This is a genomic window from Taklimakanibacter albus, from assembly GCF_016595235.1.
GTDB lineage: Bacteria > Pseudomonadota > Alphaproteobacteria > Rhizobiales > Aestuariivirgaceae > Taklimakanibacter > Taklimakanibacter albus.
The window spans coordinates 2,213,464-2,269,852 of sequence record NZ_JAENHL010000008.1 but is presented as its reverse complement, the minus strand read 5'-3'; the positions used below and the strand labels follow the sequence as shown (position 1 = coordinate 2,269,852).

53 protein-coding genes (2 of these 53 running past the window's edge) are annotated in these 56,389 nt (G+C 63.4%); 18 read left to right on the top strand and 35 right to left on the bottom strand.

What is annotated here, in order from left to right:
- Nucleotides 1-224 carry the final stretch of a cupin domain-containing protein gene (locus JHL16_RS33795; protein ID WP_200189258.1) on the top strand. The gene continues 730 nt to the left of window position 1, outside the view, so the window shows 224 of its 954 coding nt (coding positions 731-954); its start codon lies beyond the left edge, outside the window; the stop codon is at nucleotides 222-224.
- 160 nt (nucleotides 225-384) lie between these two features.
- Here the strand turns inward: JHL16_RS33795 and JHL16_RS33790 are convergent, their stop codons facing one another.
- The 4 genes from JHL16_RS33790 to JHL16_RS33775 all read right to left on the bottom strand — a co-directional run bounded on the left by JHL16_RS33790 (nucleotide 385) and on the right by JHL16_RS33775 (nucleotide 4,719).
- Nucleotides 385-1,278 carry a carbohydrate ABC transporter permease gene (locus tag JHL16_RS33790; RefSeq protein ID WP_200189256.1) on the bottom strand — a complete coding sequence of 298 codons (894 nt, stop codon included), beginning with the start codon at nucleotides 1,276-1,278 and terminating at the stop codon, nucleotides 385-387.
- Nucleotides 1,278-2,222 carry a carbohydrate ABC transporter permease gene (locus JHL16_RS33785; RefSeq protein ID WP_200189254.1) on the bottom strand — a complete coding sequence of 315 codons (945 nt, stop codon included), beginning with the start codon at nucleotides 2,220-2,222 and terminating at the stop codon, nucleotides 1,278-1,280. The genes JHL16_RS33790 and JHL16_RS33785 overlap by 1 nt, the downstream gene beginning before the upstream one ends.
- 88 nt (nucleotides 2,223-2,310) lie before the next feature.
- On the bottom strand, nucleotides 2,311-3,621 hold the full coding sequence (locus tag JHL16_RS33780; protein WP_200189252.1) for an ABC transporter substrate-binding protein: 1,311 nt from the start codon (nucleotides 3,619-3,621) through the stop codon (nucleotides 2,311-2,313).
- Between the two features lie 30 nt (nucleotides 3,622-3,651).
- Nucleotides 3,652-4,719, bottom strand: a complete 1,068-nt coding sequence (locus JHL16_RS33775; RefSeq protein ID WP_200189251.1) for an ABC transporter ATP-binding protein — start codon at nucleotides 4,717-4,719, stop codon at nucleotides 3,652-3,654.
- Between the two features lie 282 nt (nucleotides 4,720-5,001).
- On the opposite strand from JHL16_RS33775, the gene araD1 reads away from it, so the two are divergent.
- The gene (araD1, locus tag JHL16_RS33770) at nucleotides 5,002-5,994 is read left to right on the top strand and encodes an AraD1 family protein (protein WP_200189249.1); all 993 of its coding nucleotides are present in this window, start codon (nucleotides 5,002-5,004) and stop codon (nucleotides 5,992-5,994) included.
- Between the two features lie 124 nt (nucleotides 5,995-6,118).
- On the opposite strand, the gene JHL16_RS33765 is transcribed toward araD1, so the two are convergent.
- The 6 genes from JHL16_RS33765 to JHL16_RS33740 form a co-directional block, all read right to left on the bottom strand.
- On the bottom strand, nucleotides 6,119-7,444 hold the full coding sequence (locus JHL16_RS33765; RefSeq protein ID WP_200189247.1) for an NAD(P)/FAD-dependent oxidoreductase: 1,326 nt from the start codon (nucleotides 7,442-7,444) through the stop codon (nucleotides 6,119-6,121).
- Between the two features lie 2 nt (nucleotides 7,445-7,446).
- Nucleotides 7,447-8,613, bottom strand: a complete 1,167-nt coding sequence (locus JHL16_RS33760; RefSeq protein ID WP_200189246.1) for a M24 family metallopeptidase — start codon at nucleotides 8,611-8,613, stop codon at nucleotides 7,447-7,449.
- A 19-nt stretch (nucleotides 8,614-8,632) separates the two neighbouring features.
- Nucleotides 8,633-9,442, bottom strand: coding sequence for an ABC transporter permease (locus JHL16_RS33755; protein WP_348647318.1), 810 nt, complete (start codon nucleotides 9,440-9,442; stop codon nucleotides 8,633-8,635).
- An 8-nt stretch (nucleotides 9,443-9,450) separates the two neighbouring features.
- The gene (locus JHL16_RS33750) at nucleotides 9,451-10,323 is read right to left on the bottom strand and encodes an ABC transporter permease (RefSeq protein WP_200189244.1); all 873 of its coding nucleotides are present in this window, start codon (nucleotides 10,321-10,323) and stop codon (nucleotides 9,451-9,453) included.
- The gene (locus JHL16_RS33745; protein WP_200189242.1) at nucleotides 10,323-11,417 is read right to left on the bottom strand and encodes an ABC transporter ATP-binding protein; all 1,095 of its coding nucleotides are present in this window, start codon (nucleotides 11,415-11,417) and stop codon (nucleotides 10,323-10,325) included. Before JHL16_RS33745 ends, JHL16_RS33750 begins: the two co-directional genes overlap by 1 nt.
- A gap of 61 nt (nucleotides 11,418-11,478) precedes the next feature.
- The gene (locus JHL16_RS33740; RefSeq protein ID WP_200189240.1) at nucleotides 11,479-12,537 is read right to left on the bottom strand and encodes an ABC transporter substrate-binding protein; all 1,059 of its coding nucleotides are present in this window, start codon (nucleotides 12,535-12,537) and stop codon (nucleotides 11,479-11,481) included.
- Between the two features lie 214 nt (nucleotides 12,538-12,751).
- On the opposite strand from JHL16_RS33740, the gene ehuR reads away from it, so the two are divergent.
- The gene (gene ehuR, locus JHL16_RS33735; RefSeq protein ID WP_200189238.1) at nucleotides 12,752-14,140 is read left to right on the top strand and encodes a MocR-like ectoine utilization transcription factor EhuR; all 1,389 of its coding nucleotides are present in this window, start codon (nucleotides 12,752-12,754) and stop codon (nucleotides 14,138-14,140) included.
- A gap of 87 nt (nucleotides 14,141-14,227) precedes the next feature.
- Here the strand turns inward: ehuR and JHL16_RS33730 are convergent, their stop codons facing one another.
- Nucleotides 14,228-15,082, bottom strand: coding sequence for a LysR family transcriptional regulator (locus JHL16_RS33730; RefSeq protein WP_200189236.1), 855 nt, complete (start codon nucleotides 15,080-15,082; stop codon nucleotides 14,228-14,230).
- A 104-nt stretch (nucleotides 15,083-15,186) separates the two neighbouring features.
- On the opposite strand from JHL16_RS33730, the gene JHL16_RS33725 reads away from it, so the two are divergent.
- The 4 genes from JHL16_RS33725 to JHL16_RS33710 are packed head-to-tail and all read left to right on the top strand — an operon-like array spanning nucleotide 15,187 to nucleotide 17,767.
- Nucleotides 15,187-15,705, top strand: coding sequence for a flavin reductase family protein (locus tag JHL16_RS33725; protein WP_200189234.1), 519 nt, complete (start codon nucleotides 15,187-15,189; stop codon nucleotides 15,703-15,705).
- A 16-nt stretch (nucleotides 15,706-15,721) separates the two neighbouring features.
- Nucleotides 15,722-16,762, top strand: a complete 1,041-nt coding sequence (locus JHL16_RS33720; RefSeq protein ID WP_200189232.1) for an LLM class flavin-dependent oxidoreductase — start codon at nucleotides 15,722-15,724, stop codon at nucleotides 16,760-16,762.
- 9 nt (nucleotides 16,763-16,771) lie between these two features.
- Nucleotides 16,772-16,972 carry a 4-oxalocrotonate tautomerase gene (locus tag JHL16_RS33715; protein ID WP_200189230.1) on the top strand — a complete coding sequence of 67 codons (201 nt, stop codon included), beginning with the start codon at nucleotides 16,772-16,774 and terminating at the stop codon, nucleotides 16,970-16,972.
- A gap of 12 nt (nucleotides 16,973-16,984) precedes the next feature.
- Entirely contained in the window at nucleotides 16,985-17,767 is a 783-nt protein-coding gene (locus JHL16_RS33710) for an alpha/beta fold hydrolase (protein WP_200189228.1), read from the top strand.
- On the opposite strand, the gene JHL16_RS33705 is transcribed toward JHL16_RS33710, so the two are convergent.
- Complete coding sequence (locus tag JHL16_RS33705) at nucleotides 17,759-18,430, bottom strand: adenylate/guanylate cyclase domain-containing protein (RefSeq protein ID WP_200189227.1); 672 nt, start codon at nucleotides 18,428-18,430, stop codon at nucleotides 17,759-17,761. The two genes, JHL16_RS33710 and JHL16_RS33705, sit on opposite strands and share 9 nt — an antisense overlap.
- 178 nt (nucleotides 18,431-18,608) lie before the next feature.
- Here JHL16_RS33705 and JHL16_RS33700 point away from each other — a divergent pair, with 178 nt between their 5' ends.
- The 4 genes from JHL16_RS33700 to JHL16_RS33685 all read left to right on the top strand — a co-directional run bounded on the left by JHL16_RS33700 (nucleotide 18,609) and on the right by JHL16_RS33685 (nucleotide 25,272).
- Nucleotides 18,609-19,328: a response regulator gene (locus tag JHL16_RS33700; protein ID WP_200189225.1), complete on the top strand. Its 720-nt coding sequence runs from the start codon at nucleotides 18,609-18,611 to the stop codon at nucleotides 19,326-19,328.
- On the top strand, nucleotides 19,325-20,785 hold the full coding sequence (locus JHL16_RS33695; RefSeq protein WP_200189223.1) for an ATP-binding protein: 1,461 nt from the start codon (nucleotides 19,325-19,327) through the stop codon (nucleotides 20,783-20,785). The genes JHL16_RS33700 and JHL16_RS33695 overlap by 4 nt, the downstream gene beginning before the upstream one ends.
- Before the next feature lie 194 nt (nucleotides 20,786-20,979).
- Nucleotides 20,980-22,143, top strand: a complete 1,164-nt coding sequence (locus JHL16_RS33690; protein WP_200189221.1) for an efflux RND transporter periplasmic adaptor subunit — start codon at nucleotides 20,980-20,982, stop codon at nucleotides 22,141-22,143.
- Nucleotides 22,144-22,146: 3 nt separating this feature from the next.
- Nucleotides 22,147-25,272 carry an efflux RND transporter permease subunit gene (locus JHL16_RS33685; RefSeq protein WP_200189220.1) on the top strand — a complete coding sequence of 1,042 codons (3,126 nt, stop codon included), beginning with the start codon at nucleotides 22,147-22,149 and terminating at the stop codon, nucleotides 25,270-25,272.
- Here the strand turns inward: JHL16_RS33685 and JHL16_RS33680 are convergent.
- A complete protein-coding gene (locus tag JHL16_RS33680; RefSeq protein ID WP_200189218.1) occupies nucleotides 25,267-26,745 on the bottom strand; it encodes a pyridoxal phosphate-dependent decarboxylase family protein in 1,479 nt (492 codons plus the stop codon). The two genes, JHL16_RS33685 and JHL16_RS33680, sit on opposite strands and share 6 nt — an antisense overlap.
- Before the next feature lie 35 nt (nucleotides 26,746-26,780).
- Nucleotides 26,781-27,542 carry a methanethiol S-methyltransferase gene (gene mddA / locus JHL16_RS33675; protein ID WP_200189217.1) on the bottom strand — a complete coding sequence of 254 codons (762 nt, stop codon included), beginning with the start codon at nucleotides 27,540-27,542 and terminating at the stop codon, nucleotides 26,781-26,783.
- A 90-nt stretch (nucleotides 27,543-27,632) separates the two neighbouring features.
- Between mddA and JHL16_RS33670 the strand changes: the two genes are divergently transcribed.
- Entirely contained in the window at nucleotides 27,633-29,591 is a 1,959-nt protein-coding gene (locus tag JHL16_RS33670; protein WP_200189210.1) for a BTAD domain-containing putative transcriptional regulator, read from the top strand.
- A 73-nt stretch (nucleotides 29,592-29,664) separates the two neighbouring features.
- Here the strand turns inward: JHL16_RS33670 and JHL16_RS33665 are convergent, their stop codons facing one another.
- The 8 genes from JHL16_RS33665 to JHL16_RS33630 all read right to left on the bottom strand — a co-directional run bounded on the left by JHL16_RS33665 (nucleotide 29,665) and on the right by JHL16_RS33630 (nucleotide 37,910).
- Nucleotides 29,665-30,183, bottom strand: a complete 519-nt coding sequence (locus tag JHL16_RS33665; RefSeq protein ID WP_348647317.1) for an OmpA family protein — start codon at nucleotides 30,181-30,183, stop codon at nucleotides 29,665-29,667.
- 11 nt (nucleotides 30,184-30,194) lie between these two features.
- Complete coding sequence (locus JHL16_RS33660) at nucleotides 30,195-30,884, bottom strand: L,D-transpeptidase (RefSeq protein WP_200189207.1); 690 nt, start codon at nucleotides 30,882-30,884, stop codon at nucleotides 30,195-30,197.
- Nucleotides 30,885-31,060: 176 nt separating this feature from the next.
- Nucleotides 31,061-31,579, bottom strand: coding sequence for an OmpA family protein (locus JHL16_RS33655; RefSeq protein ID WP_200189205.1), 519 nt, complete (start codon nucleotides 31,577-31,579; stop codon nucleotides 31,061-31,063).
- A gap of 3 nt (nucleotides 31,580-31,582) precedes the next feature.
- Nucleotides 31,583-32,275, bottom strand: coding sequence for a L,D-transpeptidase (locus tag JHL16_RS33650; RefSeq protein WP_200189203.1), 693 nt, complete (start codon nucleotides 32,273-32,275; stop codon nucleotides 31,583-31,585).
- A 97-nt stretch (nucleotides 32,276-32,372) separates the two neighbouring features.
- Nucleotides 32,373-33,614 carry an aminotransferase class III-fold pyridoxal phosphate-dependent enzyme gene (locus JHL16_RS33645; protein ID WP_200189201.1) on the bottom strand — a complete coding sequence of 414 codons (1,242 nt, stop codon included), beginning with the start codon at nucleotides 33,612-33,614 and terminating at the stop codon, nucleotides 32,373-32,375.
- Entirely contained in the window at nucleotides 33,611-35,734 is a 2,124-nt protein-coding gene (locus tag JHL16_RS33640; protein WP_200189199.1) for an ABC transporter permease, read from the bottom strand. The genes JHL16_RS33645 and JHL16_RS33640 overlap by 4 nt, the downstream gene beginning before the upstream one ends.
- Nucleotides 35,734-36,873 (bottom strand): ABC transporter ATP-binding protein, encoded by a 1,140-nt coding sequence (locus JHL16_RS33635; RefSeq protein ID WP_348647316.1) that lies wholly within the window; start codon nucleotides 36,871-36,873, stop codon nucleotides 35,734-35,736. The genes JHL16_RS33640 and JHL16_RS33635 overlap by 1 nt, the downstream gene beginning before the upstream one ends.
- 74 nt (nucleotides 36,874-36,947) lie before the next feature.
- Nucleotides 36,948-37,910, bottom strand: coding sequence for an extracellular solute-binding protein (locus JHL16_RS33630; RefSeq protein ID WP_200189195.1), 963 nt, complete (start codon nucleotides 37,908-37,910; stop codon nucleotides 36,948-36,950).
- Nucleotides 37,911-38,008: 98 nt separating this feature from the next.
- Between JHL16_RS33630 and JHL16_RS33625 the strand changes: the two genes are divergently transcribed.
- Nucleotides 38,009-38,887 carry a LysR substrate-binding domain-containing protein gene (locus tag JHL16_RS33625; RefSeq protein ID WP_200189193.1) on the top strand — a complete coding sequence of 293 codons (879 nt, stop codon included), beginning with the start codon at nucleotides 38,009-38,011 and terminating at the stop codon, nucleotides 38,885-38,887.
- 9 nt (nucleotides 38,888-38,896) lie between these two features.
- Here JHL16_RS33625 and JHL16_RS33620 read toward each other — a convergent pair whose 3' ends face one another.
- The 10 genes from JHL16_RS33620 to JHL16_RS33575 form a co-directional block, all read right to left on the bottom strand.
- Nucleotides 38,897-39,916: an Ldh family oxidoreductase gene (locus tag JHL16_RS33620; protein WP_200189192.1), complete on the bottom strand. Its 1,020-nt coding sequence runs from the start codon at nucleotides 39,914-39,916 to the stop codon at nucleotides 38,897-38,899.
- An 8-nt stretch (nucleotides 39,917-39,924) separates the two neighbouring features.
- Nucleotides 39,925-41,658 (bottom strand): L-arabinonate dehydratase, encoded by a 1,734-nt coding sequence (araD, locus tag JHL16_RS33615; RefSeq protein ID WP_200189191.1) that lies wholly within the window; start codon nucleotides 41,656-41,658, stop codon nucleotides 39,925-39,927.
- 117 nt (nucleotides 41,659-41,775) lie between these two features.
- Complete coding sequence (locus JHL16_RS33610; protein ID WP_200189190.1) at nucleotides 41,776-42,501, bottom strand: ribonuclease activity regulator RraA; 726 nt, start codon at nucleotides 42,499-42,501, stop codon at nucleotides 41,776-41,778.
- An 11-nt stretch (nucleotides 42,502-42,512) separates the two neighbouring features.
- Nucleotides 42,513-43,361 (bottom strand): ABC transporter permease, encoded by an 849-nt coding sequence (locus JHL16_RS33605; RefSeq protein WP_200189189.1) that lies wholly within the window; start codon nucleotides 43,359-43,361, stop codon nucleotides 42,513-42,515.
- Entirely contained in the window at nucleotides 43,361-44,278 is a 918-nt protein-coding gene (locus JHL16_RS33600; RefSeq protein ID WP_200189188.1) for an ABC transporter permease, read from the bottom strand. The genes JHL16_RS33605 and JHL16_RS33600 overlap by 1 nt, the downstream gene beginning before the upstream one ends.
- Nucleotides 44,279-44,287: 9 nt before the next feature.
- Nucleotides 44,288-44,614 carry a hypothetical protein gene (locus JHL16_RS33595; RefSeq protein ID WP_200189187.1) on the bottom strand — a complete coding sequence of 109 codons (327 nt, stop codon included), beginning with the start codon at nucleotides 44,612-44,614 and terminating at the stop codon, nucleotides 44,288-44,290.
- 4 nt (nucleotides 44,615-44,618) lie between these two features.
- Complete coding sequence (locus JHL16_RS33590) at nucleotides 44,619-45,458, bottom strand: DUF6772 family protein (protein ID WP_200189186.1); 840 nt, start codon at nucleotides 45,456-45,458, stop codon at nucleotides 44,619-44,621.
- Nucleotides 45,455-46,303, bottom strand: a complete 849-nt coding sequence (locus tag JHL16_RS33585; protein ID WP_200189185.1) for an ABC transporter ATP-binding protein — start codon at nucleotides 46,301-46,303, stop codon at nucleotides 45,455-45,457. The genes JHL16_RS33590 and JHL16_RS33585 overlap by 4 nt, the downstream gene beginning before the upstream one ends.
- The gene (locus tag JHL16_RS33580) at nucleotides 46,296-47,126 is read right to left on the bottom strand and encodes an ABC transporter ATP-binding protein (RefSeq protein WP_200189184.1); all 831 of its coding nucleotides are present in this window, start codon (nucleotides 47,124-47,126) and stop codon (nucleotides 46,296-46,298) included. Before JHL16_RS33580 ends, JHL16_RS33585 begins: the two co-directional genes overlap by 8 nt.
- Nucleotides 47,127-47,168: 42 nt before the next feature.
- The gene (locus JHL16_RS33575) at nucleotides 47,169-48,656 is read right to left on the bottom strand and encodes an ABC transporter substrate-binding protein (protein WP_200189183.1); all 1,488 of its coding nucleotides are present in this window, start codon (nucleotides 48,654-48,656) and stop codon (nucleotides 47,169-47,171) included.
- A gap of 140 nt (nucleotides 48,657-48,796) precedes the next feature.
- Between JHL16_RS33575 and JHL16_RS33570 the strand changes: the two genes are divergently transcribed.
- Entirely contained in the window at nucleotides 48,797-49,540 is a 744-nt protein-coding gene (locus tag JHL16_RS33570) for a FadR/GntR family transcriptional regulator (RefSeq protein WP_200189182.1), read from the top strand.
- Nucleotides 49,541-49,546: 6 nt separating this feature from the next.
- Here JHL16_RS33570 and JHL16_RS33565 read toward each other — a convergent pair whose 3' ends face one another.
- Nucleotides 49,547-49,867: a DUF4387 domain-containing protein gene (locus tag JHL16_RS33565; protein WP_200189181.1), complete on the bottom strand. Its 321-nt coding sequence runs from the start codon at nucleotides 49,865-49,867 to the stop codon at nucleotides 49,547-49,549.
- Between the two features lie 14 nt (nucleotides 49,868-49,881).
- Entirely contained in the window at nucleotides 49,882-51,255 is a 1,374-nt protein-coding gene (locus tag JHL16_RS33560) for an acyclic terpene utilization AtuA family protein (protein WP_246771248.1), read from the bottom strand.
- Between the two features lie 119 nt (nucleotides 51,256-51,374).
- On the opposite strand from JHL16_RS33560, the gene JHL16_RS33555 reads away from it, so the two are divergent.
- From JHL16_RS33555 to JHL16_RS33540, 4 genes are read left to right on the top strand one after another with little or no spacing between them, the layout of a single operon-like run.
- Entirely contained in the window at nucleotides 51,375-52,100 is a 726-nt protein-coding gene (locus JHL16_RS33555) for a GntR family transcriptional regulator (protein ID WP_200189179.1), read from the top strand.
- A gap of 13 nt (nucleotides 52,101-52,113) precedes the next feature.
- Nucleotides 52,114-53,181 carry an ABC transporter substrate-binding protein gene (locus JHL16_RS33550; RefSeq protein WP_200189178.1) on the top strand — a complete coding sequence of 356 codons (1,068 nt, stop codon included), beginning with the start codon at nucleotides 52,114-52,116 and terminating at the stop codon, nucleotides 53,179-53,181.
- Nucleotides 53,178-54,932 (top strand): ABC transporter permease, encoded by a 1,755-nt coding sequence (locus tag JHL16_RS33545; protein WP_200189177.1) that lies wholly within the window; start codon nucleotides 53,178-53,180, stop codon nucleotides 54,930-54,932. The genes JHL16_RS33550 and JHL16_RS33545 overlap by 4 nt, the downstream gene beginning before the upstream one ends.
- A complete protein-coding gene (locus JHL16_RS33540) occupies nucleotides 54,925-56,010 on the top strand; it encodes an ABC transporter ATP-binding protein (protein WP_200189176.1) in 1,086 nt (361 codons plus the stop codon). Before JHL16_RS33545 ends, JHL16_RS33540 begins: the two co-directional genes overlap by 8 nt.
- Here JHL16_RS33540 and JHL16_RS33535 read toward each other — a convergent pair.
- Nucleotides 55,989-56,389, bottom strand: the final stretch of a protein-coding gene (locus tag JHL16_RS33535; RefSeq protein ID WP_200189175.1) for a dipeptidase. The gene runs 595 nt beyond the window's last position; only the last 401 of its 996 coding nucleotides appear in the window; its start codon lies off the right edge, out of view; it ends in the stop codon at nucleotides 55,989-55,991. The genes JHL16_RS33540 and JHL16_RS33535 overlap by 22 nt on opposite strands.

Below are 56,389 nucleotides of genomic sequence, written 5' to 3'. Positions count from 1 at the left end.
CGCGTTCGGCGTTCGTCGAGCGTTTCTCCAACTGTGTCGGCCTGCCGCCGATGAAATATCTCACCCAGTCGCGCCTGCAGCTCGCCAAGCAATTGCTGCGCGACGGCCGCCAGGGCGTGGCGCAAGTAGCGGCAAGCGTCGGCTACGAAGCGGAAGAGGCCTTCAACCGTGCCTTCAAGCGCGAGTTCGGATTGCCGCCGGCGAAGTGGCGCGATCTGCAGTGATTTCTCCCTCCCCCTTGCGGGGAGGGTACGCCCGAAGGGCGGGGGTGGGGGTCGGGCGGTATTTCAGGATTTCGCTTCGATCACCTGACAGACCACCCGACCCCCATCCGGCTCGCTGGCGCTCGCCACCTTCCCCGCAAGGGGGAGGGAAAGGTTGCGTTCACTCCTTCACCGCGCCGGTCATCGACGAGACATAATGCTCGACGAAGAAGGAATAGAGAATGACGACCGGCAGGGAGCCTAGCAACGCGCCGGCCATCAGCGCGCCCCATTCATAGACGTCGCTGCGCACCAGCTCGGTGAGCACGCCGACCGGCACCGTCTTGTTCTCCGATGACTGGATGAAGGTGAGCGCATAGATGAATTCGTTCCACGACAGCGTGAAGGCGAAGATGCCGGCCGAGATCAGTCCTGGCACGGCGAGCGGCAGGACGATGCGGGTCAGGATCTGCCAGCGTGTGGCGCCGTCGATCAGCGCGCATTCCTCGAGCTCATACGGGATGGAGCGGAAATAGCCCATCAGCAGCCAGGTGCAGAAGGGAATGAGGAAAGTCGGATAGGTGAGGATGAGGGCGAAACGCGTATCATAGAGGCCGAGCTTGAACACCATCACCGCGAGCGGGATGAACAGGATCGACGGCGGCACCAGATAAGCGAGGAAAATGGCGAGCCCGACGCCGCGCGATCCCTTGAAGCGCAGGCGCTCGATCGCATAGGCCGCGAAGACGGAAGCCAGGAGCGACAGGAAGGTCGCCGCCACCGAGATGATCACCGTGTTGAGGAGCCAGCCCGGATAGGATGTCTCGAACAGCAGATAGCGGATATGGGCGAGTGTCGGATTGACCACCCAGAATGGGCTGTAGTTCTTGTAGTCGGTCAGCTCCTCATTCGGTTTGAAGGTGGTGATCGCCATCCAATAGAAGGGGAACAGCAGCACGAAGACGAAGATCGCCAGTGGCAGATAGACAGTGACGACACGGCGCGGCAGGCGCTCCAGGTAGTTCATGCCGCCTTCATCGCCGGCGCGTGCGGTCGTGGTGGTGACGTCGGCCATCAGTCGCGCCCGCCTTGTTGCCAGCGTCGCCGCTGCAATCCGAAATAGCTGAACAGGATGGCGGCGAGCAGAAATGGGATCATGGCGACGGCGATCGCCGCGCCCTCGCCGAGATTGCCGCCCGATATGCCGCGCTGGAAGCTCAATGTGGCCATCAGATGGGTGGCGTTCACCGGGCCGCCGCGCGTCAGCACATAAATGAGCTGGAAGTCGGTGAAGGTGAACAAGACCGAGAATGTCATCACGATGGCGATGATGGGCGTGAGCAGCGGAAAGGTCACATAGCGGAAGCGTTGCCAGGAGGTGGCGCCGTCGAGCGTCGCCGCTTCATAGAGCGACGGCGAGATGGTCTGCAGGCCGGCCAAAAGCGTGATGGCGACGAAGGGAATGCCACGCCAGACATTGGCGGCGATCACCGACGCGCGGGCGTTGGTCGGGTCGCCCAGGAAATTGATGGGCCCGGTGATGAGGCCGATCTTCTGAAGCACGTAGGAGAGGATCGAGAACTGCGCGTCATAGATCCACCAGAAGGCGATCGCCGACAGGACCGTCGGAACCACCCAGGGCAACAGCACGATGGCGCGAAAGAAGGCCTTGAAGGGCAGGCGTTCATTGAGCAGCAAGGCAAGCCACAGCCCGAGGCCGAATTTCAGCACCGAGGCGACGGTCGTGTAGAGCACTGTGTTGAAGACCGACAGCCAGAATACGCTGTCATGCCAGAGGAAGCCGTAATTTTCGAGGCCGACATAGATGCCGGGCCGGCCGATCTTTTCGTCGGTGAAGCCGAGCCAGACGCCGAGGCCCAGAGGATAGGTGAGGAAGACGAGGAGAAGAGCCGCCGCCGGCAGCAGGAACAGCAGCCCGAGCCCGAGCCGGCTGTTCTCCAGCCGCTCGAGCAGGGACACGGCGCGCCGTGTTGTTCCTATGGTTGTTGCCTGGGTCATTGCATTTCCAAATTTCCGTCATCCCGGCGAAAGCCGGGATCCCGGGATGACGGACTTTGGAGCCGGCGGTTGCCCGCCGGCCCTTCGATCACACCCGGTAATACCGGTTGGCGCGTTTCTCGGCGCGTTCCATCGCGGCCTGCGGCGTCTGCTGGCCGGTGACGGCTTCGGCGAACATGTCGACCAGCACATAATCCGCCATCACTGCCGCGGATGCATAGCCGAGCGGCCCGGCATAACCGTTGGGCCTGAGTGTTTCCGACGCCTTGGCATAGGGCGCATTCGCGGGATCCGCCGTCCACACCGGATTGCTGGCGAAGGCTTTCAGCGTCTGGCAGCAATAGCCGCTCGATTTGGTGATCCATTCGCTCATCTGCGCTTCCTCGAACATGAATTGCAGATAGGCTTTCGCTGCGTTGGGATATTTGGTGTATTTGAAGATGACGGCGCTGGTCACCTGGTACAGTTCGACGGGCTTGCCCACCGGCCCCACCGGAAGATTGGTGGTGCGGATGTCCTTGGCGATCTCGGCGAGCTTCGGATCGTTCTTGGCCGAATAATAGGCCGAGATGCCGTTGGCGATGACCGACAATTCACCGGCGAGGAACGCGCGGTTGTTATTGACGTCGAGCCAGCCTTCGGTGCCGGGAATGAAGGTCTTGTAGAGCTCCATCGCATATTCGATGGCCTTCTGCGTCTCCGGGCTGTTGATCGTCACCGTGCCCTTCTCGTCGACCATCTTGCCGCCATGGCTCCATAACAACCAATGCGCGTAGTTGTTGCCGTCGCCGACGCCATGGCCGTGGGTGAAGCCGACCGGATGGCCGGACTTCTGCAGCGCCTGGCACAGTTCGAGGAATTTGTCGGTGGTCTTGGGGAACTCGCTGAAGCCCGCTTCCTTCACCCAGCTGTCGCGATAGACGATGGCATTGCCGATGGTGGCGAGCGGCAGGCCGACGAACTGGCCGTCGCGCGTCGCGTAGCTCTTCGGCCCATCATACCAGCCGCCATATTTTCCGCCGAGATAATTGGCGAGATCGCTGACCTCGAGCAGCTTGTCGGGATATTGATGCGGATCGTCGAACCACACGAACATCAGGTCGGGGCCCGATCCGACATTGGCGGCGACCGCCGCCTTGGGCCTGATGTCTTCCCAGCTCTCCTTGTCGACGCGTACCTCGACGCCGGTTGCTTCGGTGAATTTCTTGGTATTGGCGAGCCACTGTTCCTCGTCGCCCTTGACGAAGGGCGACCAGCGCAGAAGCCTGAGGCTGGCACCCTCCTCGGGCTTGAAAGAGAGGTCCTGGGCGCGGGCCCTCAGGGTTAACAGGGAAGGCACCATCAGGCTGGCGGAGGCGCCGGCGGTGGTCTTGAGCAAATCGCGTCGCGTGAAACCCATTTTCTCCTCCTGTTGGATTGTATTTGCTTATTAAATACGCTGCCCGCTTTCCCCATCGAAGAGATGGATGGTGCCGGGCTGCGGGGTGAGCGTGATCGTGTCGCCGGGCGTGAAACTGTGTCTTTCGCGGAAGACCGCGACGATTTCCTCGCCATTGGCGGCGCGGGCATTGACCTGGACTTCGGAGCCGGTCGGCTCGACGACGACCACTTGGACGGCGAGGCCGTGCGGTCCCAGCATCAGATGCTCGGGCCTGACGCCGAGCACAAGCGGATGGCCCGGTGCAAGACCAGTTGGCGCCGTTACGGCGATCCTGACGCCGCCTTCCGCTTCGAAGTTCGCTTGCGCATCGGTGCCGGCGAACCGGCCGGATATGAAATTCATCGCCGGCGAGCCGATGAATCCGGCGACGAAACGATTCTGTGGCCTGTCGTAGAGATCGAGCGGCGCCCCGATCTGCTCGATCCGCCCATCATTCATCACGACGATCTTGTCGGCCATGGTCATCGCCTCGATCTGGTCATGGGTGACATAGACCGTCGTCGTCTTGAGGCGCTGATGCAGCTGCTTCACTTCCGCCCGCATGGCGACGCGCAATTTGGCGTCGAGATTGGAGAGCGGCTCGTCGAAGAGGAACACTTTGGGATTACGCACGATGGCGCGCCCCATGGCGACGCGCTGGCGCTGGCCACCCGACAGCTGGCGCGGATAACGTTCGAGATAGGGAACAAGCCCCAATATGTCGGCAGCCTGGCGAACCTTCTGCACCGTCTCGGCCTTCGGCGCATTCTTGAGCTTGAGCGAGAAGCCCATATTCTCTGCGACCGTCATATGCGGATAGAGCGCGTAGTTCTGGAACACCATCGCGATATCGCGCTCTTTCGGCGCCACGTCATTGACGACGCGCTTATCGATGGCGATCTCGCCGCCGGTGATGCTTTCAAGGCCGGCGATCATGCGCAGCAAGGTCGACTTGCCGCAGCCTGAGGGGCCGACAAGAACGACGAATTCGCCATCCGCGATATCGACGCTCACTCCGTGGAGAACTTGCGCCGTGCCATAGGCCTTCCGCGCATCACGAATCTCGACCTCGGCCATTTCTTCCGCGATCCTCCCATCCCGCACCTCGCATCTTGTTCTGTGCTTTATGTGCGAAACAGGGACGATACGAATGCGACAGGGCCCGTGCAAGCCAAGACGGATGCATTCGACGAAAGACTAATGCCGTTACGCGATGCGAAGATGGTCAAATTTTAGGCAAAGGCGGTGGTCGGAAGCTTTGTGTCCGCCCAGGCCTCGCTGCGACCGGCCGGCCGCCGCTTGCCAATCTATCTATTTGTATGACAATAATCCGGAAGATACAGAGTGAGGATCTGCGCAATGCTGCTGTCACAGATGAAGCATGAAGGTGGGGTCGCGGTGGTCTGCCGCGAGCCAGGGGCGGCCGGGCGGATCGTCAGGAATGCCGGCGGTGTCTATGAGCTGGCGCTGGAGGCGGCCGACAAAGGCCGGCGGCTTGCCGACGTGATAACCGATCACGGCCTCGGCGATACTGTCGATCTCGCCCGCGTCTACGAGTCGGGCGATCTCCTGGCGCCGATCATTCACCTTCATCCGGCCAATCTGCATCTGACCGGCACCGGCCTCACCCATCTGGGCTCGGCGGCGACGCGCGATGCCATGCACAAGACCCTCGCCGAGAAGGACAAGGAGACGCTCACCGACTCGATGAAGATGTTCCGCATGGGGCTCGAGGGCGGCAAGCCGGCGCCGGGTAAGATCGGCGTGCAGCCGGAATGGTTCTACAAGGGCAATGGCGCCACCGCCGCCGGTCCCGGCCAGCCGCTCGTCTCGCCGGGCTTCGCGCTCGATGGCGGCGAGGAGCCGGAAGTCGCCGGCATCTATGTCGTCTCCAGCACGGGCGCGCCTTTCCGTGTCGGCTTCGCGTTATCGAACGAATTTTCCGACCATGTGACCGAGCGCATCAACTATCTCTTTCTCGCCCATTCGAAGCTGCGCCCGGCGAGCTTCGGTCCGGAAATCCGTTTGGGTCCGCCGCCTGCCGATATCCGGGGCATGTCGCGCATCAAACGCGAGGGCAAGGTGATCTGGGAGAAGCCGTTCCTCTCCGGCGAAGCGAACATGTCGCACAGCTTCGCCAATCTCGAGCACCATCATTTCAAATACGGCCTGTTCCGCCAGCCGGGCGATGTGCATGTGCATATGTTCGGCACCGCGACGCTCTCCTTTGCTGACGGGATCAAGCCGGAAGCGGGCGATGTCTTCGAGATCGACTGTCCGGATTTCGGCCTGCCGCTGCGCAATCCGCTGAGCATCGCGAAGGAAGAAGCGGTGACGATCGGGGTGTTGTGATCTTACCCTCCCCCTTGCGGGGAGGGTTGACGCGAAGCGTCGGGGTGGGGGTCTGGCAGTCTATCCTGACAGACTGCCGGACCCCCACCCCTGACCCCTCCCCACAAGGGGGAGGGGATATGGCTCACAAACCCGCCCGTGGCCTCACATCGCTGCCGTCGCCGAAACGCGAAAAGCGGAAAGGCTCAGGATCCACCACCGGTTTCTCGTTCGTGACGATCTGCGCGGTGAGCAGACCCGCCCCCGGACCGATGCCGAAGCCGTGGCCGGAATAACCGGTCGAGATGTAAAAGCCGGGCAGACCCGTGACGCCGGAGATCACCGGCAGGATATCGGGTGTCGCATCGATCATGCCACCCCAGGTGGCTTGCGTCGGCACGGTCTTGAAGGCCGGGAAATTGGCCTCGAGATTCTGCCGCGCGCGTTTGAGATCATGCGCCGAAGGTCGCGGATCGAGCATGCGATGGCGCTCGAAAGGCGAAGGAGCGTCCTTCGTCCAATACCGCGCATAGTTCGCTTCCTCGAAGAAGCTTTTTCCCCCGCGCAATGCGATGCCGCTCCATTCCATTTTGAGCAGCGGCAGGAAATCGCGGAAATAGCGGAAGCTGTCGGGCACGATATCGGCGATCACGCTGCCATGCGACACCGTATAGCCGCCATCGAGCCTTCTGCGCAGCGACAGGCCCGGCCCCCAGGCGGCAGGGCCCGGTCCCTTGTCGGTGGCGGCGGTGCGCAGCACCGAGGCCAGCACCTTCAGCTGCGGCAGGCGCAGATTGAGACTCTTGCAGAAGAGCGATGACCATACACCGCCGGCCAGCACGACGGTCGAGCAGGCGACCCGGCCGTTCTCGGTGACGATACCGGAGATGCGCCCGGCGCTCACATCGATGGAGCGCACCGCGCAATGGGTCACGATCGAGGCGCCACGCCGGCGTGCCGCATGCGCCAAAGCCGGCGCCGCCATATGAGGTTCGGCCACGCCGTCATCCGGGGTGAAGAGAGCGCCCGCCCATTGCCCGGCGGCGCCCGCGAGTGTTTCGTTGACTCGGGCTCCTCGCAAAATGCGCGACGACACATTGTAAGCTTGCGCCTCAGCGAGCCACGCTTCGCGTTTCGCCAGCGTCTTCGCATCGGGACATAAATAAAGAGTGCCGGTCTCTTTGAACCCGGTCTCCGCCCCGATACGCGCCGACAGCCCGCGCCACAGGCGCAAGCTCTCCTGGGCCAGCGGCATCTCGCGCAGATCCCGCCCCATGGTGCGGCACCAGCCCCAATTGCGGCTCGATTGCTCACCGCCGATCTCGCCCTTCTCGCAGAGCAGCACCGACACGCCCTTTTCGGCGAGGAAATAAGCGGTGGCGACACCGATGATGCCGCCGCCGATGATCGCCACATCGGCGCGTTTCGGCAGGTCTGAGTCGGAAGCGACGGGATCGAGCAGGACGGGCATGGTCAGACGCGGATAAGATCGATGTCGCCGGCGCCCGCCAGCATTTCGAGCCCATCTTCCTTCAGAAGATAAGTGCCGCCCTGCACCACACCCAGCTCCTCATCGGGAAGCTCCAGGCAGGAATGCAGGACGAAGACCATGCCGGGTTCGAGCACCCGGTCGAAGCCGCGACTGATCTGCAAGGTCTCGAGCCAGATCGGCGGATAGGCGATGCCGAGCCCATAACCGAAACGCATCATCGCGGCGTGTTCGAGGCCTTCCTTGCGCAAGGGTTCGAGCGAGGCTTCCTCGATCGCATCGACACGCGCCCCGACCTTGGTCGCGGCGAGGCCGGCCTTGAGCGACAGAAGCGCCACGTCATAGAGGTCTGTCGCGCGTTTCGACGGCGTGCCGACACCCAGCGTCTGCAGGGCAGTGGCGTGATAGCGGTTACTGACGCCGGCGAATTCGACATGGACGAGATCGCCCGGCTCGATCGCCTTGGGCCGCGGCGCCGCATGGCCGCCGGCCGAGCGCCAGCCGCTGGCAAGCTCGGTCGGGATCGCCCAATAGTCGCTCCCCGCCCGGCGCATGGCGCCTTCGATCTCGGCAGCAAGCTCGATCTCGCTGATGCCGGCCTTGAGGGTGCGTTTAGCCGCCGTGAGGCCGATCTGCGCGAATTTGCCGGCGGCGCGCAGCATGTCGATCTCGGCCGCCGATTTGACCAGGCGCAGATCGCCGAAAAGGTCGGTTGCATCGGCGAAATCGAAACCGGGCAGCGCCTCTTTCAGCGTGAGCGCCATGCCATGCGGCAGCGCATAGGACTGGAATTCGATGCCGAGCCGGCCGCGGATGAGGCCTTTCTCCTTCAGTACCTTCGTCACGAGGTCGGGCACGCTGTCGGTATGGAGATGATAGGTGCGGATATCGCCAACCCAGGTCGTCTCGCGCGCCAGCGCCAGGTCGACATTGCGCAGGATCAGCGTCGGGGCGTCTTCCTTGGCGGTGAAGATCAGGAATTGCGGGCTGTTGACGCCGACCCAGGTCTCATAGCCGCCGACATAATAGACATTCTCCGGTGCCACCATCAGGCAGGCATCGAGCTTGGCAGCTTTAAGCGCCGCGCGTGCCCGGGCGAAGCGGTCTTTATGTTCGTCGATGGAGAAGACGGCGGATTTGGCGTGCATCATGGCCCCTATGGATGAAGAATCAGGATTTCTGCGCCTTGTCGCCGCGCGCCGAAGCCAGCGCTGCGAGAGCGAGAAGGAAGGTGATGAGGATGAGAATGGTGGAAATGGCGGCGATCGCCGGGCTCACCTGATCGCGCAGCGAGGTGAACATCTTGCGGGTCAGCGTCGAAGAAGGGCCGCGTGACACGAACAGCGCCACCACCACTTCATCGAAGGAGGTGATGAAGGCGAAGAGGGCGGCCGACATCACCGAGGGGCGGATCTGCGGCAAGGTCACCGTCCTGAAGGCCTTGAGCCGCGACGCGCCGAGCGAGCGCGCCACCAGCTCCTGATTGATGTCGAAACGTTGCAGCCCCGCGCTTACCACCACGATGACGAAGGGCAGCGCCAGCACGCTATGCGCCAGCACCAGGCCCGTGAGTGTATTGACGAGATTGAGCCTGGCGAAGAGATAGAACACGCCGATGGCGACGATGATCACCGGCACGATAAGCGGGATGATGAGAAGCGAGCGCACCAGCTTGGCGATGCCCATCTCTGAATATTGCAGGCCGTAAGCCGCGGCGATCCCGAGCGGTGTCGCGACCAGCACGGTCAGCACCGCCGCTTTGAGCGAGATGATCGCCGCCCCCGTCCATTCGGCGCTGTTGAAGAGGCTCTGATACCAGCGCAGCGACAAGGAGCTCGGCGGGAATTCGAGAAACTCCGACGGCGAGAACGACATCGGAATGACGACGAGGATCGGCGCCAGGAGGAAGATCGCCACCGCCAGGCAATAGAGATAGAGCCACAGGCGGCGCAGATGGCTGACGGTCGGATCGGAATCCATGTCCATCATCACGACCTGCCCATCAGCCGGTCGACCGGCACGATCATCTGGATCGCCTTGAAGAGGAGGAGCGTCACGACGAGCAGCACGACGCCCAGCGCGGAAGCGGCGCCCCAGTCGGAATAGATGGTGGCGTTTTCCAGGATCTTCATCGAGACGAGATTGATGCGCCCGCCGCCCAGCACTTGCGGCGTGATGTAGAAGCCGAGGCAATAGATGAAGACGAGCAGGCTGCCGGCGATGACGCCGGGCAGCGACAAAGGCGCGAAGATGGTGAAAAAGGCCTTGCGACGCGGCGCGCCGAGGCTGATCGCGGCGCGCATCAGCCCTGGGTCGATCGAGCGCATGGTGGCATAGAGCGGCAGCACCATGAAGGGCAGCATGATATGCACCATGCCGATCACCACGCCCGACATGTTGTAGACGAGGTTCAACGGCTCATCGATGAGGCCGAGCGACATCAGCGTCGAATTGACGAGGCCCTTGCGCTGCAGCAGGACCAGCCAGGCATAGGTGCGCACCAGAAGCGAGGTCCAGAAGGGCAGCAGCACTACGGTGAGCCCGATGATCGCCGCCCGGCGCGGCAATTGCGACAGGAGATAAGCGAGCGGATAACCCAGCACCACGGTCAGCACGGTGACCAGGAAGCTCGACAGGAAGGTGACGCGGAAGATCTCGAAATAGGCGTCGTTCTGCCAGAGCCGGGCATAGTGGCTGAGCGTGAAGCCGTCTTTGTCGATAAAGGACAGGAAAAACAGCCAGCCCACCGGAATGAGGAGCACGACAAACACGAGCAGGAAGGCGGGGCTCGACAAAGCGAGCAGCCGCAGCCGCTCGCGCCGTGCGTCGCCTTCCATCGCCTCTGCCGCATGCGGCGCCATCAGGCGGCCTCTTCCGGCACGATCAGCGTGTCATTGGCATGGAGACCTACTTCCACCGGCTGGTTGCGCTCAGGCAATGCGGCAAGGCTCTGCTGGTCGGTCGGCTGGCGCAGGAACAAGGTCTCACCGCCCTCGAGCCGCACTGACAACAGCACGCTTTCGCCTTGATAGACGATATCATCGAGCGTGCCGGCGAAGCAGTTCCAGCCGGCATCCTCGTCTTTACCGACGAGACGGATCTTCTCCGGCCGCAGCACGATATAGGAGCCGTTGTCCTGGCTCGCGTCTTTGGTCTTCACGGCGCGGCCGCGGAAGGTCGGCCGCTTCTGCCCGGCATCGAGCGGCAGCAGTGTGGCATCGCCGATGAATTCGGCGACGAAGCGGCTCGCCGGCTTTTCATAAAGCGCCTTGGGGGCGCCGATCTGGGCGAAGCGGCCGTGATTGATGACGGCGATGCGGTCCGACATGGTCAGCGCCTCGCGCTGGTCATGTGTCACATAGATGGTGGTGACGCCGAGCGTCTCATGCAGCCGGCGGATCTCGATCTGCATATGCTCGCGCAATTTCTTGTCGAGCGCCGAGAGCGGCTCGTCCATCAGCAGCACGCTCGGCTCGAAGACGACGGCGCGGGCGAGCGCCACACGCTGGCGCTGGCCGCCTGACAGTTGATGTATGGAGCGATCGCCGAAGCCGTCGAGCTTGACCAGCGCCAGCGCCCATCGGACGCGTTCGTCGATCCGGGCCTTGTCGGCGTTGCGCAGCTTCAGCGGATAAGCGACATTCTGCGCCACCGTCATATGCGGGAAGAGCGCGTAATTCTGGAAGACGACGCCGATATTGCGCTTGTGCGGCTCGAGCCGCGTGACGTCGGTGGCGCCGAATTGCAGAAGGCCGGAATCGGGCCGGATGAAACCGGCGATCGCCATCAGCAGCGTCGATTTCCCCGAGCCCGACGGCCCGAGCAATGTCAGGAACTCACCGCCGGCAATGTCGAGATCGAGCGCATCGAGAGCCCGGTAACTCCCATAGGTCTTGACCAGCTGCCTGATCGTGATCGGAACGCCGGCCTTGCCCGTTTGCTTGTCGCTGGTCATGTCTCACCGGAAATTCTCCCTCTCCCGCTTGCGAGCACAAGCGGGAGAGGGAGTTTCGCGTTTACTGATTGATGAATTTCGCCCACCGGTCGCGGGCTTCCTGGCCGTGCTCGCCCCACCAGTCGCCGCGCACGATCGCCTGCTTGGCGGCGTTTTCGGGCGCGGTGTTCAGCGTCTTGGCGAGTTCCGGCGGGATCTTGCCGGTATCGTAGGACTTCGAATTGGCCGGGCCGTAATCGATATATTGCGGGATATTGGCGAGGATCTCGGGCGACACCGCCTTGGCCAGCGCCTTCATGGCCAGATCCTTGTTCTTGACGCCCTTGGGGATCGCCAGGCAGTCGGCGATGAGCAAGCCCTGATTGAAGGTGAACTTGTATTTGGCGCCGGCCTTGATCGCCGCACTGATGCGCCCGTTCCAGGCGCCGATCATGTCGACTTCGCCATCGGCGACGAGTTGGGCTGCTTGTGCGCCCGACGACCACCATACCGAGATATTCGGCTTGATCTTCTCGAGGCTCTTGAAGGCACGGTCGAGATCGAGCGGATAAAGCTTGGCGGGATCGACGCCGTCGGCGAGGAGCGCCGCTTCCAGCACTTCCGCCGGATCGTTGCGTAAGGAGCGCCGGCCGGGGAATTTCTCGACATTCCAGAAATCGGCCCAGCTCTGCGGACCGGCATCGCCGAATTTCTCGGTGCTCCAGCCGATCACGTTGGAATAGTAGTTGAAGGCGATATAGGTCGGCTGCACCACTACGGGATCGAAGCCCTCGGACTTCACGACATTATAGTCGATCGCTTCGAACAGGCCTTCGGTCTGGCCTTGCGCGCAGCCATCGATGGTAAGCTCGGTGATGTCCCACAACACGCTGTTGGCGGTCACCTGGGCGCGCACATCGGCGAGGCCGTTGGTCGAATCCTCGAGGATCGTGATGCCGAGCTCCTTGGCGGTCGGCTGCCAGATCGCTTTCGAGATCGCTTCCTGATAGTTGCCGCCCCAGGACGAGATGGTGATCTGATCGGCGGCGAGCGCCGATGTGGCGAGAAGTGCGCTCACCGCGACGGGCAGCGCGAAGCGCCCGATTTTCCTGGCACGATGACGAGTTAGGCTGGTCGGCATGGTCCACTCCCTCCGTGGTTCTTGGATTTTTGCGGCCCGCCTTTCGGACGTATCCTATAGGCAAGACGTGCAATCGGAAAATAGAGAGCAGGACAATCAGGTCAATTGCTATATTGTACTGCGACATACAGCCCTTGATTTGCTTGGAGTTCTGGACATTGTGTGGCGCAGCGACTAGCTTGGCGAACCCTTCCACCTTCCAGCGGCGCCTATTGTGTGGGTTCCTGATTACAAATCCAAGCCGGGACGTATCTATGTCGCCATCGCCGATGCGATGGCCGACGACGTCACCACCGGCAAATTGCGCCCGGGCGACCGGCTGCCGACCCATCGCGAGCTCGCCTGGCGCCTGCAGCTATCGGTCTCGACCGTCAGCAAGGCCTATGCGCTGGCGGCGCGCCGCCATCTGATCGAGGGCGAGGTCGGGCGCGGTACCTTCATCTCGTCGCGCGCTTCCGATATTTCCCGCCTCGAGCCCAACCGCGCCCAGAGCAACCTCATCGATCTCACCTTCAATTGCCCGGTGCAGTTGCCGGCGCAGGAACAGGCGATGGCGAGCGCGCTGCGGGCGATCGCTGACGGTCCGCGTTTGCCGTTGCTGCTGCCCTATCATCGCGACTGGGTCGGCATGCCGGAGCATCGCGAGGCCGCCGCGCGCTGGCTGAGCGCGCGTGGCACCACCACTTTCGCCGATGATGTCGTCATCGTGAATGGCGGCCAGCAGGGTGTGTCGGTCATCTTGTCGGCTTTGATCGAACCCGGCGAAACCATCGCCGCCGAGGAACTCACCGATCCCGGCATCAAGTTTCTCGCTGCCAACCGGCATCTCACTTTGCGCGGGCTTCCCATCGATGCGGAAGGCCTCATTCCTGAAGCTTTCGAAGCCGCCTGCCGCAGCGGACCTTTGCGCGCCTTGATCTGCTGTCCCAATCATCAGAGCCCGACCTTGGCGGTAATGCCGGTCGAGCGCCGCAAAGCTATCGCAGACATCGCGGTGCGCCACGACGTGCTCGTCATCGAGGACGATGTCTATGGCGGCTTCCTCGAGCACGCTTTGCCCTCGATCGCGAGCTTCGCACCCGAGCAGAGCTATTATGTGACGAGCCTGTCGAAGATCGTCTGTCCGGGCCTGCGCATCGGTTACATCGCGACGCCGCCCGGCCGCGCCAAGGATCTGATCCCGGGCCTCGGCGCCACCACCTGGATGGCTTCATCGCTCTCGGCCGAAATTGCTTATCGCTGGATCGAGGACGGCACCGCCGAAAAGCTGGCACATCTGCAGCGCGATGAATTACGCAAGCGCCAGCTTTTGGCGGCGCAATCGCTCGCCGGCCAGTCTTTCCGTTCGCTGCCGTCAGGATTGCATCTCTGGCTCGATTTGCCCGAAACCTGGCGCGCCGAAAGCTTCGTCGCGCAGATCAGGACACAAGGCGTCGCCGTCACGCCGGCGGAAGCTTTCGTCGTCGGCCACGGCCCCTCGCGCCACGCCATCCGCGTCAGCCTCGGCGGCGCCACCACGTCGCGCGCCGAGCTGCAGAAAGGCCTCGACATCCTCGCCGGCCTGCTCCGCGGCCGCCCCGCCGCATCTTACGTGGTGTTGTAGCGACGCGCTTTCAGTTTCGTCATCCCGGCGAAAGCCGGGACCCATTGAATAAGCTCGAGCGGGCGGCGCTGCCCGCGCTTTACTAATTTATTGGATCCCGACTTTCGTCGGGATGACGATATGATTGCTCAGCTTCCGCTTGAACCCCTCCATGAACTCCCCGAACCACGGCCACGCATCGGTGCGGGCACTGTTGCGGCCGAGATAGATGGTACGGCCGAAGCGCGGTGCGCCGTCGACCTCGAACAGCCTGCCGGCTTCGATCTGCGGGCGCGCCACGCGATAGGGCAGATAGGCCGAGCCGCCGCAGCTCAGAAGGTGATCGAGCGCCTGGGCGCTGCTCGAGAAAGTGACGATCGCCGTCTCGTCGACCGGAAACGCCTCCGCATGCTGACGGCGGAAATCTTCGCCGAGATCGACATAGACATAAAGCGGGTCCCAGCGCATCAAGCCGCGTTTCACCGTGGCGACCTCGACGAACATGTCTTCGCCCACGACGTCAACCGAGAAGGCGCCGGTGGGTGGCGTATAGGAGAAGACGATGTCGACCATCGCGCGTGCCGGCCGATCCTCCACGCTGATGGCGATGGTGCCGCGCGCCCGGCGCAGATCCCTGACCCAGAGCTCGGCGACGCCGGTCCATAATTGCGGGTCTGAGGCGAGCGCCAGGACATCCTCGAAGCCGCGCGGCAGCGAGGTCTCGTAGCGCGCCTGTCGCCACACCTGCATCAGCACCTCGGCATGGCGCAGGAACTTGACGCCGGCCGGCGTCAGCTCGGTCCCGGATTTGTTGCGGTGGAGGAGCTTCTGGCCGATCAGGTTCTCGAGCGCATCGATGCGCGCCGTCACCGTCGACTGGGTGACATTGAGCTTGACCGCGGTCCGGTTGAGATTGCCGGTTTCGACCGCGGCCACGAAGGTCTGAACATGGGTGAGGTTCATAATTCGTATTTTCCGAACTTTCTGGCCAATTTAATTCGTTTTACAGGATATTCTCGGCCGTCGATAGTGGCCCAGTGACCTGAACCGCCGGTGAGACCGCCGCCATGACCTGCAGCCCCGATGATTTTCGTGCCGCCATGCGCCGCTTTCCGTCCGGCGTGGCGATCGTCGCGGCAGGCTCGGCGCCGCACCGCGCCGGCATGACGGCGACGGCGATCTGCTCGCTCTCGGCCGATCCGCCGCAAGTCCTGGCTTGCCTCAACCGCCTGAGCAGCACCTGCCGCGCGGTGGAAGACGCCCGCTTCTTCTCGATCAATCTCCTTGCCACCAGCCAGCTGGCGCTCGCCCGCATCTTTGCCGGCCTCGAAGGGGGCGTCTCGGCCGATCAGAAATTTACCGCGGGCGTGTGGCGCTTGGGCGTCACCGGCGCGCCCATTCTCGAAGACGCGGTGCTGACCTTCGAATGCGCGCTGGTCACGGCGCATCCGGCGAGCACCCACAATATCGTCATCGGCGAGGTCAGGCACATCACCGGCGAAGTTGCCGAGGACGCCTTGATCTATCGCTCGGGCGTCTTCGGCCGCTGGACCGGCCTCGCCGTAACTCAGCCTCATCTCTCCTGAAGCAACGGGATCCATCGTGGAATTCAATCACTTCCTTTCGGCCTATTATCCCGACAAGTCCTATGGCGGCGACCGTCTCTATGCCGACATGATCGAGCAGGCGAAGCTCGCCGAGCGCCTCGGCTATCGGGGTGTCACCATCCCAGAGCATCATCTGATCAACATTCTCCTGGTGCCCGATCCCTTGCAGATGGCAGTGAAGGTCGCCGCGGTGACGAAACATATCGAAGTCGTCACCTCGGTGTCGGTGCTGCCGTTGCACGACATGCGCATCTTCGCCGGCCAGGCGATCCAGGCCGACATCTTATGCGACGGCCGGCTCATCCTCGGTGTCGGGCGCGGTGCATTCGCGTATGAGATGGCGCGCATGGGCGTGCCGATCGAAACCTCGCGCGAGAAATTCGACGAGTCGCTTGATCTGCTGATGGCGCTGTTCGCCCGCGAGGAAGTTGCGTGGGATGGCAAATATTACAAGTTCGATCCGATCACCGTGATGCCACGGCCCGTATCGAAGACGCGGCCGCAGCTGATGGTGGCGGCTTTGGTGCCGGAGGGCATCTATGCCTCGACCAAACGCGGCTTCCACATCCAGACGACGCCGCTCGACGCCACTTTCGAGAAGATGAAGACGCAGGTCGGCGCCTTCCATCGCGGTAAGGCAGAGCTCGGCAAAGAGGGCGAGCATCTGCGCCTCGCTCTGTCGCGCGTCTGCGTTCTCGCCAAGGACGACGCCGATGCCGCGCACAAGACCATGCTCGCTTACGATTATTACAGCCGCTTCAACAATGTCTTCACCGGTCCCGGCATCGTCGAGAACGGCCAGATCGCGCCCCTGCCGCAGAAGCAGACGATCGAGCAATTGTCGCAGAACCTGATCATCTGCACGAAATCCGAAATGGTCGACCGGGTCGCCCAATATGCCGGCCTGGGCATTGACGACTTCATCATGAATGTGAATATCGGCCATACGCAGGGTGAGGCACTCGATGCCATGCAGCGCTTTGCCGAATTCGTCATGCCGCATATACCTAAAGCGAAATCAAACCGCGCAGCTTAAGGACCCGAAATGCCCGTCATTCGAGTTGAGATGTTCAAAGGCCGTACCGTCGATCAGAAGCGTCAGCTGGTGAAGGAGCTGACCGATGCGTTCATCCGCACCTGCGGCGGCACGCCGGAAAGCGTGCAGATCGTCATCACCGATGTCGCCAAGGAGGACTGGGGCGGCGCCGGCATATTGATGTCCGACAAATATCCCGACAAGAAATAGCGCGAAAGCATCATGGCGAAACCGGTCAGATCGGCATTTTCAGTCGAGGGCGAAGGCCCGCCTCTGTTCATGATCCACGGCATCGGCGCGTCGCGCCAGTCCTGGGACGGCCTCGTCAGGCTGCTGCGCGACCGCTTCCGCTGCATCTCCTATGATCTGCGCGGCCATGGCCGCTCGCCGATGGTGCCGGTGCCGTTCGGGCTCGACGATCTGGTCGACGATCTCGAAGCCTTGCGCGCCGAGCTCGGCATCGAGCGGGCGCATTTCATCGGTCATTCGCTGGGCGGCATGATAGGCCCGGCCTATGCGCGCCGTTATCCCCAGCACGTAATATCATTGGGTCTCCTGAGCACCGCGGCTGGCCGCACGGCGGATGACAGCGCCAAAGTCAAAGGCGTCGTCGCGGCGATGGAAGAGAAGGGCATTCCGCCGGTTCTCGAAACGCTGAAAGACCGTTGGTTCACGCCGGAATTCGGACAAAAGCGGCCCGAGGTCATCGCCAACCGCCTCAAGCAGGTGATCGAGACCGACGCCCAAGTCTTCTTGAATGTCTTCCATATCTATGCCGAGACCGAGATGGCGCCCTGGCTTCATGAAGTGAAAAGCCCGTCACTGGTGCTGACCGGCGAGTTCGACGGCGGCTGCCCGCCGCGTCTCAATGAGTTCATCGCCGGTGAGCTCGACAATTCCGAGCTCGTCATCCTTGAAGGTCTGCGCCACGCCATTCTGCTCGAGGCGCCGGAGCGCGTCGCGGGTCCGGTCGGCGCCTTCTTGGGCAGGCACACTTCAGAATAGATCCGCTTTCGCCGTCGCGTGGCGGATTGCGAGCGGCTCGGCGCGGCCATTGAGCGTCACCTCGCGCGTGGCGGCAAAGCGCTCGAGCAATCGCTCACGCGGATCCATCGCCTGGATCAGCCGGTAGAGCCGGTCCGAGATGACGATATCGGCGCCGATAAGCCGCGTCTGTCGTTCGAGGCGGCTGGCGATATTCACCGTGTCGCCGAACACGCTGGCGCCGCCACCATAACCACCGAGCGGCCGGCCGAGCATGACCGGCCCGGCATGGATGCCGACGCCGACCTTGACCGGTTCGAGGCCGTTGCGCTGCCGCCAGTCGTTCCACTGCGCGATCTCGGCATGCAGCGCGAAGCCGCAGCGCAGCGCCTTGAGCGCCTGGATGGCGAGCGGCGCCTCGTGTTTCCACACCGCTAGCACCTCATCGCCGAAATGATCGATGAAGTCGGCGCCTTCCGCGGTGATGGCGCGCCCGGCATGGCGATAGAACTCGCAGAGCAGCAGGAAGACCTCTTCCGGATCCAGCCGCTCGCAATGCTCGGTATAACCCACGACATCGGCGAACAGTGCCACCGCGGCGGTGGCGCGCGGCAGCCTGAGGCCCGGCACGAAGCGGCCATTGGCGGTTGCCTGGGCGGTTTCGGCGGCGGAATGCTGATACATGGTGATGGCCCGATCTGTTGTGTCGGGGGCTATATGGGCGTGGCGCGTCGCCGAAGTTGGGCGCAAAAGGGCCTGATCTGCCTGCATCTGTCACAGTCCCGGCTTCCGCCATAGTTTGATACACTTTTCACGCTAGTGTGAGCTTTACTTCACCCGAGGGGAGTGTAGATCACCCAACATGAACGCGACGCCTCATATCGCGGTCGTCGACGATCACCGCGACATACGCGACCTGGTGGGAAAATATCTCACCCGGCAGGGCTATCGCGTCACCATTGCCGAAAGCGCCCAGGCCTTGCGCCGTCTGCTCGACCGCAGCGCCTTCGATCTCGTCGTGCTCGACATCATGATGCCGGGCGAGGATGGCCTGTCGCTTTGCCGCCACTTGCGCGACACGACCGACATTCCCGTCATCCTCTTGACCGCCATGACCGAGGAGACCGACCGCATCATCGGCCTCGAGCTCGGCGCCGATGATTATCTCGGCAAGCCGTTCAATCCGCGTGAGCTTCTCGCCCGCATCAAGGCCGTGCTGCGCCGTGTCCACAGCCTGCCGCCGCAGCGCGGCCGGGTGAAGACGCAGCAGCTGAAATTCGATCGCTGGCGGCTCGACGGCGCCCGCCGCGAGCTTATCGGCGCCGATGGTGTGGCGGTGGCGCTGTCGACCGCCGAATACCGGCTGCTCTGCGCCTTTCTCGATCATGCCGGCATGGTGCTGACCCGCGACCAGTTGCTCGATCTCACCGTCGGGCGCACCGCGGAGCTGTTCGACCGCAGCATCGACAACCAGGTGTCGCGCCTGCGCAAGAAGATCGAGCTCGATCCCAAGGTGCCGGCGCTCATCAAGACTCATTGGGGCGGCGGCTATTGTTTCTCCGCCGTGGTGGAAGCGGCATGAAGCGTTTCTGGGATATGAGCATCGCCACGCAGTTCGTCTGCCTGGCGATCGTTGCGCTTATTGTTTCGCAGGCGATCGGTCTCCTGTTCTCGCGGGACGAGCGCGACAAGGCGATCCGCGCCGCCTATCGCGAGGAATTGCTGAGCCAGGCCGAGACCGTCGCCCGGCTGATCGAGGCGACCCCGCCGTCGCTTGCCGGCGACATCCTGCACACCAACAACACGCTCAATTCCCGTTTCTGGGTGTCGGAAGGGGAGCCCACCGATGCGGCCGCCTGGCGCCGGGATGCCTGGAGCCGGCTGGTCCAGCCTTTCTCCTCGACCGAGTCGGCCGTGACCGTCGCCAAGTCGCTCGAGGCGGCCTTCCATGAGGATATCAAGAAGATCACGCCCGCGAATTCCGTGTGGATCGCGCCCAATAAGGAAGAGTGGAAATCTCCCCGCATCGTCAAGTTTGTTTGCCTCGATAGTACCAAGCCCGATAAGATCGAGAAGGCCAATGCCATCGGCATGTCGCTCAAGCTCGATGATGATGGCCGCTGGCTCAATATCGCCTTCGCCAAGCCGTGGAAGGAGCAATTCTGGACATTCCATGTCTGGAGCGTCGCCGTCACCGCGGCCCTTCTCGCCATCCTACTCATGATCGCGACCCGCGGCATCACCCGCCCGATGCGCCGCATGGCCGCCGCCGCCGAGGCGCTGGGCCGTGGCGAGACGGTGACGCTTTTGCCCGAAACCGGTCCCTATGACGTCCGTCATACCGCCCAGGCCTTCAACCGCATGCAGGAGCGTCTGCAGCGCTTCATTGCCGACCGCACCCGTTTGCTCGCCGCCATCGGCCATGATCTGCGCACGCCGATCACCTCGCTCAGATTGCGCGCCGAATTCGTCAATGACGACGAGATGCGTGAGAAAATGCTGGCCACGATCGACGAGATGCAGAAGATGACCGAGGCTACGCTTTCCTTCGCCCGGGAAGATTCGGCGGCCGAGGAAACACGGTCCGTCGATTTGACCGCGCTGATCCAGAGCCTCTCCGACGATCTCGCCGATATGGGCCATGACGTCACCTTCAATAACGGCCTGAAGATCAGCTATCGCTGCCGCCCCGATTCGCTGCGCCGCGCCTTGCGCAATCTCGTCGAGAACGCCACGCGTTACGGCAAAAGGGCCCGCATCAGCGTGGCGACGCAGAGCGACGGCATCGATATCGTCATCGAGGATGACGGACCCGGCATCCCCGCCAACATGGCCGAGCAGGTCTTCATGCCGTTCTTCCGCCTCGAGGATTCGCGCAACCAGGAGACCGGCGGCGTCGGCCTCGGCCTCTCCATCGCGCGCAACATCATCCGCAATCACGGCGGCGACATCCGTCTGGTCAATCACGAAGGCGGTCTGCGCGCGATCGTCACCTTGCCGCTGATCGACATGCGCGCGCATCTGCGCGACGCCGCGTGAGTCATCTTTGTCGCGCTCTGTCGCGATGAGGGACTCTGCCACAGGCTGATACATTTTTCCGCTCACTCTCTTAGCCGCGATCTGTTCTATGAGAGACGCGCTCACCCTGTCGGGAATGCGCATTTTTGAGTGAGGAAGAAATGGGTTTGTCCAGTTCATCAGCGCACCCGGCGCCGCGTCGCTCACGGGCACGTGTGATCACGATCACGGTAAGTCTTGCCGCGCTCCTGCTTCTCGGCACCGCCGGTGCCGTCTACCGGACGGAAGGTCAGGCTCAGACGCCTCGGGCCGCACCGCCGCCGGTGCCGGTGGTCACCCGCCTCGCCGAGACACGCGACGTGCCGCATGTCATCGAGTTCGTCGGTACCTTGCAGCCGCTGCAGGCCGTCATCTTGCGTGCCCAGGTCGATGGCATATTGACGGACGTGCTGTTCAAGGAAGGTGATTTCGTCCGCCGCGGCCAGGTCCTGGCGCGGATCGACGATCGTGCTTTGCGCGCGGCACTTGCCGCGGCACAGGCGCAGCTCGCGCGCGATCAGGCGCAATTGCGCGCCGCCGAGCTCGATCTCACCCGCGCCCGCACGCTGCTGCAGAAGAATGCCGGCTCGCAGCAAGTGGTCGATCAGCAGACCGCCGCGGTCGATCAGCTCAAGGCGGCGGTGGCGCTCAACGAAGCCAATGTCGAGGCGGCCCAAGTGAATGTCTCTTATACCGAGATCGTCTCGCCGATCGACGGGCGCATCGGCATGCGCCAGGTCGATCCCGGCAATCTCGTGCGCCAGGCGGACGCCAGCGGCATCGTGTCGATCACCCAGGTCGATCCCTTGTCGGTCGTCTTCGCCGTGCCGCAGCAGGTCTTTGCCGCCATGCGCGATCATGCCGATGAGCCGGGCGGCAAAGCGGTGGAGATCATCGATCGTGCCTCGGCGGCGCAGCTCGCCGAGGGTGAGATCACGTCTTTCGACAATCAGATCGACACGACGACCGGTACCGCGCGCGTGCGCGCCGTCTTCGCCAATGGCGCCGAGAAAATGACGCCCGGCGCTTTCGTGTCGGTCAGGATCGCGACCGGCGTCAGCGCGGACGCCGTCGTGGTGCCGAAGCTCGCGGTGCGGCCCGGTGTCGAGGGCGATTTCGTATATCGGGTAGCCAACGGCCAGGCCGAGCGCGTTCCGGTCACCATCGGCTACAGCAATGACGACCTTGCCGTCGTTGCGACCGGCGTGGCGTCGGGTGATGCGATCGTGATCGACGGCTATTCGCGCCTGAGGCCCGGTGCGACGGTCGCCACGACCGAGGCGCCAAAGCCCGATCAGCCCGCCCGCACCGCGCAGCAGACCATCATTTCGCGGCAGTGACGAATGAGTGATCGTGAAGAAGCGCCAGGCGGCCTGTCGGCCTGGTTCATCCGGCGTCCGGTGGCCACCGCCTTGATGGCTATCGCCACCTTGCTGCTCGGCATTGCCGCCTTTCCCAATCTGGCCGTTTCGCCGTTGCCGGAAGTGGATTTTCCGACCCTCCAGGTCAGCGCGACTCTGCCGGGCGCCAGCCCGGAGACGATGGCGGCGGCGGTGGCGACGCCGCTCGAGACCGCCTTCACCGGCATTGCCGGCATCACCGAGATGACCTCGACCAGCGCACTGGGCTCGACCTCGATCAACATTCAGTTCGTCCTCGAGCGCGACATCGATGTCGCCGCCCAGGAGGTCCAGGCGGCGATCAACAGCGTGGCGGGACGGCTGCCGGGCGACATGCCGAACCTGCCGACCTGGCGCAAGATCAATCCCACCGATTCACCGGTGCTGATCCTGAGCGTCAAGTCGCCGAGCCTGCCTTTGACCGAGCTCAGCGATATCGCCGAGACGCGGCTCGCCCGCCGCATCAGCCTGATCGACGGCGTGGCGCAGGTCACCATTGCCGGCCAGCAGAAGCCGGCAATCCGCATCCAGGCCGAGCCAGACCGTCTGGCGGGATATGGTCTCACCACCGCCGATCTGCGCGCCGCCGTGCAGGGCGCCAATGTCAATCTGGCCAAGGGCGCCGTCTATGGACGCGATACCGTCGCGACGCTCGCCACCAATGACCAGCTCTTCACACCCGAGGCCTACAGCGAGATCGTCGTCGCCTGGCGCAATGGCGCCCCGGTCAAGGTCGGCGATGTGGCGCGGGTGGTGACGGGGCCGGAAGATGCCTATGTCGCCGCCTTTCCGAGCGGCGAGCCGGGCCTGGGGCTCGTCATCATGCGCCAGCCCGGCGCCAATGTCGTCGCCATCGCCGATGCGATCCGCGCCGCGCTGCCACGCCTCACCGCCGATCTGCCGCCCGATATCGAGGTGAAGGTCCTGAACGACCGGACGCGCACCATCAGGTCTTCATTGGAGGAAGTCGAGCTGACGCTGATCGTCACCTTCTTTCTCGTCATCGCCGTCATGGGTTTCTTCCTGCGCCAGGTGGCGGCGACGGCGATCGTCGCCGTGGTTCTCGCCATCTCGGTGGTGGCGAGCTTCGCCGCCATGTATGTATTGGGTTTCAGCCTCAACAATCTCACGCTCGTCGCCCTCATCATCGCCATCGGCTTCGTCGTCGACGACGCGATCGTCGTGGTCGAGAACATCCATCGCCATATGGAGAAGGGCGAGACGGCCGTCACGGCGGCATTGAAAGGTGTCCGCGAGATCGGCTTCACGGTCGTATCGATCACTTTCTCTCTCATCGCCGCCTTCATCCCCATGTTGTTCATGAGCGGCATCATCGGCCGGCTGTTCCGCGAATTTTCGCTGACCGTGACCATCTCGCTGCTGATCTCGGTGGTGGTCTCGCTCACTCTGGCGCCGATGCTGTGCGCGAAATTCATGCGCGCCCCGAAACATGGGAACACCGGCCACAAGCGGCGCGGCCTCGCCGATCGCCTGCTCGATGTCTATGCCGGCGGCCTGCGCTTCTCGCTGCGCCATAAGGGCCTGATGCTGGCGGGCTTCTTCGCCACGGTGGCGGTGACGGGGGCGGGCTATGTTATGATCCCCAAGGGTTTCTTCCCGCTTCAGGACACGGCCTTCATCTTCGGCACGACGATCGCGCCCGAGGACATCTCCTACACCGAGATGCGCAAGAAGCATCTCGCCATCGCCGACATCGTCAAGGCGGATCCGGCCGTCCAGGATTTCAGCATGGCGATCGGCCGCACCGGCGGCAGCGCCTCGCTCGCCAATGGCCGCCTGTGGGTGGTGCTGAAAGACCGCTCCGACCGCGATGTTTCGGCCGAGGGTTTCATCGCCCGCTTGCGCCCGAAGCTCGCCGCCATCACCGGCATCGCCGTTCAGTTCCGTTCAGCCCAGGACATCAATGTCGGTGTCGGCGGCGGCGCCGCGCAGTATAATTATGTCGTGAGTTCCTATGACCAAAGCGAGCTGGCTTTGTGGACCGAGCGCCTGACCCAGGCGATGACCCAATCACCCACCTTCCGCGATGTGCGCCATGACATGCAGCTCGGCGCCCGCATGCAGGCGATCACCATCGACCGCGCCGCTGCGGCGCGCTTCGGCCTCACCGTCGATGCCGTCGACCAGGCGCTGTACGACGCTTTCGGCCAGCGCCAGATCGGTGAATATCAGACGCAGGTCAGCCAGTATAATATCGTGATCGAGGTGGACCCGGCCTATTTCGCCCGTGTGTCGAGCCTGGATTCGATCTTCCTGCGCTCGCCGCAGACCGGCGGCATGGTGCCCTTGTCGGCGGTGGCCAAATTCGAGCCGCAAAGCGCCGGCCCGCTCACCATCATCCGCAGCGCCCAGTCGCCGGCCGCCAATATCTCCTTCAATCTTCCCGCCGATGTCGCGTTGGGCGACGCCTTGACCGCGATCGAGCGGCTGAAAGCCGAGATCGGCATGCCGGCCTCGCTCACCGGCCGCGCCCAGGGCACGGCGCAGGCCTTCGAGCAGTCGCTCGCCAGCCAGCCCTGGCTGGTGCTGGCGGCGCTGATCGCGGTCTATATCATTCTCGGCATTCTCTATGAGAGCTTCTCGACCCCGCTCACCATCCTGTCGACGCTGCCTTCCGCCGGCCTCGGCGCGCTTCTCCTGCTCTGGCTGTGGCAGCTCGATTTCTCGGTGATGGCGCTGATCGGCGTCATTCTGCTCATCGGCATCGTCAAGAAGAACGGCATCCTGATGGTCGATTTCGCCCTTGCCGCCAGGCGCGAGCGCGGCCTCGATGCCGAGACCGCGATCTACGAGGCGGCGCTGGCGCGTTTCCGTCCCATCATCATGACGACGATCGCCGCGATGCTGGCGGCCATTCCGCTGATGCTGGCTTTCGGCACCGGCGCCGAATTACGCCAGCCTCTGGGTGTCGCGGTGGTCGGTGGCCTGGCGGTCAGCCAGCTCCTCACGCTGTTCTCGACGCCCGTCGTCTATGTGGCGCTCGACCGGCTGTTCGCAGGGCGCCGGCCTGAGAGAGTGCCGGCCTTGCAGCGTTTGATGGCCTCATGAGGTGAGCTCGGCGCCGACACGCAGAAGCTCGCTGAGCAAAAGGTCGAGATCGCTCGTGCGGGTGCGGTGATTGCTGATCGCCACCCTGAGACAATGCTGGCCGTTGATCGTCGTGTCGGACAAGGTGGCGATGCCCTGTTCCTGCAGCCTGAGCATGATCTCGATATTGAGCCCCTTGAGCGCGTCGGCGGTCTTCGCCTGTGCCGGCCGGTAGCGGAAGCACAGGATATTGATCGTGGCGGGCGACAGCAGCTCGAGGCGTGGCTCCTGGGCGATGCGCCGGCTCAGATACTGCGCCTGTGCAATGGCCTGATCGATCAGGCGGCCGAATTTCTCGATACCGTGCTCGCGCAGCGCCAGCCAGATCTTGAGCGCCCGGAAACCGCGTGAGGTCTGCAGGCCATATTCATGCAGCCAGGCGCCGGCGGCGAGGCCGCGCGGCATGGTTTCGAGATATTCCGGCGTCACCGCAAAGGCGGCGCGATGCGCTGCCGCGTTCTTGAACAGGACGCAACCCGCCTCGAACGGTGCATGCAGGCCCTTATGCGGATCGAAGGCGAGCGACTGGGCACGCTCGAGACCAGAAACGCGATAGGCATTCTCAGGCGCGATCGCCATCAAGGCGCCGATGCAGCCATCGACATGGAACCAGAGATCTTCCGCCTGGGCGAGGTCGGCGAGCGCGTGAAGATCATCGATGGCGCCGGTATTGACAGTGCCGGCGGTGGCGATGAGACAGGCGGGTTTGAAACCCTTGGCGCGATCCTTGGCGATTGCCTGGCGCAGCGCCGTGATGTCGATCGTGAAATCCTTGTTCGTGGGGATGCGGCGCAGAGCGCGGTTGCCGAGCCCCAAAGTTTCCACCGCCTTGCGATGGCAGCTATGCACCTGGTCCGATGCATAGAAGCGCAACGGCTTTTCGATAGCCGCGATGCCATGCTCGCGGATATCGACGCCGGCTTTGACATTGCGCGCCACGGTGAGCGCCAGGAGATTGGCTTCCGAGCCGCCATTCGTCAGCGTGCCGCTGGCCGAGACCGGAAAGCCCACGATCTCCTTGCACCAATTCACCACCTGCTGGTCGAGAAGGGCGGCGGCGTGATTGCCGCCGCCCAGATTGGAGCCTTGGATCGCGGCGAGAAAATCGCCGAGCGCGCCGGTGTAATTGCCGGCGCCCATATACCAGGACCAGAAGCGCGGATGATTGTTGCCCATCGGATAGGGCATCAGTTTCTCCGTCACATCGCGATAGATGCGATCGAGTTCTTGGGGCTTGCGCGGCATCGGACCGGTGAAGAACGCCTTCACATCCTCCGGCATCGGGCGCCAGGAGGGGCGCTCGTGGATGTCGCGCAGATAAGCAACCGAATCATCGACGATGCGGTGCGACAGAGCCTTGAGCGTCGCCCAGTCTTCAGGGTCGAGCGTCTCCTCTCGGCGCGCCGTCGCAGCTGCGTTGCGCATGAGTCTCATCTTCTTTTCCTTCCGCGCAACGCGCTCTTTGAAATTTACCGGGGCTGCTTTTCCGGCGCCTGTTTTTGCTTGAGTGCCGGGCGCGGGAAGAGCATGCCTACGTCGCGGCGATAGGTCCGGTATCTGTCGCCGAAGACTGCGATGAGATCGCGCTCTTCGAGAAAGATGCCGAGAAGGATGTAGCCGGTGGTCGCCAGCGAAAACAGGAGATGGCCGACCGTCATGGTTGGCGCCGCCCAGAAGGCGAGCAGAAAGCCGACATAAAGCGGATGACGAACCCATTTGTAGAACAGGGGCGTGTGAAATTCGGGCGCCGGCAGTTTCTGGCGGCGCAGCCGCGCCCAGACTTGCGCGAGCCCGAACAGGTCGAAGTGATTGATGAGGAAGGTGCTGAGCAGCAGGATGCCCCAGCCGAGCCAAAAGATGCCGTGCAAAGCCGCTATTCCTATGGGGTTCTCGACCTGCCACACGATGTCGGGCATTGGCCGCCACTGCCACAGGAGCAGCGCCAGGACGAGGCTGGCGAACAGCACATAGGTGCTGCGCTCGACCGAGTGAGGCACCAGTTTCGTCCAGATGCGCTTGAAAGCGGGACGCGCCATGATGCTGTGCTGTGCGGCGAACAGACCGAGCAGCAGCACATTGACGATGAGCGCCTCGGATACAGGCCCCGCGAGGCCGCTGTCGATCGTCTTGGGTACGATGATGTTGCCGACGAAACATATGGCATAAAGAAATGTGCCGAGGAAAATCGCATAGGCGATGGCGCCATAAAGAAGGGCGATGAAACCTGCCATTGTGTGCTCCTGCTGAAAGATGCGCCCTCGCCACGATGATGATAGGATGTCAGCGAGGGCGCAGACGTTGGAGGAAGCGTGGAAACGCTCATGGAATCCGCTCTGCCCGGCCATGACGAGCCGCTGAGGCTCAGGCTGCTGGGGCCGCTGGCCGTCAGCCGCAAGGACGTGGCTTGTGCGCTTCCGGCCTCGCGCAAGCTCAGGGCGCTGCTGGCCTATCTGACAGTGGCGCCGCAACCCGTCGGCCGCGCCTTTCTCTGCGAGCTGCTCTGGGATGTGCCGAATGATCCGCGCGGCGAGTTGCGGTGGTGCCTGAGCAAGCTGCGCGGTCTTCTCGACGCGGCGGGCCGCGAGCGGGTGGTGACGGCGGATGACAAGGTCGCGCTTGATCTCAATGGGTGTACCGTCGATGTCGCAGAGATCTCCACTGCCATCGCCACGGGACTGGAGAAGCTCGGGGCCTCGCGGCTCGGCGCGCTTTCGGCATTGTTCACCGGCGATTTTCTCGAGGGGCTGGAGGTTGACCGCTGTCCGGATTTCGCCGCCTGGCTGATGGCGCAGCGCCGGCGCTTCCGGGCCTGGCATGTGGCGGTGCTCGAACATCTCGTGGCATGTTCGGACGGATCGGATGACAAGATCTTCGTCAGCCTCGAGAAATGGATCGCGCTCGCGCCCTTCGACCGGCGTGCCCATCTGAGTTTGCTCGCGGCCCTTGCCGCGCGGGGCCGTCTCCAGGAAGCTGACGAGCATCTGGCGGCGACGGTGCGCCGTTTCGATACCGAGGGCATGGATGCCGGCACATTGCGCGAGGAATGGCGGCGCATCAGGACAGGCGCCATGCCGTCGGTGCGGATGGATACCACCCCGCCGCCCGAGCCCAGTGCTCAACGCCGCCGCGCGCTGGCGATCATGCCTTTCATCGGCGAGGCGAAGAGTGACGGCCTCACCCAGGACATCATTACCAGGCTCGCCAAATTGCGCAGTTTCGCCGTCATTGCCCGCGGCTCGGTGGCGGTCCTGGCCGAGCGCGGCGTCGAGCCGGTGGAAGCGGGCCGCCGTCTCGAAGCCGACTATGTCGCGAGCGGAACGCTCAGCCGGCGCTCGGACCGCCTCGTCGTGACGATCGAGCTCGCCGAGACGCGCAATGCCAGGATCGTCTGGACGGAAGTATTCGATGAAGCCCGCGAAGACACGTTTCTCGTGCTCGAGGAAATCGGCGCGCGGATCGTTTCGGCGATCGCCGGTGAGATCGAGGCCGCCGAGCGCGGCCGCGCGGTGCTGAAGCCGCCCGCCTCGCTCGATGCCTGGGAGGCCTATCATCGTGGCCTCTGGCATATGTATCGCTTCACCAAGGACGAGAACGACCAGGCGCGCCATTTCTTCGAGACGGCGGTGACGCTCGATCCTGCCTATTCGCGCGCTTATGCCGGTCTCTCTTTCACCCATTGGCAAAGTGCCTTCCAGCGTTGGGCCGACCGCAAAAGTGAAAGCGAGCTCGCTTACAAAGCGGCGGGCCAGGGGCTCATCGCCGATGAGCATGATCCGGCGGCGCATTGGGCCATGGGGCGCGCGCTGTGGCTCAAAGGCGGACGCGACGATGCGATGGTCGAATTGCGCCAGGCGGTGGCGCTCAGCCCGAGCTTCGCGCTCGGCCATTACGCGCTGTCTTTCGTCGGCTGCCAGTCGGGCGATCCGCGCGAGGCGATCGGCTCATCCGATCATTCGCGCAGCCTGAGCCCGTTTGATCCCTTGCTATTCGGCATGCTGGGGACGCGGGCGCTCGCGCATGTCCGATTGGGCGAATTCGAGGAAGCGGCGGAGTGGGCGCTCAAGGCGGCGGGACGGCCCAATGCCCATGCCACCATCCAGGCGATCGCCGCTTATTGCCTGGCGCTCGCCGGCCGCATCGAGGAGGGCCGCGTCTTCGCCGCCGCGGTCCGCCGCACGCTGCCTTCTTATGGCTTCGAGGATTTCCGAACGACCTTCCAGTTTCCCGCCGATGTCGAAAGCCTGTTCCGCCAGGGCGCTAGGCGGATTGGATTGGAGTAGCGCGCAACCTTCTCCGAGATTTCCCCTTCTCCCGCCTGCGGGAGAAGGGGGAGTTAGGCAGACCGCCGTCCACTCAAAACTCCGGCGTCTCCTGCAAATTTGTAATCACGCGCCGGTTCTGCGACTGGCATTCGATCTCGGGGCAGTCGGTGCCGATCTTGTCGCGGCCATAGCCCTTGGCGAGCAGGCGTTCGGGCGCGATGCCTTGCGAGGCCAGATAGTCGCGCACCGCTTCGGCGCGTTTCTGCGACAAGGCGATCTGTGCTTGCGCATCGCCCGGATCATCCGCGGAGCCCTGCAGCTTCACTTTCCACTGCGGATATTTGTTGAGCCACTCCACCTGCTTGTCGAGCGTCATCAGCGCTGTCTCGTCGAGCGCAGCCGAACCTTCCGCGAAGAAGATGCGGCGTCCGACATTGACCATGAAATCCTCTTCGCTGCCGGCCTCGACGCTGATGCCGCCCTGGAGGGGCGTGGTCTCGGCCTCGGACGCGCCGGGCGGATTGGTCTTTTGCACGATCACATAGGCCGCCACCAGGGCGATCAGCGCCAGCAGCAACCACGGAGCAAGACCGTTCGGCAATTTCTTCACGTTATCCGGCATCAGCCCGGCGGCTCGGTATGGGCCGTCGCGGCCTCATCGATCACCGGTGCCCCCAGATGCTTGAGGACGAGCACGCGTGTGCCGAGCGGACAGCGCAGATAGAGATCGATGATGTCTTCGGGGAACATGCGGATGCAGCCATAGGAAACATTCGCGCCGATGGTCCACGGCTCGGGCGTCCCATGCAGGCGATAGCCGAGATCGACGCCGTCACGATAGAGATAGAGTGTCCGGGGACCCAGAGGATTATCGGGCCCGGGCGCCATCGACACCGGCAGCTCCGGATGGCGCTGCCTGAGGCCCGGCGGCGGATCCCAGCGCGGCCACAGCGTCTTGTGGTCGATGCGGGCGCGGCCATACCAGCGATAGCCATCCTGTCCGACGCCCACGCCATACCGCAAGGCGGTGCGGTTCTCGAAAACAAGATAGAGGAAGTGATTGCCGGTATCGATCACGGCACTACCCGGCGGCTCGGTGCTGAAATACTGCACCAGCTGGCGCCGCCAGCGCGGCTTGATCTTCTTCCAGTTGGTCAGGCGGTAGGCATGCCCATAGTCCTCCTGGTCGCCGGCGAAATAAGCGAGAGCGGCGGGGCTGTAGGCCCGCGCGCTGGCGTCAGCCCGCACTAAACCACCGGCGGTGCAGGCCGCCGCGAAACCGGACAGGAATTGACGTTTGGTCAAGGACATGGCCCGACACCTCAACTCGAGCCCTCACTCAAGCCGGCTTAGTCTACATCATTGCGATGGCCTGCCAAATAGAGCATCGGACCGAAAAGTGCGAAGCGGTTTTCGGAGAATCCGATGCGCAAATAAGAAGATAAAGCGTGATGGCGGCTCTTCCTGAAGCCATCACGCTTTAGGCGTCAGAACTCGGGATTCTCCTGGAGATTGGTGACGACCCGCCGATTCTGCGACTTGCATTCGATCTCCGGGCAATCCTCGCCGATCTTGTCACGGCCATATCCCTTGGCCAGCATGCGCTCGGGCGCGATGCCGCGTGAGGAGAGATAATTTCGTACCGCATCGGCGCGCTTCTGCGACAAGGCCTTCTGTGACGCCACCGAGCCCGGATCATCGGCCGAGCCCTGCAGCTTCACCTTCCATTGCGGATGTTGATTGAGCCACTCGGCCTGCTTGTCGAGCGTCACCCGCGCCGTGTCGTCGAGCTCGGCCGAGCTCTGTTTGAAGAAGGTTCGGCGCCCGACATTGACCATGAAGTCTTCTTCAGTGCCGGCAGTCACATTGATGCCGCCACCGATCGGGGCATTGGTGCCTTCGGTCGGTGACGCCATGTTGCTGGTGCCGCCGCTGCTGGCGCAGCCCAGAAGCGCCAGCGTCAAAGCGAGGGCGGCGATGTTTTTCAGGTTCGTAGCGATCGTCATGGATCAATCCGGCGGTTGGGTGTCGACGGGCGCGCTTTCGTCGATGATCGCGGCGCCCAGATGTTTGAGGACGAGGACACGCGTGCCGACCGGGCAGCGCTGATAGAGGTCGATCACATCCTCAGGGAACATGCGGACGCAGCCCGAGGAGACATTCGTGCCGATCGACCAGGGCTCGAGCGTGCCATGCAGGCGATAGCCGAGATCGGCGCCCTTGCGGAACAGATACATGGCGCGCGGCCCCAGCGGATTGTCAGGGCCACCTTCCATCGATTCGGGCAGCTCCGGCTGGCGCTTGCGCATCTCGGGCGGCGGTACCCAGCGCGGCCACAGCGCCTTGCGGTCGATGCGGGCGCGGCCATACCAGCGGAAGCCGTCGCGTCCGACGCCGACGCCATACCGCAGCGCCGTCTGGTTCTCGAAAACGACATAGAGAAAGTGATTCGAAGTATCGATCACAACGCTGCCGAGCGGCTCGATGCTTTCATATTTGACGAGCTGGCGGCGCCATTGCGGCTTGATCTTCTTCCAGTTGGTCATCCGGTAGGTATGACCGTTATCCTCCTGGGTGCCGCTGAAATATTTGAGCGCCGAGGCGCTGTAGGTCTTGGAATAGGCCTCGGCCTTTTCAGCCAAGCCGATAGTGCCGAGCGCCGCGGCGGCGCCGGTGAGCAGTTCCCTGCGAGTCAAAGACATGGCCCAATATACCCCGTTTGGACCCCCCTCAGGCATCACTCTACATGAACGTAAAGTCTTGCCAAGACAGGACGATCGCCCGCCGGCCGGTCGGGAGCTAGGCCAGGAGCCCGGCAACCCGCTCGATCCGCGCCAGGGCCTCGGTGATTTCGCTGTCCGTGATGGTCAAAGGCGGCGAAAAGCCCATGCCCGTCTGGCCTTTTTCGGTGGCCGACAGCCCCTCCTGCCAGAAGGTCTCGACCAGGCGGTCGGTGAAGCGGGGCCCGGGTTCCATGCCGCAGGCCTCCGGCGCGAAATCGATGGCGAGCAGCAGCCCCTTGCCGCGGGCCCCCTTGATCACCGGATATTTCGTCGCGAGCTTCGCGATCTCGGCAATGACATGGTCACCGAGCCGCGCCGCCCGGGCGGCCAGCCCGTCCTCCTCGATGATCTCGATCGTGGTGAGCGCCGCCCGCGTGGTGAGCGGGTTCTTCTCATGGGTGTAGTGGCCGAGATCGAGATCGGCGGCGACATCGAGGCGCGCATCGGCGATGACCGCGGCGATCGGGGCGACACCGCCGCCCAGCGCCTTGCCGAGCACGACGGCATCGGGAACCACCCCCACATGCTCGAAGGCGAAGAAGCGTCCGGTCTTGCCGAGGCCTGAGGGAATCTCATCGAAGATGAGTTTCGCGCCATGGACATCGCACAGGCGGCGGACCGCCGGCCAGAAGCCCTCCGGCGGCAGATGGCAGTTGGAGCGGATCGGCTCCGCAATGACGGCGGCGATGCCGGTCCGGCTCTCGTCGAAGATCCTGCTCATCTCGGTGAGCGTTATCATCGGGCCGTCTTCGCTTTGCCAATAGCCCGGCACATGGTGGCGGCCAGGTAGGAAAGGGCCGAGCCGCGCATCCGGCTCGGCGCTCGACAGGCCGAAGGCGCCAAAGCCATGGCCGTGATAGGAACCTTCGAAGGATATGGTTTCATGCCGTGCGGTGGCCACGCGGGCGAGCTTGAGCGCGATCTCGATGGCGTCCGATCCGCCGGTCGCAAACAGCACTTTCGCAGGAGCACCGGGCCAATGATCGAGCAGCTTCTCGGCGAGGCGCACCGCTGTCTCATTGGTGAAGCGGCGCGGCGAGAAGGGCAATGTGTGGAGCTGCTCCTTGAGCGCGGCGATGAGGCGCGGATGGCCGTAGCCCAGATGATGCGCCGTATTGCCGTGCAGATCGATGAAGCGTCGGCCTTCGATGTCTTCGAGCCACACGCCTTGCGCGCTTTTGAGAGCAAACGGACAGGGCGATGAGCTCTCCTGATGGAAGAACGCGGCGGCGTCGCGGGCGATGAGATCATGGGTCATGAGAAGGCCTGTTCATTTTTGGATTTCCATCGCGCGATACTGGGAAATTGCCGGAAGCGTTTCTTGCCCGGCGGCTGATCGATGAGCCACACCAGCGTCATGGCAAGGAGGGCGAGCGCCAGGAGGATCACGCTTTTGGCGCCGGCATAGCCGAAATCGCCAGACGTGGCGTGGTTGAAGATGGTGACGGAAGCGAGCTTGTGGTCACCCGAGACGAGGAAGATCACCGAGGAGAGTGTCGTCAGCCCGTCGATGAAGACATACAGCATGCCGAGCAGCAGCGCCGGCCGCAGCATCGGCAGCGTGACATGGACGAAACGTGTGAAGAGGCCGGCGCCCAGGCTTTCCGCTGCTTCGTCCACTGCCACATTGAGCCGCTGCAAAGCGGCGCGCGCCGCCAGCACCCCGACGAACAGATTCGAGAACAGGATATTGAGCACCAGGATGGCGGCGCCGCCGGTGAGCGACAACTGGGTGAACCCGAAAGGCGCGTTGAAGGCGACGATATAGCCGATGCCGAAGATGATGCCGGGCAGGATGGCGGGTAGCAGGGCCAGGAACACGATGAGATTGGCGCCGGGTGGCTTCATGCGCTCGACGACGTAAGCGATGACGACACCCAGCAATCCGCCGATCGGCGCCGCGATGCCGGCAATGGCAAGACTGCTCCAGATCGTATCGAGGCCGCGCTCGGAACTGCCATAGCCGGAGCCGGCAAGACCGACATCGACGCCTTGCGCGGTGAAATAGCCGAGCGTGAAGCTCCAGTCGACGCCCCAGACGCGTGTCACCGCACCCAGCGCCATGGTCGCATAGATGGTGAGCACCAGGAGAGAAACGAGGCCGGTGAGCGTGCCGAGCGTGAGGCGCCAGGAGGCGGGCAGGGGCAATTCGCTGAGGCTTCCCGCCTCGCCGGTCGAATACCGTTTGCGCGCCCCGATCCGCTCCAGGACGAGATAGAGAAGGAGTGGCGGCAGAATGAGCCAGCAGCACAGAGCGGCGGCGAGCGGCATGTTCTGATAGGCAGTGATCTGGTCATAGATGACGCCGGCAAGAACCGGCGTGTCGCGCCACAGCAGCACTGGATTTCCGAAATCGGTGAGGCTCAGGATGAAGACCAGCGCGATCGCCCGCTTGAGTGCCGGCCAGGTGAGCGGCAGCGTGACTTGGGCGAAGATCGTGCCGTGACGGGCGCCGAGCCCCGCCGCCGCCTCGTCGACGCGCCCGCTCTGCCGGCGCAGGCCATTGTCGAAGATGATGATCGCCGCGGGCATATAGGAGAGAGCCTGTGCCAGCATGGTGCCGAAGAAGCCATAGACATTCGTCTGGTCGGCATCGATCAGTCCAAAAGTCTGGTCGAGCAGGCTGTGGGTGAAGAGGCCGCGCCTCCCGAACAGCATGATGATCGCGGTGGCGATCAGCACCGGTGGCGTCACCAGGGGTGTGAGGAGAAGTGCCCGCGTGATAGCCGGCCGGCGCACCCCGCCATGATTGATGGCATAAGCGAGCAGCAGCGCCAGCGGCACGCCGAACAATGTCGTCGCGGCGGCCAGCGTCAGGCTGTTGAGCGCGGCGGTGAAAAGATAATTCTGCTGGAAGAGCGCCAGGTAATTGTCGAGCCCGGTGCGGTTGTCGGCGCCGCTGCGCAATTGATCGAAGCGCGCCTCGCCGATCTGGGCGCGCACCTTGAAGGCGAGCGCGATGCGCTTATGCAGCATCACATGGGCGATCGGGATTTCTTGAGTGACGGCCGGCCGCGTCTCGGTGGGCAGGTTGGCCAGCACTTGCTCCATGGCCTGCGTCTGGTCGGTATAGGAGGCCTTGCGGTCCCAGCCGATCAGCGTGCCGGTGAGCGTGAAGGCCATCGCGGTTGCATCGACGCGTTCGGAGAGGCTCGCGCTGTCGAGCCAGCGCCGCTTGAGCTCAGCACTTTCATCCTGCGGCAGCGCCGCCAGGGCCTCTTCGGTCACGATCTTGAGCCGCTCCGGCGGCAGCGTGCCGCGGATGACGAAACTTTCGATGAGGATGGCGCCGATCGGATAGGCAATGAACAGGCCAAGCGCCACGAGCACGATGCAGGTGACGATCACCTTGGGCAGATGCCTGACGAGATTCGGCATTACGGCATGTCGTCGCGCACGATCACCGCGGTTCCGGCGTCGGGCCGGACCGAGACCGGCATGCCGATGGCGAAGCCTTGCGGATTTTCGAGCGACGGCCGGTCGGCGATGATCCTCTGGCCGGAGGGGAGCGCGACGCCGAGGCGGAGATGGGCGCCGAGGAAAGTCATCGTCTCGATCCGGCCGGTGATCCCTTTCGTGTCGCCCGGAAGCACTTCGATATGCTCGGGACGATAAAGCGCGGTCATCGGCCGCCCGGCATCGCTGGTCTTCATGCGGTCGGCGAGCGGCCAGACGCCATCCGTGGTTTCGAGACCATAGGACAGAGCGCGTCCCTTGATCAGATTGGACGAGCCGATGAACTGCGCCACGAAACGTGTCGCGGGGCGATGATAGATTTCGGCCGGCGTGCCGATCTGCTCGATGCGGCCCTGGCGCATGATGGCGACACGATCGGACAGAGCGAGAGCTTCCTCCTGATCATGCGTCACATAAAGCGTGGTGATGCCGAGCCGGTCGACCAGCGCCCGGATTTCGCTTCTGAGCTTGATACGGATGCGGGCATCGAGCGCCGACATCGGCTCGTCGAGCAGCAGCACTTGCGGATCGGCGGCGAGCGCACGGGCGAGCGCCACGCGCTGCTGCTGGCCGCCCGAAAGCTCATGCGGATAACGCTCGAGCAGCGCCTCGATCTCGAAGAGCCGCGCCAGCTCGCTGACCCGCGCCGCGATATCGGCTCTGGGTTTGGCGGCGATGGTGAGCGCGAAGGCGATATTCTGACGTGCCGTCTTGGTCGGGAACAGCGCATAGGACTGGAACACGAAGCCCATATGGCGCTGTGCCGGCGGTGTGTGGGTCACGTCCTGGCCGGCGACCAGAACGCGGCCTTTGTCGGGATGGACGAAACCGGCAACGATGCGCAGAAGCGTGGTCTTGCCGCAGCCTGAATCGCCGAGCAGCGTCACGAACTCGCCACGCTTGAGGTCGAGCGCGACGTCATTGACAACGGCCGGCCCGTTATAGGACTTGCTGACGCCCGCAATCGCGAGATGTGCGCTGCGGGCGTCAGGCGCGGGATGCGAAAAAGTGAATGCCGGTTTTTCGCGAGAATCCGGCGCCGACAAATGAGAATCGATCACGTTGATGAGTTTGGATCGTGACGATCCAAACTCATCGTGATCGAGCGAGGGTAACGTGCCGTGCATCGGCCCGGCTACTGCTTGAGGATGCGGCTGGCGAATTCCTTGCGGAATTCGGCGATGTCGACGGGCCGGCGCATCTTCCACAGCGTGATCGTGTTGAGATCGACGAGGCCATGGCCGGGAACGGCGGTGGCGCCGACCACCTTGCCGAGCACCGCGGCCGCGTCTTCACTCGCCATGAAGTCGAGGAAGATCTTGGCTTCCGCCGGATTGGGCCCGCCGGCGACGAGTCCGCCGCCTTCCGCGACATTGGGTGTGATACGGCCATAGACGATCTCCACCGGCTTGCCGGAAGACTTCGTCTCGAAGCAGGTCGTGTCGAAGGTGAGGCCGATCGCCACTTCGCCCGAGCCCGCCAGCGCCGCACCGCCCGAGCCGCCATCCGAATATTGATAGACATTCGCGTTGAGGTTTTCGACGAAGGGCCAGCCGAAGGCGTCGACGAAGGTGGTGAGGATGGCGCCGCCGGTGCCGGATTTGAGCGGCGAGGGGAGCGAGATCTCCTTGGCATAGACCGGCTTGATCAGGTCTTCCCAGGTCGCCGGCATCGGCAGATTTTTCTGCGCGAGCCGGTCCTTGTTCACCACCATGCACATCGTGGTGGCGAAATATTTATTGTAGAAGCCGTCGGGGTCGCGGAAATCGGCGTTGATCTTCGACTCCTTGGGCTCATAGGGCTCGAACACGCCGGCCTGCTTGAGCTGTTCCAGCGCGACATTGTTGACGAGATAGACGATGTCGGCCTGCGGTTTGGTCTTCTCCGCGATGGCGCGCTCGGCGATCGGACCGGTCGAGCCCGAGACGAATTTCACCTTGATGTCGGGATGTTTCTTTTCAAAGGCGGCGACGATCGCCGTGTTGACGCTGTCGGAGGCATTATAGACGACGATCTCGCCGGCGAGCGTGGTGCCCGTGCTCAGAGCGAGGGTGAAGGCGGCGGCGGCAAGGCGCCGGATCGATCTCGAATGCGTCATGGTGACTCTCTCCCGTTATGAGGCCTGTTATATTAGTGTTGCTTAAATCTGTGACGGTCGTATGAAGTGTTCCTAATTGGATAGAGGCTAGGATTCGCATGAATTTCGCGCAATTGCGGGCCTTCAACGCCGTCGCGACGCACCGTACTTTCTCCACCGCCGCACAGGCCTTGGGCGTCACCCAGTCGGCCATCACCCAGAACATCAAGTCGCTCGAGGAAAGTGTCGGCACGCACCTGTTCACGCGCACCGCGGCTGGCGTCGAGCTCACTGCCAGCGCCTATGATCTCTTGCCCAGGGTGCGCGAGATCGTGCTCGCTCTGGAGGATCTCGATGCCCGGATGGGCAAGACGCGCGATCTGCGCAGCGGCCATCTGTCGGTGGGCTTGTGCGCGCCCTATGTCGCCATGCCGATCTTCGAGAAATTCGCGAGTGCCTATCCGGGTGTCACCTTCTCGGTCCGGCTCGACAATTCAAGCAACCTCCTCGATCTCGTGGCGCAATATGATGTCGATGTCGCCGTCGTCACCTTGCTCGAGCCCAAGGCGGGTTTCGCCTGCGAGAAGCTGTTCGACCAGGAGGTGCGGATCCTTGTCCATCGGAACCATCCGTTCTGGAAGCGTGGTCACGTCACCTTGGCGCAGTTGCGCGGCGAGCCCTTCATCCTGCGCGAGGCGGGCTCGATGACACGCCAGATCTTCGAGCGCGCATTGGCGAAGCGCGACATCGAGATCGCGACGCGGCTTATGCTCGGCAGCCGCGAGGCGGTGAAGGAGGCGGTGGGCGCAGGGCTCGGCCTCGGCATCGTGCTCAACCGCGAGATCGGCCATGATCCGCGTCTGCGTGGCCTGCGCGTCAAGGATGCCGATCTGTCGGCCGGCGAATATCTGGTGACCCTGGCCAAGAACCGCGACCGCGGCGTGATCCGCGAATTTTTCGCGCTTGCTGCCGCTTATGCGGCGAAGGATGCGGGTTAGCTCAATTCGTCATTTGCCGAGAAGGGCGGCGATCTCCCGTTCCAGCGAAAGCCGGGCGGCGGTTTCACTGAGGATACGTTCGACCGCGGGATGGAGCATGAGGCCCGAGCGCCGGCTTTCTTCGCGCCTTTGCCGGCTGCGCGCTCCGGGAACGACGTCGAGCCTGTTGAGAAACGCCGCCGTCTCGCGCTCATAGATGTCTTCCGTCGTGAAGCGCGCGGCATCGAGATAGATCGAGAGCATATTATTGGTGGCGTCATCCGGCGCATGGCCTTTATGCGTGGCGCCGCCGGTAAGCGCCCCGGCCAGCAGCTCGATGACGACGGCGAGGCCGAAGCCCTTGAAACCGCCAAAGGGCAGCATCGCGCGTTGGCCCGAGAGGAGGAAGTCGGCAGGATCATCGCTGAGCGTGCCATCCTGCTTGAGGATCGAGGCGCGCGGCAGCTTCTCACCGCGCTCATGTGCCTGCTTGATCGCATTGACCGAGAAATCGCCACTGGCGAAATCGACGATGACGGGATCACCCCGGCGACGCGGCAGGCCGAATGCCGCCGGGTTGGCGGTGAGCCGTGCCAGCCGGCCTTGCGGCGGCACGACGCTCGAGGGCGCACCCGGCGCATTGATGAAATGGAGCGAAGCGAGGCCGGCATCGGCGGCGAGTTCCGGCCATTTGCCGTTGCGCCCGAAATGACTGCTACCGGTGACCGCGACCGCCGCGATTCCGTGTTCTTTCGCCACCGCGATGCCATGCCGGGTGGCGAAGGCGCCGGCGACCTGCCCGAAGGCGTTGTTGCCGGCAATCCGCAGGATCGGTCCATCCTGTGAGAGGATCTGCGGCCGCGCCTGGCCCACCGATCTGTCGGCGAGAAGCCGCTCCACATAACGCGCCACCAGCCGCAGGCCATGCGAGCCATGACCGGACGCTTCGGCGTCGGCCAGATTCTCCGCGACATCGCGCGCGATGTCGGGCGCCGCTCCGGCCTTGGCGAGGAGCAGGCCGACAGCTTCCGCCGCCCGTGCTTCGCTCAAGCGCGCGCTCAATAGATTGCCGGCTCACCGACCGGCGCGCCGAAGCCGGTCTCGAGGAAATCGAAATCGCAGCCTCTGTGCGCCTGCGTCATGTGACGGCCGGCGAGCCAGCCGAAGCCGCGTTCATAACGAGGCGGCGGTGCCTTCCATTCCGATCGTCTCTGCGCCAGCGTCTCCTCCGGCACTTCGAGCGCGATCGTCCGGCGCGCCACATCGACCGAGATGATGTCGCCATTGCGCACCAAAGCCAGCGTGCCGCCGACATAGGCCTCGGGCGAGACATGCAGCACGCAGGCGCCATAGCTGGTGCCCGACATGCGTGCGTCCGATATGCGCAGCATGTCGCGGATGCCGGCTTTGATCAGCTTCTTGGGGATGGGCAGCATGCCCCATTCCGGCATGCCCGGCCCGCCGAGCGGCCCGGCATTCTTCAAGACCATCACATGATCGGGCGTGACGTCGAGATCGTCGCGGTCGATTTGGGCCTTCATCTCGGCATAGCTTTCGAAGACGATCGCGGGTCCGCGGTGCTTGAGGAGGCGCGGCTCGGCGGCGGAGGGTTTCATCACGCAGCCATTGGGCGCCAGATTGCCGCGCAGCACTGCGGTGGCGCCTTCGGCATAGATCGGCTGGTCGAGTGGACGGATGACGTCCTCATTATATATGGCGGCGGTCTCCGAGCTCTCGATGATCGGCCGGCCCGTCACCGTGATCGCATTGGCGTGGAAATGCGGTATGAGGCGCTTCAGGATGGCCCTGAGGCCGCCGGCATAAAAGAAGTCCTCCATCAGATAGGTCGAACCCGACGGCCGGATATTGGCGATCACCGGTATGCGCCGTGACATAGCGTCGAATTCATCGAGGCCGTAGGAAATGCCGGCGCGGCCCGCCATGGCGATGGCATGGATGATGGCATTGGTCGATCCGCCGATCGCCATCTGCACCATCGTCGCGTGATCGAAGGCTTCGCGGGTGAGGATCTTGTTGGGGGTGAGATCTTCCCACACCATCTCGACGGCGCGGCGGCCTGAGGCGGCAGCCATGCGCTGATGCGATGAATCGGCGGCGGGAATCGAGCTCGCGCCCGGCAGCGTCATGCCCAACGCCTCGGCATAGGCGGTCATGGTGCTCGCCGTGCCCATGGTCATGCAATGTCCGTAGGAGCGCGCGATGCCGCCTTCCATGCCGGACCATTCCTCCTCGGTGATCTTGCCGGCGCGCCTTTCGTCCCAGTATTTCCAGTTGTCGGAGCCCGAGCCCAGTACCTGGCCGCGCCAATGGCCGCGCAGCATCGGCCCGGCCGGCACGAAGATCGCCGGCAGGCCGGCGGAGGTCGCGCCCATGATCAGCCCCGGCGTGGTCTTGTCGCACCCGCCCATCAGCACCACGCCGTCGATCGGATGGCTGCGGATCAATTCTTCGCATTCGATCGCCAGCAGATTGCGGTAGAGCATGGTCGTCGGCTTGACGAAGGGCTCGCTCAGGCTGAGTGCCGGCAATTCGGTCGGCATGCCGCCCGCTTGCAATATGCCGCGCTTGACCCATTGCACCCGGTCGGGGAAATGCGCATGGCATTGATTGATGTCGGACCAGGTATTGATGATGCCGATGATCGGCCGGTCCCAGTCGACCTTGTCATAACCCATCTGGCGCGCCCGCGAGCGATGGCCGAAGGCGCGCAGGTCGTCGACCCCGAACCAGCGGCGGCTGCGCAGATCGGCAAGCTTTTTGCGTTTGTCCATTATTCTCTCCCAGATGAGTTTGGATCGTTACGATCCAATCTCATAAACGTGATCGATTCTAGTACTTAGCGCGGGATTCTCACGAAAAGCCGGCATCCACCTTTTTCATATCCCGCGCTATGCGCTGATCTGCGCGCCGCGCCACTGGCTGTAGGCCGCGCGCGCCTCGGGCCCCGGCGGATAGAGACCCAGTATAGTCTCGCCGGCCATCACCCTTTCCTGCACGAAGTCCTCGAACATCGTCTGCTCCACCGCTTCCTCGGCGACCGCATCCGCGATCTCGCGCGGGATCACCACGACGCCATCCGTGTCGCCGACGATCATGTCGCCCGGATAGACCGCCACATCGCCGCAGCCGATCGGGACATTGAGATCGACAGCATGATGGCGGATGAGATTGGTCGGCGCCGACGGCCCGCTATGGTAGGCCGGGAAAGGCAGTTTGGCGATATCGCCGGAATCGCGAAAGCCGCCGTCGGTCACGATGCCGGCGGCGCCGCGCTTCCACAGCCTTGTCACCAATATGTCGCCGGCGGAAGCCGCACTGCGGTCCTTGCGGCTGTCGATCATCATGACATGACCGGCCGGGCATTCTTCGACGCCCTTGCGCTGCGGATGCGCCCGGTCTTCGAAGACCTTGAGATGGTCGAGATCCTCGCGCGCCGGAATATAGCGCAATGTGTAGGCCGGCCCTGCCATCCGCGCCTCGGCCGGATTGAGCGGATGGATGCCGCCGATGAAACAATTGCGAAAACCGCGCTTGAACATGACCGTCGTCAAGGTGGCGGTCGAAACCGTAAGCAGCCTGTCGCGCGTCTTCTCGTTGAATGCCGGTTGTGTCATGTCATTCTCCTTCAGGTGATTTCCCAGCCGCCGCGGGCGAAATACCGGCGCATCCAGTCGCCGCTCAGCCCGATGGCGATGACGACCAATGCTATGCCGAGGCCGGGCAGGGTGGAAATCCACCAGGCATTGTCGAGATAATTTTTGCCATTGGCGATGATCCGTCCCCAGCTCGGCACGGTCGGCGGTGTACCGAGGCCCAGATAGCCGAGTGCTGATTCCGCCAGGATGATCAGGCTGAGCTCGGCGGTGAGCACGATGATCAAGGGAGCGATGAGATTCGGCAGGATGCAGGACCAGATGATCCTGGGCACCGGAAAGCCCAATGTCAGCGCTGCCTCGACATAGTTCTGCTGTTTGGCCTTGACGGTCACGGCGCGCGCGAGGCGGGCGATCTGCGCCCAGCGTGTCACGGCCAGCACCAGGATGACGGCGAGAATGCTCGGTGGCACGAAGGCGGCGAGGAAGACCGCGATCAGGATCGACGGGAAGGACAGCTGGATGTCGGCGATCCGCATGATGAGCGTCTCGGACCGGCCGCCCAGCCAGCCCGCCATGACGCCGATCAGTGTGCCGGCGAGGCCGGCGATGAGAGCGGCCGACACCCCGATCAGGAGTGAGGTGCGGGCACCATGTACGATCTGCTCCAGCATGCCGCGGCCGAGTTGATCGGTGCCGAGGAGGAAGAACGCGCCATTGCGATTATGTGAGAACGGCGCCAGGAGCCGGCTGCTGGTGTCGACCGAAGCCGGATTGAAGTCGATGAAGAATGGTCCGATCGCGGCGGCGAGGCACAGCGCCATAAGCATGACCACGCCGACGGGAAATTTCCGGATCTTGAGGCTTGTGGGCTCTGTCATCAGGCGGACCGGAAGCGGGGGTCGATGAAGCGATAGGCGAGATCGACCAGCAGATTGACGGCGACGACCATGACGGTCATCAGGATGATGCAGCCCTGAACGACGGGATAGTCGCGCGTCGCGATCGAGCGGATCAGCAATTGCCCGATGCCCGGCCAGCCGAAGACGCTTTCGATGACCGCCGCGCCGCCGAGCAGATGGCCGAACTGCACCCCGCCGATGGTCAGCACGGGAATGATGGCGTTGCGCAGCACATGGCGTTTGAGGATGTCGAAGAGGCGCAAACCGCGGGCGCGCGCCAGCGTGACATAAGGTGCCTTGAGCACGCCGATCGTCTCGTTGCGCATGAGACGGAAATTGACGGCGGCGAGGGGCAAAGCCAGCGTCACCGCCGGCATGATAAAAGCGAGCCCGCTGCCGCCCGAGCTCGGCAGCAGGTGAAGCGTACGCGAGAAGATCAGGATCAGCACGATGCCGAGCCAGAAATCCGGCAGCGACAAGGCCACGAAGGCGCCGCCGCTGGTGATCTTGTCGGTCGTCCGGTCGCGCCGGAGGGCGCAGAGAATGCCGAGCGGTATGGCGATGACGATGGTGAGCAGAATGGTGACGAGGCCGAGCAGCACCGAGGGGCCGACACGCGACAGGACCAGCTCATGCACCGGAATGCCTTGTGTGATCGACTTGCCGAAATCGAGCGTCGCGGCCTTGCCGAGATAGATGCCGAGCTGGACCAGCAGAGGCTGGTCCAGTCCATAGGCTTCGCGCCCGCGGGCGATCTCTTCGGCGCTCGCCATGTCGCCGAGCAGCACTTCGATCGGATCGCCGGGGGCGACGCGGACCATGATGAACACGGCGGTGGCCGTGACCACCGTGGTGATCAGGGCCTGGAATATCCGCCGCGCGACGTAGCTCCACATGGGTCTGGTCTATTTGAGATTGAGATAGACGATCACTTTCGGCTCCGTTTTCACCGCATCGATGCGGCGGATCCTGAGCCAGCCACCGAAGTGCTTCACCCGGATGAAGCCGAGATCGGCGCCTTCGGCGATCTCGCATGTGCTGCCCTGGGCGCACCAGCGCATGCCGTCGGGCGAGATCTCGGCCGTGAAGGCGAGCTTGCCTTTGTGGTTCGGATCGAGGACGCGGATGAAAAAGATCGCTTCATCCGCCCACGCGGCCTCATAAGGCTCGCTGGTGAAGTCCCTGCCGCAGACGACATTGCGCTCGACGGCTGCCGTGTAGCTCTCCCGCATGTTTTCAACCCTCCGTCGAATAAAGAACGCTGTCGAGATAGAGATAGGCCCGCTTGTCGACGTCGGTCTCGACGAAGAAGATCGTGTTCAGGAGGCCACGCAGATTGGGCATGATCGCGATTTCGAACGGGGCGAGTGATTCGGCGTTCATGACGATGTCATTGCAGCGCACCGTCTCGAAGCGCATGGTCGCGAGATTGAAGGTCACCGAGAGATAATGCCAGTTCATCTTGCTGGCGAGCTCATTGCCGCACATTTCGTGCTGGCCGTTCGGAATATCGGCGTAACCTTCATCGGCATAGTGATTGATCGAGACGGTCTCGCCGCGCGTGCCGATGTCGCGCTTGCCCGGCTTCTCGACCTTGACCTGCCACTTGCCGATCTTCTGGCCGTCGCGGGCATGGAGATAGCGCACCCGGGGCAGCATGCGCAGCCGGTCGTCCTGGAGGTCGAGCAGGAAGCCGAAGCCACGCACGTCGGTTTCCGACAGGCGCAATTCGGTCGCCTCCGACTTGATGCCGAACCAGGTTTCCATTCGGATGCGCGACAGCTTCGTCCAGGTGAGGCGTTTGGTGCACACCGCGACACTGCCCTTGCGCGGGCGGGTGGCGAGCTTCAGCGCATAAGTCCCGTCGAGCGAGCCTGCCGTGCCCGTGTCCCACATCGGCCGGTTGCTCAGCTGCGGCGGCCGGAAATCGGCCATTTCGGGGATGATCTCGTCGAGTGTGCCTTCGTAATTGCCGATCGTCTCGGTGAAGCCGTTATATCCCGTATCGAAATCGGCGTGGTAGATGATGCGCGGCAAGGGCTCGAACTTGTCGAAGCAGCGCTCGTTCAAGATCATCGGGTCTTCTCCTGTTCTTCTGGATTGTCGGAACGCGCCTGGACGCTGGCGAGCAGCGTCCCGCGGTCTGAAAGCCGCGGCGCCGAGGCGACGAGCTTGCGCGTATAAGGATGGCTGGGTGTGCGGATGGTGGCTGAGGTGTCGCCTTGCTCGACGATGCGGCCGCCCTGCATCACGATGATGCGTTCGGCGATGCGGTTCACCACAGCGAGATTATGCGAGATGAAGAGCAGCGCATAACCCTCGCGCTTGAGATCGGCGAAGAGATCGAGGATCTGCGCCTGGATCGATACGTCGAGCGCCGAGGTCGGCTCGTCGCAGATGAGAAGGCGGGGCTCGGTGGCGAGCGCCCGGGCGATCGAGATGCGCTGGCGCTGCCCGCCCGAGAAGGCATGCGGATGGCGCTCGAGCGCCTCCGCGTCGAGCCCGACCTTGCCGAGAAGCGAGACCGCCTGCTGGCGCCGCTGCTGCTTCGCCATGCCGGGGCGCCATAGAGCGATCACCTCGTCGAGGATCCGTCCGACCGTCTGGAACGGGTTGAGCGTCGCGGTGTGATCCTGGAAGATCATCTGGATTCCATGCCGGGCGGCGCTGCCGCGCCGGTTCGGCAGTTCCTTGCCGTCGATGCGGATATGGCCTTTGGTCGGCGTGACGAGGCCGACGATCGTCCGTGCCAGGGTGGATTTGCCGCTTCCCGATTCACCGACGACGCCGATGGCTTCGCCGCGCTCGAGGACGAGCGAGATATCGGACAATGCATGAAGCCGTCGTACCGCGCGACCTGTGGCGTCGCGGATGTCATAGACGACATCGAGACCGTCGACGTCGAGCAGCGCGTCAGCCATGAGCGCCTCGCCGCCCTGGCGCGTCGCCGATATCGGGAACTGCGGCGATGAGCCTGCGGGTATAATCCTGCATGGGCGATCGGCAGATCTGTTCGGCATCGCCGCGCTCGACGATTTCCCCCTTGTTCATCACCAGCACCTGGTCGGCGAGCTGATAGACGATGCCGAGATCGTGGGTGATGAGGAGCACGCTCATCTTCATCATGCGGCGCAATTCATCGATGAGCGCCAGGATTTCAGCCTGGACGGTCACGTCGAGAGCGCTGGTCGGCTCGTCGGCGATGAGGATGCGGGGTCTGAGCGCGATGGCGCCGGCGATCACGATGCGTTGCTTCATGCCGCCGGAAAAGGAATGCGGATAATCGGACGCCCGCGCGGCCGCGGACGCGATGCGTACCTGGTCGAGGGCGCGGATGGCTTCGTGGCGCGCGGCGTTCCAGCCCATGCCTTGATGGAGTACGAAAAGCTCGGCGATCTGGTCGCCGACCGTCATGGTCGGATCGAGCGAGCGGCCGGGATCCTGGGTGACATAACCGATCGATGTGCCGCGCAGATGCGCGAATCCGGCGTCATCGACCGACGTCAGCTCTCTATCGAGGATCCTGAGGCGTGAGAAGGAGACGTCAAATTGTTCGGTATCGGTGAGCCCGAGCAGGACGGAAGCAGTGAGACTCTTGCCGCTGCCCGATTCGCCGATGAGTGCGCTGATGCGGCCGTGCGGCACGGCGAAGGAAATGTCGTGCACCAGCGGCAGCGGCGTCGCATCCTCGCGGCGCGCGGCGATGGAGAGCCCGGCGGCTTCGATATCGTAGTCTTCTTTCATGTCCGCCGGGCTTGTCATTCTACCAAGGCAATGGTCGAAGGATTACTTGATCTCGACGTCGCGGAAGCGCGGCGCCATGGTCGGGGCGAGCTGGATGCCGGTCACATTGGCGCGATGGGCATAGACCGCCTTGGCTTCCGACGGGAATATGCCGACCGCGTCATCCCAGATGATCTTGATCGCCTTGGCATAGAGTTCCTTGCGCTTGGCCTGGTCGGAGTCGCGGCGCGCCTCGAGGAGCAGCTTGTCGAGGTCCGGATTGGCGTAGCCGTTTTCCTTGTTCTCGCCGAGATAGAGCCGGCCGATCGTGTAGTCGGCGTCTTCGGTGTAGGAAGGGTTGGTGGCGAGCACCATGTCCCAGTCGAGATCGCGCAGCGCCGCCGTCCACACCGCATGCTCCTGCTGCAGCGGCGTGACCTTGACGCCGATCTTGTCCCAGTAGGACACGAAAGCGAGCGCCATCTGGTCGACCGAGGCGCCGAAATTCTGCGAATATTTGAGCTCGGCCGAGAAGCCTTGCGGATAGCCCGCTTCGGCCAGGAGTTTCTTGGCGAGTTCCGGATCGTAGGAATAGGGCTCCTGCGGCGCATAGCCGAAGACGGTCTCGGCGATCGGCGCCTTGCCGATGGATCCCGTCAGCGGCAGAAGGTCACCGACGACCTGCTTCACGTCGACGGCGTGCCACAAAGCCTGCCGCACCCGCGCATCCTTGAACGGGCCGCGGCTGCTGTTGAACCAGTTGTAGTAATAGAGGACCGAGGGAACGATGCTGACGGTGACGTCGCTGTTCGACTGCAGCGACGGGATCTGGTCGTCGGGAACGCCCCAGGTCACGTCGATCTCGTCGTTGAGCAGCGCTGTTACCCGCCCGGTGAGCTCCGGGATGGTCTTGAAGCTGATGCCGTCGATCTTGGGAGCGCCACCCCAGTAATTGGGATTGGCCTTGAGCGTCAGCGTCTGGCCTGGCTCGAAGCTTTCGATCGAAAAGGCGCCAGTACCGGGAAGCCGCACCGCCGCGCCATATTCGCCATTGGCCGCGGCGATGGCTTCAGAGGGCGCGATTTGCAGCAGCGCCACGTTCCTGAGGAAAGGGCCGACCGATTCCTTGAGCTTGACGATCACGGTCTTGGCGTCCGGCGCGTCGACGCTGTCGAGCTGTGTCCACAGGCGGGCAAGGCCGCCTTTGGCCTTGGCCAGTCTTTCGATCGAGGCTTTCACATCCGCCGCATCGAGGCTGGTGCCGTCATGGAAGGCGACACCATCGCGCAAGGTGAAGCGCCAGGTCTTGTCGTCGACCTGCTGCCATTCGGTGGCGAGGCGGCCGACCGGCTCGCCGTCCTTGAATTCGAGGAGTGGATCGTAGATCTGGCGTCCGGCCATGATCGTGTCGCGCACCACCGAATTCGAGCCATGCGGATCGATGTCGTTGATGGGGGCAGGCGCCGAGACGCGCAGCGTCTTGGCGTCGGTAAGGCTCGTGCTGGCGGCGAGCGCGGCCGCGGCGAGGAAGGCGAGAAGTCCCTTGCGCATAATTCACTCCCTTTTTTGATTATCACATATTTGTAAATTTCTGGGGGAATAAATTACATATTGGTCTGAAAGGTCAAGAAAAGAATCGACAACTCTGCAAATTTGTGAGATTTGTCATTACAAATTTGTTCGTAAGGGCAATGATGAACGATACAACTTTTGAGACTTTGCCGGGCCGGCGGCGCAGCGATGTCGTCTATAAGACACTGCTCGACCGCCTCTATTCGGGCCAATATGCGCGCTTCTCGCGACTGCCGACCGAGCGCGAGCTCACCGAGGAATTCGACGTCTCGCGCCCCGTGATACGCAACGCCTTGGCGAAATTGCGCGACAACGGGCTCATCCGCTCGGTGCAGGGCTCAGGCAGCATCGTTCTTTATGAGCATGCACGCGGCGATGATGCCTCCGCCGGCCAGGTGAGCATCGGTGACTTCCAGAAATGTTTCGAGTTCCGAGTTCTGGTCGAGCAGGAGGCCGCCTTCCTGGCCGCCAAGCATTGCGACCGCGCCGCCCTCGATGTCATCCGCCAGAATATCGACGAGGTCGATCGTTATGTTCAGCGCGGCGAGTATCGCATCGGTAAGTCTTTCGACTTCCATCGCGCCATCGCCATGGCATCGGAGAACCCCTTCATCGTTCAGGCACTCGATCGCGTGCAGGACTTCATCGGCTTCAAGATCTATATCGCGCGCTCCATGTCGCTGCCCAATCCGGTTGAGCGTCTGGCGCTGATCAATGGCGAGCACTCCGCGATCCTGTCGCTCATCGAGCGGCGCGAAGGCGAGGAAGCCCGCGCGCTGATGCGCAGTCATATCGAAAGAGCGCGCGATTTGTTCCTGGGGTGCCTGCCGCTCGAGGTCGTGTCCGATCGAGAGGGCCGCTGACCCGGGTTATTTCACCGGCAGGTCGGGGATATCGATCTCCATGAGCGGCGCGAATTGCTGGCCGCCATGAAGATCGCCATCGGCCGGATCGCCGGCGGGGAGCGCCCGGGGGATCGTCGCCTTGAAGGCCAGCGCATTGTCACAGACGAAGAACTGGATCTGATTGGGCGAGCAATGCAGGAGGCTTGCGAGCGCCGCGGGATTGAGCGCGCCCGACGCCTTCACATGCTCGTAGGCTCTGGCGTCCGAGAACATGATGTCGAAAGTGAGCGAGAACGGGCCCGCATTCTTGCTGCGGATGAGGCTCGTCAATTCATGGAGTTTCATAGGCATCCTTGAAATCAGGCGCTGAGCGTCACGACGTCCAGGCGGAACATCTCCATCGGATCATGCGGCAGCACGACATGATGGACGCAGAAACGCCAATAGGGCCCGCGTTCTATATAGGCGCGGTTGAACAGGCAGGCGAAGCCGGTGATCGAGCCCGACCATTCGGGGATCGGATGATGCAGCAGGGGCTGCCGGCTGAGCTCGGCGATCTTGGTGGCGAGCTCCTGCGTCGGCGCGCTGAGGCAGACGACGAGGCCGATCTCATGCGGCGGCTCTTCGAGCTTCGGCTCGCGACCGCCCATCACGGCATTGCGGCCGTAGGCATGGACATCGATGCGCCAGTCGGAAGCGGCAAGGCGATTGCCCAGCAGCTTGCCGACCCGCTCGGTGATCTCCGCCTTCACTTCGCCGATCCAGCGGTCGAATTGCCGGATGATGAAGGGGTCGCGGATGCCGCCGACGATCACCGTCTGGTAGCCCGCGAGCTCGACGCCTTCGAGCTTCACGCTGTATTGATCGGCGGGAATATAGCCGGAGCCCGAGATCTTCACGCTCACCGGATCATGCTGGGTAAAGCGCGCATGAGTGAGATCGAGCGTCCCTGAGCATTCGCGATGCAGATAGGGATCGCCATTTTCATAGAGACTGTGCGAGGCGACACTTTGCGGCGTGCAGCGCAGATCGCGGCCGAGTGGCGTGATGATCGCGTGGTCCTGGGTCAGCTCGCCATACATGGTGCCGCGCCGATAGGTCTCGCAGGTGAGCGTGCCGCATTCGACCACTTTGCCCGCGTGCCAGGCGAGGCCTTCCGGAATGCCGCGTTTGATCGGCAGCGCGGCGAAGAGGGCGGAATCGCTGCAGCGCCCCGCCAGCACGAGATCGACATTGTGGCCGAGCGCCTCTTGCAGCGGCTCGGCGCCCATCATGCCGACGATGCGCGTGCTGCGCTCGATCGTGTCTTCATCGAAGTGCGGCGCGTTTTCGAGCGGCCGGATGCGCCCCTCGCGCAGCATCTTCTTGAGATAGTCCTTGCTCTGCTCGGCGCGGATGACGGCGACCCGCAGGGGATCGAGCTTGCGCGTCGAGACCACGTCGCGCACCACATCGAGCGTCCTCTCGACATGCGGATCGCCGCCGGCGGTATCGGCCGAGCCGATCAGGATCGGCGTGCCGCGCGGCACTTCGCTGAGCAGGATATCGAGATCGTGCCTTATCGCCTCATAGGCATAGGCGCCATTCCCGGCGCCCAGGTGATAGGGCCCGGCATCGATCGTGCCGGCATCCGAGGCGACGAAATCCGGCCCGCGGGCGAGGCCTTCGCGGAAGGAAGGCAGGTCGATTCCGGAGCCGACGGCCCCGGACGAACAGAGGAATTTTACCGGCAAGATCGCTCCTGTTGCGGACGAGTTCGGCTCATCTCTCGCAAGTTTCATTCAGATTGTCGACCAGAATTTCCAAAACTTCACTATTGACAGCAGTTTTATGAAATCTGATAGTCGACCTCATGCAAATTGTCGACAATCAAGTTGCCGAGGACGGCGAAGCGCCTTTGTCCGACCGGATTGTCCGGGCCATCTCGGACGCCATCATTTCGGGCGATCTCCCCGGCGGGGCGTGGCTGCGCGAATCCGAACTCGCCAGCCGGTTCGGGGTCAGCCGGGCGCCTCTGCGCGAGGCGCTCAGGCTCCTGGAGGAGCGCCGTCTCATCGAGCGCCTGCCCTATAGCGGGGTCAGGGTCATCCAGCTGACGCTGAAGATGGTCGCCGATCTCTATGAGATCCGCGCCGCACTCGAGGCGATCGCCTGCCAGCGCGCCGCGCAACGCATCACGCCGGACGATATTGCAGCACTCGAAGCGATGCTCGCCGCCGAAGGCGAGCAGATCGATGGCATAGAGCGCGATCGTCAACGCCGTCTGTCGCCGATTCGCGACTTCCACACGCGTCTCGCCGAGATCGCCGGCAATGACGAATTGCTACGCCTTCTCTCGCGCGATCTCTGGCGTCACGCCCGCAGCTATTATCACAGCGCGTGGAAGACTTTGTCGGAGCGCAGCCGCGCGGCGCATTTCGAGCACGTCGCCATTCTCGAGGCGTTGAAGCACCGCGATGGCGAGCTGGCAGCACTCTTGATGCGCCGCCACATCGACCATTCGCGCGCCATCCTGGAACGCCATATCGCCGAGCAGGATAAGAACGAAGCCTCGGCCGGCGGACAAAAATCTGAATAACAAGGAGGAAGACATGAAGGGCATGAAGGGCGCCTTATTGGCGCTGGCGATTTTCATTGGCGGGGCCATGCCGGCTTTGGCTGAAGTGAAGGACGATCCGGCGGTCGTCGAGGCGAGCAAGGCTGAAGCGGGTATTCTCGTCTATTCGAATCTCGAGCCGGAATTCTGGGAGCCGGTGCTCAAGCTGTTCAACGAGAAATATCCCTGGATCAAGGTCGAGGCCACCAATATGGGCGGCGACCTGTGGGAGAAATATTACGCCGAGAGCTCGACCAAGACGCGCACCGCCGATCTCATCCTGACCGGTGGCGCCGATCGCTGGCTCGAATTCATCGACAAGGGCGAGGCGGTTCCTTACGTGTCGCCGCACACCGCCGATCTGCCCGAATGGAGCCGGCCTTTCCCCGGGCTCTACAGCGCGTCGACCGACCCGATCATCATCGCCTACAACAAATTCGTGGTGCCGGCCGAAAAGGCGCCGAAATCGGTGGCCGATGTTGCCGCCCTCGCGCCCGATCTCAAAGGCAAGATCTCGACCTATGACGCTGCCGCCAATCCTTTCGGCCTGTCGCTGTTCTGGACCTGGGCCCGCGACCGTTCCGAATTGTGGTCGCTGATGGAGAAGATCGGCCCTTCGGCGCGACCCGAGCGCAGCGCCGGCACGATCCGCGACAAGGTCCTCTCCGGCGAATATGGCATCGGCCTGTTCCTGTCGGGCGTCAATATTCCGCGTCTCAGCCGTCCGGATGTCGAAAAGCTGGTCGGCTGGTCCTTCCCGGCCGATGGCACGCCGATCGTGCTGCGTGGGCTTGCGCTCACCAAAGCGGCATCGAGCCCGAACTCGGCCAAGCTGCTGCTCGACACGCTTCTGTCGCGTGACGGCCAGATCGCGCTGGCGCAGAACGGTGTGACGCCCTATCGCCCCGACATCAAGAAGGGGGACGTGCCCTTCTTCAGCTATGGCAGCATTGTCGAGCAGGTCGGCGAGAAGAACATCCTGATCGTCGGTTATGACCGTGATCTCGTCACCAATCGCGACGCGTTCACGGCCCGCTGGAAGGCCGCCTTCACGCCGCAATGACGGTGAAAGACGACGTTTCGTCCGGCGCGGCGGCCGCACTGCCGCGCCGGACCTCGAGATCGCAAGGCGACAGCCTCGCCGAGACGGCGGCGCAATCGGGCATCGGCCTCGTCTGCCTCGCGCTCGTCGCCATCCCGCTGGTGCCGTTGATCCTGCAGGCCTTCAGCGCCGTGCCGCTCTACGCCTGGGACGGCGCCTTCACCCTCGCCAATTTCAGTAATCTCTTCAGCCTGCCGGAGATTCCGGGGCTCGCCACCGTCACGCTGGTCTTCTGCCTCATCTCCATCGGCTTCTCGCTCATCTTCGGCACGGTGCTGGCGCTGCTGGTCGGGCGCACCAATCTTCCCTCCCGTGGTTTCTTCGCCAACATCCTGCTGTGGCCGATCTTCGTATCGCCCTTGATCATCGGTTTCGGCGCCATCCTCACCTATGGGCCGTCGGGTTATGTGAGCGCGCTGTTCGTCAATCTCTTCGGCGGCGAGGCGCCGTGGAACATCTATACGGTCACCGGCCTCTCGCTGATCTCCGGCATCGCCATGGTGCCGATGACCATTCTCTATTGTCTTTCCTCCGCCCAGCAGCAGGACCCGCGGCTCGAAGCGGCGGCGCGCATCGCCGGCGCCGGACCTCTGCGCATCGTCACCCGCATCACATTACCGCTGATGCGCCCGGCCATCGTCTATGGCTTCGTCATGAATGTCGTGGCGGCGCTGGAGATGTTCGCCATTCCGCTGCTGCTCGGCGGCCCGGTCGGCATCCAGCTCATCACCACCTTCATCTATGACAAAGGCTTCGAAGCGGGCCGGCCGGATTATGGCCTCGTCTCGGCCGCCGCCCTCATCCTTCTCGTCCTCGTGTCGCTGCTCGTCGCCTTGCAGCATGTGCTGCTCGCCCGCGCCCACCGTTTCATCAGCATCGGGCCGAAGGGTGGACGCCTTGAGCCGCTCGATCTCGGCCGTTGGCGCTGGCCGGCTTTCGGTGCCGTTCTGCTTTATGTCGGGCTCACCATCGGCGCGCTCGGCTTCGGGCTTCTGCTGCGCTCCTTCGTCACCGTGCTGTCGCCCTTCATCTCGCCATTCGAGGTGCTGACTTTCGAGAATTACCGCGAGACTTTCATGAACGGGACCTATGCAAGGTCCATTCTCAACACGATCCTGCTCGCGGTGGGTGGTGGTTTCCTCGGCACGCTCATCATCGGCGCGCTCGCCTTCGTCGCCCAGCGCTCGGAATTCCGTTTCCGCCGCCTGGTCGATCTTCTGGCGCAGCTACCGCGCGCCGTGCCGGGCCTCATCGTCAGCCTCGGCGTGTTTTATGCCATTGTCCTCGTGCCGGGCTTCGGCTTCCTCGCCGGAACGCTCTGGGTGCTGGCGCTGGCTTACATCATCCGCCATCTGCCGGCGGGCTACGGCATCGTGGCGCCCGCCATGCTGCAGGTGACGCGTGACTTCGACCGCGCCGCGCGCGTCGTCGGCGCGTCCTGGTCGCAGACGGTACGCCGCATCGTGGCGCCCATCCTGAAACCTGCTTTCCTGTCCTGCTACACTTTGCTGGTGATCCTGTTCTTCAAGGAATATGCGGCGGCGATCTTCCTCTATCGGCCCGGCAACGAGGTCATCTCCATGGCCATGCTCAGCGCCTGGGTGCCGGGTTATACCGGCGTCGTCGCCTCACTCTCGGTCATCCAGATCGCCATCACCGCGCTTCTGATCTTCATCGCCACCCGTCTGTTCGGAGTGAAACTTCATGGCTGACGTCGTCGTCGAAGCCTTGGGCCGCCGGATCGGCGTGCTCGAAATCCTGCGGGATGTCACCTTCCGCGTCGGCGAGGGGGAATTCGTCACGCTTCTGGGGCCGTCCGGCTGCGGCAAGTCGACGACACTCAACGCGTTGGCCGGCCTCGACCGGCCGACCTCGGGCCGCATCACCATGGGTGGGCGTGTGCTTTATGATGACGCCGCGAATATCTTCGTCGATGCGCGCTTCCGCGATCTGGGCCTCATGTTCCAGTCCTATGCTCTGTGGCCGCATATGACGGTGGCGCAGAATCTCGATTTCACGCTGGAGATCCGCAAGATCCGCGGCGAGGAAGCGCGCCGGCGCATCGCCGAGACGCTGGCGCTTGTCGACATGGACACCTATGCCGGCCGCTATCCGGGCGAGCTCTCGGGCGGCCAGCAGCAGCGCGTGGCGCTCGCCCGCACGCTCGTCTATCAGCCGCGCGTGCTGCTCCTCGATGAGCCTCTGTCCAATCTCGACGCCAAATTGCGCGACAAGGCGCGGGAATGGCTGCGCGATCTGCAGCAGCGTACCGGCGTCACCACGATCTATGTCACCCATGACCAGACCGAGGCCCTGTCGCTCAGCGACCGCATCATCGTCATGGAGAAGGGGCGCATCGTCCAGGACGGCACGCCGGATGATGTCTATGACCGTCCCGTCAATCCTTTCGTCGCCGATTTCGTCGGCGCCAGCAATCTGCTGCCGGCAGAGCTGACCGCGATCGGCGCCAGTGACATGCGGATTTCCGTCGGCGCCGGCCTCGCGATCACCGCAGCGCGGGCGGCCAGGCGCCTGGTGCCAGGCCCGGTCACCTTGTCGATCAGGCCGGAGCGTGTCGAATTCTGCGCCACGGAAGGCCAAGCGGGGCCGAACGAGTTCGATGTCGATATCGCCTCTTCGAGTTATCAGGGCGCGCGTTTCGTCCACGCCTTCAAGCTCGGTCCGCATCTGCTGCGGGCGGAATCCGCCTCGCGCCCCGCCACGAAGGCGGTGCGCGTGAGATTGCCCGAAGCGGCGCTGCAGGTCTTTCAGGCGGAGGTGGGCCGCTGATGCTGGCGCAGGACTCTCAAATAGTTCTCACCCAGAATGCCGCGCACATGCGCCGGCGAATAGCCTGATTTGAGCAGCATTGCCGCCAGCTCGAGGATCTGTTCCGGCTGGGCATGATCGGGATAGATGGGCGCCGCGCCGTCATTGTCGGGCCACAGATCGGGATTGTCCTGCATCCAGCCCCAGATGGCGTCGTAATCCTTCACATAATCGAGGCCGATGCCGACATGCTGGGGCCCCACCAGATTGGCGATGTAATCCACATGGCGGAACATCGCCTCCGTCGTCGCCTTCGTCTCGCCGAGGAACTCGTTCACGCCATTGATACCGATGATGCCGCCCGTGCGGGCACAGGCTTTGATCTGATCGTCCTTGATGT

Coding starts and splice junctions, on each gene's coding strand:
- JHL16_RS33790 (WP_200189256.1), bottom strand. CDS start 1,278: ATGGCCGACGTCACCACCACGACCGCACGCGCCGGCGATGAAGGCGGC.
- JHL16_RS33785 (WP_200189254.1), bottom strand. CDS start 2,222: ATGACCCAGGCAACAACCATAGGAACAACACGGCGCGCCGTGTCCCTG.
- JHL16_RS33780 (WP_200189252.1), bottom strand. CDS start 3,621: ATGGGTTTCACGCGACGCGATTTGCTCAAGACCACCGCCGGCGCCTCC.
- JHL16_RS33775 (WP_200189251.1), bottom strand. CDS start 4,719: ATGGCCGAGGTCGAGATTCGTGATGCGCGGAAGGCCTATGGCACGGCG.
- araD1 (WP_200189249.1), top strand. CDS start 5,002: ATGCTGCTGTCACAGATGAAGCATGAAGGTGGGGTCGCGGTGGTCTGC.
- JHL16_RS33765 (WP_200189247.1), bottom strand. CDS start 7,444: ATGCCCGTCCTGCTCGATCCCGTCGCTTCCGACTCAGACCTGCCGAAA.
- JHL16_RS33760 (WP_200189246.1), bottom strand. CDS start 8,613: ATGATGCACGCCAAATCCGCCGTCTTCTCCATCGACGAACATAAAGAC.
- JHL16_RS33755 (WP_348647318.1), bottom strand. CDS start 9,442: ATGGATTCCGATCCGACCGTCAGCCATCTGCGCCGCCTGTGGCTCTAT.
- JHL16_RS33750 (WP_200189244.1), bottom strand. CDS start 10,323: ATGGCGCCGCATGCGGCAGAGGCGATGGAAGGCGACGCACGGCGCGAG.
- JHL16_RS33745 (WP_200189242.1), bottom strand. CDS start 11,417: ATGACCAGCGACAAGCAAACGGGCAAGGCCGGCGTTCCGATCACGATC.
- JHL16_RS33740 (WP_200189240.1), bottom strand. CDS start 12,537: ATGCCGACCAGCCTAACTCGTCATCGTGCCAGGAAAATCGGGCGCTTC.
- JHL16_RS33730 (WP_200189236.1), bottom strand. CDS start 15,082: ATGAACCTCACCCATGTTCAGACCTTCGTGGCCGCGGTCGAAACCGGC.
- JHL16_RS33725 (WP_200189234.1), top strand. CDS start 15,187: ATGACCTGCAGCCCCGATGATTTTCGTGCCGCCATGCGCCGCTTTCCG.
- JHL16_RS33715 (WP_200189230.1), top strand. CDS start 16,772: ATGCCCGTCATTCGAGTTGAGATGTTCAAAGGCCGTACCGTCGATCAG.
- JHL16_RS33710 (WP_200189228.1), top strand. CDS start 16,985: ATGGCGAAACCGGTCAGATCGGCATTTTCAGTCGAGGGCGAAGGCCCG.
- JHL16_RS33705 (WP_200189227.1), bottom strand. CDS start 18,430: ATGTATCAGCATTCCGCCGCCGAAACCGCCCAGGCAACCGCCAATGGC.
- JHL16_RS33700 (WP_200189225.1), top strand. CDS start 18,609: ATGAACGCGACGCCTCATATCGCGGTCGTCGACGATCACCGCGACATA.
- JHL16_RS33695 (WP_200189223.1), top strand. CDS start 19,325: ATGAAGCGTTTCTGGGATATGAGCATCGCCACGCAGTTCGTCTGCCTG.
- JHL16_RS33685 (WP_200189220.1), top strand. CDS start 22,147: ATGAGTGATCGTGAAGAAGCGCCAGGCGGCCTGTCGGCCTGGTTCATC.
- JHL16_RS33680 (WP_200189218.1), bottom strand. CDS start 26,745: ATGAGACTCATGCGCAACGCAGCTGCGACGGCGCGCCGAGAGGAGACG.
- mddA (WP_200189217.1), bottom strand. CDS start 27,542: ATGGCAGGTTTCATCGCCCTTCTTTATGGCGCCATCGCCTATGCGATT.
- JHL16_RS33670 (WP_200189210.1), top strand. CDS start 27,633: ATGGAATCCGCTCTGCCCGGCCATGACGAGCCGCTGAGGCTCAGGCTG.
- JHL16_RS33660 (WP_200189207.1), bottom strand. CDS start 30,884: ATGTCCTTGACCAAACGTCAATTCCTGTCCGGTTTCGCGGCGGCCTGC.
- JHL16_RS33655 (WP_200189205.1), bottom strand. CDS start 31,579: ATGACGATCGCTACGAACCTGAAAAACATCGCCGCCCTCGCTTTGACG.
- JHL16_RS33650 (WP_200189203.1), bottom strand. CDS start 32,275: ATGTCTTTGACTCGCAGGGAACTGCTCACCGGCGCCGCCGCGGCGCTC.
- JHL16_RS33645 (WP_200189201.1), bottom strand. CDS start 33,614: ATGACCCATGATCTCATCGCCCGCGACGCCGCCGCGTTCTTCCATCAG.
- JHL16_RS33640 (WP_200189199.1), bottom strand. CDS start 35,734: ATGCCGAATCTCGTCAGGCATCTGCCCAAGGTGATCGTCACCTGCATC.
- JHL16_RS33630 (WP_200189195.1), bottom strand. CDS start 37,910: ATGACGCATTCGAGATCGATCCGGCGCCTTGCCGCCGCCGCCTTCACC.
- JHL16_RS33625 (WP_200189193.1), top strand. CDS start 38,009: ATGAATTTCGCGCAATTGCGGGCCTTCAACGCCGTCGCGACGCACCGT.
- araD (WP_200189191.1), bottom strand. CDS start 41,658: ATGGACAAACGCAAAAAGCTTGCCGATCTGCGCAGCCGCCGCTGGTTC.
- JHL16_RS33610 (WP_200189190.1), bottom strand. CDS start 42,501: ATGACACAACCGGCATTCAACGAGAAGACGCGCGACAGGCTGCTTACG.
- JHL16_RS33605 (WP_200189189.1), bottom strand. CDS start 43,361: ATGACAGAGCCCACAAGCCTCAAGATCCGGAAATTTCCCGTCGGCGTG.
- JHL16_RS33600 (WP_200189188.1), bottom strand. CDS start 44,278: ATGTGGAGCTACGTCGCGCGGCGGATATTCCAGGCCCTGATCACCACG.
- JHL16_RS33595 (WP_200189187.1), bottom strand. CDS start 44,614: ATGCGGGAGAGCTACACGGCAGCCGTCGAGCGCAATGTCGTCTGCGGC.
- JHL16_RS33590 (WP_200189186.1), bottom strand. CDS start 45,458: ATGATCTTGAACGAGCGCTGCTTCGACAAGTTCGAGCCCTTGCCGCGC.
- JHL16_RS33585 (WP_200189185.1), bottom strand. CDS start 46,303: ATGGCTGACGCGCTGCTCGACGTCGACGGTCTCGATGTCGTCTATGAC.
- JHL16_RS33580 (WP_200189184.1), bottom strand. CDS start 47,126: ATGAAAGAAGACTACGATATCGAAGCCGCCGGGCTCTCCATCGCCGCG.
- JHL16_RS33575 (WP_200189183.1), bottom strand. CDS start 48,656: ATGCGCAAGGGACTTCTCGCCTTCCTCGCCGCGGCCGCGCTCGCCGCC.
- JHL16_RS33570 (WP_200189182.1), top strand. CDS start 48,797: ATGATGAACGATACAACTTTTGAGACTTTGCCGGGCCGGCGGCGCAGC.
- JHL16_RS33565 (WP_200189181.1), bottom strand. CDS start 49,867: ATGAAACTCCATGAATTGACGAGCCTCATCCGCAGCAAGAATGCGGGC.
- JHL16_RS33555 (WP_200189179.1), top strand. CDS start 51,375: ATGCAAATTGTCGACAATCAAGTTGCCGAGGACGGCGAAGCGCCTTTG.
- JHL16_RS33550 (WP_200189178.1), top strand. CDS start 52,114: ATGAAGGGCATGAAGGGCGCCTTATTGGCGCTGGCGATTTTCATTGGC.
- JHL16_RS33545 (WP_200189177.1), top strand. CDS start 53,178: ATGACGGTGAAAGACGACGTTTCGTCCGGCGCGGCGGCCGCACTGCCG.
- JHL16_RS33540 (WP_200189176.1), top strand. CDS start 54,925: ATGGCTGACGTCGTCGTCGAAGCCTTGGGCCGCCGGATCGGCGTGCTC.